Raw genomic sequence first — 56,533 nt, forward strand, 5'->3', positions numbered from 1 at the left:
GGATATCAACTACGAACACTTGACTTTCCTGACCACCTACATCATCCCCCTCATATGTTTCAACCTGACAAGCGAGAGATATCTGATCGCATTAGCACTGCTCCTAGTCGTTATCGGCATCATCTATGTTAGGACAGATAAGTTTTATGCCAATCCGACGCTTGCGGTACTCGGCTTCCGCCTCTACTCCGCCAAGGTGACTCGTCGAACTGGAGAGCAAGTGAAGGTGACTCTAATTACCAAAGATCACATCAAAGAGGGGGACAAGATAACGTTTTTAGAATTAGACGGTTGTGTTTACTACGCAAAGGGAAGCAAATGAGCCTTGACGCACTAAGAACAAAAATATCTGACGTAATTTCAGACGAAGCCTGTTCAGCAGAGTTCTACTTTCTTCTGGATGACAACAACGGGCAGATTTCCATCAAAAGAGCGGACATCGATCAAAATACCGTCAATGAACTAGCGCAAAATTTTATTGAAGCAATTAGTGGCACCGTCTTATTGAATGACGAATTGTCATTATTAAATATTTCTAGCGCCGATGATCGTGCAAACGCCATTTATCAATATGATCTTCCCGAGGTACCAGCTCAAATTCAACATCTCGCCACTATCCTTCAGCGCGATGATTTCGAAGTTTTCAGTTTTGAGGCAGATGATCTAGCTCATTTAAAAGGAATACTGATAATTCTTGGGCATGGACAACAACAATTAGCACTATACAAACACCAATATCCTGTGGCTCTACTCAAGCGTGATAGTGCTTTTAGTCTTGTGAGAATTCGCAATCAAAATCGTCTGGTCAAATTAGAAGACGACGTACTTCGTATCAATTCCAAATTTGAGTTTATTCGAATCGATAATGAATACTTTATTGTCGATATCAAGACATTGGAAAGATTCTTTGGATTCCACGATGCTATAAGAAACATCGCGACACAAGGAATCGCCAATATTGATCAAGCACAGCTTGTAGTTGATACATTAGCCCTAACGGCGAGACTTGATGACATTTCATTCTCGAGAAAACTCGTTCGAGCGGCTAAGGCTTCTCCAGTACTAGGCGTTATTCCAAATGCACAAGTAATTGCATTCGTCGATAGCCATCCTGCGCTTCGAGGAAAATTCCGACTCAGTGATGATGGTTCCAAGCTCAAATTGGATACAAAAGTATCGCAAGACCTCTTCCTCAAGCTACTCAATGATGACTTTTTACAGTCAGAATTAACGAAACGATATTACGCCAGCCTTGCCAAAGACAATCTTGAAGCAGAGGCCAATCCCTAACTTTTCCCTCGTCCTTGGACAGCATCATCCACGCGGATGATGCAACCTGTGTAGTTGCTTCAACCTCTCCCGCGCCACATGTGTATAAATCTGTGTCGTCGAAATATCCGCATGCCCCAGCAGTAATTGCACGACACGCAGATCTGCACCGTGATTCAACAGATGCGTGGCAAACGCGTGACGCAAGGTGTGCGGCGACAGCGGTGCGTTGATGCCTGCGGCTGCCGCGTGCTTCTTGATCAACGTCCAGAACATCTGTCGCGTCATTGCACCGCCTCGTGCGGTGACGAACAATGCATCGTCGATCTGCCCGCCCAGAATCGCCGGACGTGCTTCCTTCAAATATCGTTCAATCCACGCGCGTGCTTCTTCGCCGAACGGCACCAGCCGCGTCTTGTCGCCCTTGCCGGTGACGCGCAACACGCCTTCGTTCATCCCGACTTCCACCGATTTGAGCAGCACGAGTTCGGACACGCGCAGGCCGCTGGCGTACATCAGTTCCAGCATCGTGCGGTCGCGCAGGCCGAGCGGCGTACCGAGGTCGGGTGCGCCGAGCAAGGCTTCGACCTGCGCTTCGGATAGCGTCTTCGGGATGCGCGGCGGCTGTTTGGCGGAATGCAGTTTGAGACAGGGATCGGCAGTGATGCGGTTCTGGCGCAGTGCGAGTTGATAGAAGCGCTTGAGGACGGAAAGACGGCGGTTCGAGGTCGTTGCCTTCGTCGTCGCGTGCTTGGCGAAGAAGTAGGCGTTCAGGTCATCCGGTTGCACGGCCAGCAAGGTCTTGCTGCGTTCGGCCTGCAGCCAGTCGGCAAACAGGCGCAAGTCGCGTCGGTAGGCTTCCAGCGTGTTCTTCGACAATCCGTCTTCCAGCCACAGCGTGTCGCAGAATTCATCGATCTCGGCGTGCCCCGATGATGCGGACATCTTTGGCGATCCCGCTTTTGCCATCGCTGCCGCCCGGCTCATCGTTTGTAGCCTTCGACCTTTTCATGCGCGAGCAGCCAGCGCTTGACGCCGAGGTGGAAGCCCGCCTCGTCATCGGTATTGCCGAAACCGCCCAGGCCGCCAGCTGCCGTTACGCGATGGCATGGAATCACCAGCGGAAACCAGTTGGCGCCGCATGCCTGGCCGACTGCACGCGGCGCAGAACGAATATGGCGCGCGATGTCGCCGTAGGTCAGTACCTTGCCGCGCGGGATGCGGGAAATCGCCTTCCACACTTTTTGCTGAAACTCGGAACCGACCTGCGCCAGCGGCAGATCGAAACGGAAGTCGGCGTCGCTCAGATAACGTTCGACCTGACGTGCGGCACGTTCGGCGAGTGCATCGGTTGGCGCTTTCTCGTGAAAGGTGGCGGGCAGATAAACGAGTTCACGCACGACGCCGCTTTCGGTACGAATGCCGATGGCGCCGAACGTCGATTCAACGACGGCGGAAAACAGATGATCGGGTGCGGAATTGCGCATAGGAACCAGGGAATCAGCGGAATGAATCACGAACAAGTCACAGCATAAAACAAAAGCGCGATGCTGCGCTGTGCGTGCCGAATCGGGTACGAGGATCGGGGCAGAATCGGAACAAAAAATGGAGCGAAGAACGAAACTGGAAACGGGAAGCGATCGAAGCGAAAACCACGTCCGCAAAAAATAAAAAGGGTGCATCTTGCGATGCACCCCCGAAATTTCTATTGCGTTCCGGCCGTTTGATGGATTGCTCCCCAACAGCTTCTGTGAAACGCATGTCTCCTCGGCCCACTGACACTGACACCCGTCTCAACTCGGGTGACGCGCCAAGCCTTTATTCTTCTTTGAATGCTTCCTCACGTTTTTTGCGTAATGCCGGCAACAGAACCACGGCGAGCGCCAGGACTGCCGCTCCCAGCATGACTGCGCTGATCGGACGCTGCACGAATACCAGCGGATCGCTGTGCGACAGCAGCAGTGCACGTCGCAGGTATTCTTCCATCATCGGTCCGATGATGAAACCCAGCAGCATCGGAGCAGGTTCGGCGCCAAGTTTTGCGCAAATATAACCGAACAATCCGAATAACGCCATTAAATAAACGTCAAAATCGCTGTTGTTCAGACTGAAAACACCGATCGCACAGAACATCAGAATGGCCGGGAAAAGCAGGTGATACGGCACCATGATCATGCGCACCCACAGCCCGATCATCGGCAGATTCAGCACCACCAGGAAGAAATTCCCGATCCACATCGAGGCGATCAAGCCCCAGAACAGGGTCGGTTGTTCCGTCATGACGGCAGGTCCCGGCTGGATGCCCTGGATGATCATCGCGCCGATCATCAGCGCCATCACCGGGTTCGATGGAATACCGAGCGTCAGCATCGGGATGAACGATGTCTGTGCACCGGCGTTGTTTGCCGCCTCCGGTGCGGCCACGCCTTCGATCGCGCCCTTGCCGAACTGCTTCGAGTTCTTGGAGATTTTCTTTTCGATCGAATAGGCGGAGAACGATGCCAGCATCGCACCACCGCCCGGCAGGATACCGAGTGCCGCGCCCAACCAGGTGCCACGGAAAATCGGCGCGGCAACGCGCTTGAAGTCTTCCTTGTTCAGCATCAGGCCCGACACCTTCTTCATCACCAGCGAGCGCGTTTCCTCGTGCTCCAGGTTACGGATGATTTCACCGATACCGAACATGCCCATCGCGACGATCACGAAGTTGATGCCGTCCGCCAGTTCAGGCAGGTCGAAGGTATAACGCGCTGCGCCGGAATTGACGTCGGACCCGATCAGGCCGAGCAGCAAGCCCAGCAACACCATGCCGATTGCATTGAGCAGCGAACCGCTGGCCAGCACGACCGAGGCGACCAGACCCAGCACCATCAGCGAGAAATATTCGGCAGGACCGAACTTCAATGCCAGATCGGCAAGCGGCGGCGCAAACAGCGCCAGCAATATGGTGGCCACCGTTCCCGCGAAGAACGAGGCAATCGCGGCGGTTGCCAGCGCCTTGCCGGCATTTCCTTGCCGCGCCATCTGGTAACCATCGATCGCCGTCACCACGGATGACGATTCGCCGGGAAGATTGACCAGAATCGCGGTTGTCGAGCCGCCGTATTGCGCGCCGTAATATATACCGGCCAGCATGATCAGCGCCGAAATCGGTGCCAGCGTGAAGGTTGCCGGTAGCAGCATCGCGATTGTCGCGGTCGGCCCCAGCCCCGGCAATACGCCAACTGCCGTACCGAGAAACACGCCGATCAGGCAGTAAGTCAGGTTCGTCAGCGTGAACGCCGTTTCGAAACCCAATCCCAAATTAGCGAATAATTCCATTTTCTTGCCTCTTCGTTAAGCGCCAGTCGGCAGTTGTATCAACCGCCAAACCACGGGCCGAAAATTGCGATCGGCAAGCCGAGCAACTTGATGAAAACCAGAATTGCGAAGACGGCCAATCCGGCCGCCAGCAGGATCCCGCTTTTCCATTTGAACTTGGCGCTTGCGAATGCGCTCATCAGCACGATCGCAATCACCGCCACCACCATCCCCGCGCCGCGAATCAGGAACGCGAACAGGATGACGCCGGACAGGATCAGGATCGTTTCCTTGATGGCGAACTTGCCGATCGGCTCGTCCGCTTCACGGAAGAACGAACGCACCACGGCCGCCAGGCCGATCAGGCTCAACAGACCGCCGAGAACCGTCGGGAAATACGCCGGCCCCATTCTGCCCGCAGTCCCCATCGTGTAGTCACGGCCGATGATGACCGCCGCCAGACCGACAATCAGAAATATGACGCCGGTCCAGAAATCCTTCGGATGTCGAATGAATGATGGCAAATCGCTTCCCCTTCTTGATACCTGTTATCCGGCCTGCTGCAGATCGGATCGATGATGACAAATAATGACAGCGCACTACAAATAAATGCCGAGTCTGCAGATATGCAGCTCGGCATTTTTTACGGAAACGATGCAGCGATCCTTAGTCGGCGTAGACGCCCGCCTTCTTGATGATCGGTGCCCACTTCGCGATTTCGGACTTCAGATGCGCACGCAGTGCTTCAGGCGTCGCCTGATCTGCAGCGACCGGTTCGGTACCCAGATCGGCAAAACGCTGCTTGACCGTGGCATCCTTCAACGCCACTTGCAGAGCGGTGGCGAGCGAATCGATGATCGGTTTCGGTGTGCCTTTCGGTGCATACAGACCGTGCCAGACGGCGATTTCAAAACCTGGCAGGCCGGCTTCGTTCATGGTCGGCAGGTTCGACAGCGACGGCACGCGTTTCTTGGTCGTCACAGCGTAGGCCTTGACCTTGCCGCTCTTGATCTGGCTGGTGGTGTTGGTGGTCTGATCGCACATGAAGTCCACCTGATTGCCGAGCAGATCGTTCATTGCCGGGCCGGTGCCTTTGTACGGAACCGTGGTCAGTTCGGTATCGATCGCCGTCATGAACAGCATGCCGCACAAGTGCGAAGCAGAGCCGACGCCGGCGTTCGCGTAAGTGACCTTGTCCTTGTTGGCTTTTACGTAGGCCAGCAGTTCTTTCAGATCCTTGGCAGGGAAATTGGAGCGCGCGATGAAGGTCATCGGCACATCAGTCACCAGACCGACCGGCTCGAAATCGTCGACCGCGTTGTAGCTCAGCTTGCGATACAGCGTCGGAGCCGTGGACATGCCGATGTGGTGCAAGAAAATTGTGTAGCCGTCCGGTGCCGATTTGGCCACGCGTGCCGCGCCGATCGTGCCGCCGGCACCGCCAACGTTTTCAACGATGACAGTCTGCTTCAGCGTGGTGCTCATGGATTGCGCCACCAGGCGCGCGACGGTATCGGTCGGACCACCTGCCGCGAACGGCACGACCATCGTGACGGTCTTGGTCGGATACGGTGTTTGTGCGTGGGCAAATGCGCTGGCGCACAACGCCAGGCCAACCATCGATTTCAGAAAGATGCTTTTCATGAGATTGTCTCCGCTCTGATTATTGTTGGGTACAACATAACGCGATCTCAACCGCCATTTCTGCTTGTCGCCTCATTCGCCTCAAGCCTGAGGCGACGCAGATATCGTTTTCAATTCGGCATGCATCACGCAAATGCGTGCGCTGCTTCATATTGTTTCGACAATGTCTGGTTAAAGTTAAAAAATTCCTGTCCGCATTGTAGGAAGCGAACCTTTCACCAAACTTGCGCGAACAAGACTAACCATTTTATTGGCCGTCCGCAACCATGAATATCTTGCATGGACATTGCATGTAATTTGATGATGTGCCGATACGGTCAGCGTATTCCTCATTGCAGGAATTGCAAACAAATAAAAAAATCCGCGAAACCTTCTGCGGATTTTTTTATTTGCCTTATCTGCACCTGCCCGTTTGTCGTTTGATTGTCGTTGTCAGCGATCCCCGATGCGGCGCTTTTCCGCTTCCAGCACAACGGCCATGACGACTGCCTTGCCGATCCGGCTTTCCAGATCGCCGCGCACCGGTTGCAGTGCCTTGCGCCAGGCGGCCGTTTCCTTGTCGGTCAACGTACGAATCCTGACCTTCTTGTTCTTCTTCATTGCGGCCAGTGCAGCAGCGTTTTCCTGTGCGGCAAGTTGATTGCCGTACGCAGTCGCTTCGCTCATGGCATTGCTGATCACGTCACGCAGATCCGATGGCAGGCCATCCCAGAACTTCTTGTTGACGACGACCGCGCTGCCAAGATAACCGTGATTGGAAACCGTCAGATTGCTTTGTACGTCATACAACTTGCGCGCCTGAAACGAAGCCGGCGTGCTTTCGGTGCCGTCGATCAAGCCGGCCTGCAGGGCAAGATGCACTTCGCCGGAATCCAAGAGACGCGGTATCGCGCCGAGCGCTTCCATCTGCGCATCGAGTGTTTGCGATGAATGGACGCGCATGCGCAAGCCCTTGAAATCGTCCGGCGAGTTCAGCAATTTGTTGGCCGACATCACCTTGAAGCCGCTGTTCCAGTAACCGAGTCCGACCATCCCTTTCGATTCCAGTTTTTTCAGCAGACTGCGGCCGACCGGACCTTCGGTTACCCGCGCGACGGATGCGTCGTTGGAAAAAACATAAGGCAGATCGAAGACCTCGAACTCGCGCACGCCGGACTGTGTCAGCTTGACCAGCGATGGCGCCAGCATCTGCACGGCACCGAGCTGCAGCGCCTCCAGTTCGTCGGATTCCTTGTACAACTGATTATTCGGATAGACATCGACGCGCAGGCGGCGACGGCTGGCCTGTTCGACCAGTTCCTTGAAGCGCTGCGCGGCCTTGCCTTTGGGCGTGTCGATACCCGCGACGTGACTGAACTTGATGACAGTCGTGGTCTGCGCAGGAACGGCCGTTGCGGCCAGCGACAACGCCAGTCCGAGCAACACCTTCAGATACAGTTTTAATGCGATTTTCATTGCGCGGACGGTTAAATCTCTCATTTTGATTTTTATTGATACTATGCGCAGTCGCACGACTCCTCACAAGTGTGGATAACCACATCCAGGGAGAGCGGAATGCCAGCGTTTTCGGTGTATTTCCTGCATCGCTTGCGTCAGAATGACGTAACGCCGACCGCGATGCATGCCTTGCAATACCGTGCGCGGCAATTCGCACAACCCGCCATCCCTCCGTCAGGGTCAGGCGCATTGACTGTTTATGATAGCAAACCCTTCCCGCTCCGCCGGCTCCATTTTTCCCAGCCGCAAAATGGCCTGGCGCTGGCTGTTGCCGCTTTTCATCGTCCTGCTCTTCATCACCACGCTGATCTGGCTGCCGTTGCATGAAAAGCAGCAAGAGACGGCCGAGCGTCAGGAACAGCTGATCGCCGACTCGTTGTGGGTCGAACAGACCATCCGCTTCCAGTTGCAGCGCAATGAAGAAAGCCTGAACCTGATGGGCGCGGAAATCGCTGCCGGTTATCTGCGCGGCGCGCGCCTGCAGGAGCGGATGGAAAACCTGATCCGCAACAATCACGAAATCCACCGCATCATCGAACTCGATGCCACCGGCCGTTTGCTCGCATCGACCGATGAAACGCTGATCTCGTACAAGGAACTGTCGCCGCCATCCAAACTCGCCGACGAGCGTGCGCGCGCCACGCGTACGCCGCTGTACAGCCAGCCGGCGCCGGACATCACCGGTCCCGTGATGCTCGACTATCACGTGCCGCTGTTCAACGACAGGAAATATACCGGCAGCATCGTCGTCAGCTATCTCGCCTCCAGCATCCTCGACGACATCGTGCCGTGGTGGTTTGCACAGGACAATGAAATCGCGCTGACCGACATCAACGGCAACATCATCCACAAGCGCGCATCGGGTGGCGCGGGTCGCGGTGTCTATACGCATCGCCGCGCGCTCAACCTTGCCGGCGTGTCGCTGCAACTGACGACCAACAGCATCAAGAGCGCACCGAAGCTTTTGCCCAGCCTGCTGGTCGATACCATCATCCTGCTTTCGCTCGGCCTGATCTGGAGCCTGATCGCGCTGTGGCGCGACATCAACCGACGCATGGCAGCGGAAAACGCATTGCGCCAGCAGATCGCCTTTCGTACCGCGATGGAGAACTCGCTGATCACCGGCCTGCGTGCGCGTGATCTCGATGGCCGCGTCACCTACGTCAATCCCGCTTTTTCCGAAATGGTCGGCATTCCTGCCGAAAACATCGTCGGTCACCTGCCCCCGATGCCGTACTGGGCGCCGGAGGCGATGGCCGAATACCATCTGCACTTTTCGCAGGTTGCCGCCGGCACCGCGTCGCCGCAGGGTTTCGAAACGATCTTCATGCATTCGGACGGCAGTCGCATCCCGGTACTGATTTTCGAATCGCCGCTGGTGGACGACAGCGGCCGCCAGACCGGCTGGATGGGCTCGATTCTCGACATTTCCGACCGCAAGCGCGTCGAAGACCTGAACCGCCAGCAGCAGGAAAAACTGCAGGCCAGTGCGCGTCTGGCGACGATGGGCGAGATTGCCTCGACGCTGGCGCACGAACTGAACCAGCCGCTCGCCGCCATCTCCAGCTATACCACCGGCGCACTGAACCTGCTCGATCGCGAACAGCCGGATGAAAAAGCCAACGTCGATCTCGGCATGCTGACGCACGCGCTGCAAAGCGCAAACGCCCAGGCGCAACGTGCCGGCCAGATCATCCGAAGCGTCCACACTTTCGTCAAGAAACGCGAACCTCTGCGCACCTCGATCACCATCGCAGAACTGATCGAAAGCGTCGCACCGCTGGTCGAGCTGCAGGCGCAAAAATATTTCGTCTCCATTCGTACCGACATTCCGCACGACCTGCCGCCGGTGCTGGCCGATCGTGTGCTGCTGGAGCAGGTGCTGCTGAACCTGACGCGCAACGGCATCGAATCGATGCAGGACACGGCGCCGGAAAAACGCATTCTGCGCATCATCGCCAGCGTCGACCGCAGCGCGCCACCCAATGTCGTTGTTGCCATCAGCGACCACGGCCACGGGATTCCGGCGGACGTCGCAGCACGACTGTACTCGCCGTTCTTTTCGACCAAGGCTGACGGCATGGGCATGGGCCTTTCCATCTGCCGTACCGCAATCGAATTCCACGGCGGCGCGTTGACACATGCGGACAATCCGGGCGGCGGCACGATCTTCCGTTTTTCCCTGCCGCTCTCGCGTCCGGCCCCGCGCGACGATGGCGTTGCAAAATAAGGCGTTCGCCCGGACAATTGCGAACTGACAGGGCATTACGAATCGATCCATGACGTTTTGCCATTCCACCGGCCGCTCACTGCACGCGCTCTGTACACAAATGCGCGCTTGCATATCGGCCGCAGACAGGACATTCCATGCTGCACATCATTGACGACGAAGAAGTAATCCGCGATTCGCTGCTGTGGCTGGCCCGCTCGCGCGGCATCGCGGCGACGGCCTACGACAGCGGCAAGACCTTTCTGGCCTCGCTGGACAATATCCTGCGCCTCGGCCCGCAGGGGCAATGCGTGCTGCTCGACGTGCGCATGCCCGACATCAGCGGCATTGCGCTGTTCGACCTGCTGTCGTCGCGCGGACAAACCCAGCTTTTTCCGGTGATCTTCCTGACCGGCCACGGTGACGTGCCGATGGCCGTCGATGCGCTGAAGCGTGGCGCCTTCGATTTCTTCGAAAAGCCGTTCAACGACAACAAGTTGATGGATCGCGTACAGGAAGCACTGCTGTCCTCCGAACAGGCATCGGCCAGCGCCGCGATTCACACGCGACTGTCTGCGCTGTCGAGCCGCGAACGCGAAGTGCTGGACCTGATCCTGGAAGGCAAGATGAATAAGGTCATCGCCGACAAGCTCGGCATCAGCATGCGCACGGTGGAAGTGCATCGCGCGCATATTTTCGACAAGATGAATGTGAAGACCGCCGTGGAACTGGCACGGCTGCTGAAATAATTCATGACGCCGCCGGACGGCATCACATCCGGTGTCGTCGCATTTCCCGATTCCTGAACACGCTGTCGACCAAACGACAGACACCGCGAGTTTGCACTGACCATTCATGCACATCGTCAATATCCTGCTGCCCGACTTCATGCTGATCCTGTTCGGCGCAGTGCTGCTGCGCATCACGGATTGGGGTCCCGAGTTCTGGGCCGGCGCGGAAAAGATGATTTATTACGTGCTGTTTCCGGCGTTGCTGTTCTATTCGACGGCACGCGCGCCCATCGACTTTTCCGCGACCGGCGAAGTCCTGCAAATTGCCATCGCCGCCTGCGTCAGCGGCATCGTGCTCGGCTGGCTGGCCAAGCCGCTGTTCAAGGCCGGTCCGATGGTGTTCGAATCCGGCTTGCAGACAGCGTTCCGCTTCAACTCGTATATCGCGCTGGCGATCGCCGGCCGTCTCGGCGGCCCGGAAGGCACCTCGCTGATGGGCCTGATCATCGGTTTCGCGGTCCCGCTGTGCAACATGGCCGCCGTCCATGCGCTGGTCAAGGACAAGGGCGGCCTGCTGATGGAACTGGTCAAGAATCCGCTGCTGCTGGCGACGCTTTCCGGCGTGCTGTTCAACCTGTGCGGCTTTCAGTTGCCGGATATCGCCGGCGCGTTCCTGTCGCGACTCGGCAATGCATCGATCGCGCTCGGCCTGATCATGGTCGGCGCCGGGTTGCGCGTGACTGGCCTGCATGCATCGAAAGGCATCGCCGCGTGGTTCCTCGCTGTCAAACTGTTCGCCGTACCGGCAATTGCATGGGCGCTCGGCACCTGGATCGGTTTGTCGCCGTTGCATCTGCAACTCGTTGTCATGTTTGCCGCATTGCCGACGGCATCCAGCAGTTATGTGCTGGCGGTGCGCATGGGCGGCAACGGCGCGTTCGTGGCGTTTCTGATTTCTGCCGGCACGCTGATTTCGATGGCGACGCTGCCGTTGTGGCTGGCCTTCCTGCATTGAAAACATTTCGATGGAACTTCACCGCAAAGTTTGCATCGTACTGGCGCGTACATGAATGCGCGCGCCGCTTACCCATGATGGAATCTGCATGCAATCTCATCTGACCGCCCATCTGCACGAAGAAGCCGGCACGCTTGCACTCGGCGCGGCGCTGGCGCGTGCGATCGAACCGGGATTGACGATCTATCTGCATGGCGATCTGGGCGCGGGGAAGACGGCGCTGACGCGTGCGCTGCTGCATGCGCTGGGATATGACGGCCATGTGAAAAGTCCGACCTATACGCTGGCCGAACCGTACACCGTCGATGTACATGGCCGCACGATCAATGTCATTCATTTCGATCTGTACCGGATGGCAGGACCGGACGAATTTCTCGATGCAGGTTTCCGCGATCACTTCAACGAACAGACTGTCTGCATCATCGAATGGCCGGAAAAAGCCGACGGCGTGTTGCCGCCGCCCGACATCCGCATTTCACTCGCCGTCGCCGGCGAAGGGCGTGATGTAGAATTGCATGCGTTGTCTGATCAAGGTGTTGAATGTCTGAACCGACTGAAATTCGCTCCAAACCTGTGAACGCAAGAAAACGCCGCACGGTTCTCAAGGCCGGCGGCACGCTGCTGATTTCCCTGCTGACTCCCCTCACTGCGCGCGCTGCACAGATTCTCGCGGTTCGCGTCTGGCCCGCCGACGATTACACGCGCGTCACGCTGGAAAACGATACCAATCTCAAGACCCGGCACTTCATCATCAAGAATCCGGAACGTCTGGTCGTCGATATTGAAGGCATTGACCTGAACCCGACGCTGAAAAGCCTGGTTGCCAAAGTCCATTCGAACGATCCCTACATCAAGCAGATTCGTGTCGGCCAGAATCAGCCGAATGTCGTGCGTCTGGTGTTCGACCTGAAGGAAGAAGTCAATCCACAGGTGTTCACGCTGGCGCCGGTCGGTGAATATCAACATCGACTGGTGTTCGATCTGTATCCGGTCAATCCGCCTGATCCGATTGCCGCGCTGATCGAAAAAGGCCAATGGTCCGCCGGCGAACCGGCGACCGACATGCCGCCGCCGGTTGCCCAGGCCGAGCCACCTTACGCCGCACCGAAATCGGAACGACCGCCACAAGTCACGCGCATGCTGACGATTGCGCTCGATCCCGGCCACGGCGGCGAAGACCCCGGAGCGATCGGCAAGCGCGGCAGCTACGAAAAACACGTGGTGCTGGAAATCGCCAAACGGCTGAAGGCCAAACTCGAACAGCAACCGAACATGCGCGTGATGCTGACGCGCGACGGCGACTATTTCGTGCCGTTGAATGTGCGCGTGCAAAAGGCGCGCAAGGTGCAGGCAGATTTGTTCGTCTCGATCCACGCCGACGCCTTCGTGAAACCGACAGCCAACGGCTCGTCTGTATTTGCGCTATCGGAAAGAGGCGCCAGCTCGACGGCAGCACGCTGGCTGGCGAACAAGGAAAACGCAGCCGATCTGATCGGCGGCACGAACATCAAGAATCACGACAAGCAGCTCGCCAGCGTATTGCTCGATCTGTCGACGACCGCACAGATCAACGACAGTCTGAAACTGGGCAATGCGGTATTGAAGGAAATCGGCGGCATCAATCGCCTGCACAAGGGTGAGGTCGAACAGGCCGGTTTTGCGGTATTGAAGGCGCCTGATATTCCGAGCATTCTGATCGAGACGGCGTTCATTTCCAATCCTGAAGAAGAAGCCCGATTGAACGACGACGCCTATCAGGATCGCATGGCGAATGCCGTCACCAACGGCATCAAGAAGTATTTTGCGGCCAATCCGCCGCTGGCGAAAAGCCGCATGCTGTAACGGTCAGACGGCGAATCGCATTCGCCATTTTTTTGACTGGCGATTTTGACCGTTCGATTATCGTGCGAACCGCTTGCCGATCTTCCACAACGCGCCCAGCATCACCGGAACCGCTGCGGCTGCAACGCCGACCAGTACGATCGCGTTCAGATGATCGCGGATGAACGGAATGTTGCCGAACAAATATCCGCCCGTCACGAGCAAGCCAACCCACAGGATTGCGCCGGTGCAATTGAACAACTGGAACTTCACGAACGTCATCCGCGAAATGCCGGCGACGAACGGGGCAAATGTGCGCACAATCGGCACGAAGCGCGCCAGCACCAGCGTCTTGCCGCCGTGATTTTCATAAAATGCATGCGTGCGCTGCAGCGCACGACGATCGAGCCAGCGGTAATCATGCGTGTAAACCTTTTCGCCGATCGCGTGGCCGATCCAGTAATTGACGGTATTGCCCAGAATGGCCGCAATGATCAGCAAGCCGATCAGCAAACCGATGTGCATGCTGCCTGCAGCGCAAAATGCGCCGCCGATGAACAACAGGGTATCGCCGGGAAGGAAAGGAAGAACAACGAGGCCGGTTTCGCAGAAAACGATCGCAAACAGGACGAGATAAATCATCGAACCGTATTGCGTAATAAACATTCCCAGATACTTGTCGACATGCAAAATCATGTCGAAGAACTGCATGAAATCCATAAATTCCTCTCGGTAGCGGCAGCATCATACACCGGGATGCAGGTCGATATTGATGCCGGCATTCAGGCGGATGTCTGATCGCCATCCGTATCGCCCGACCGAAAATACGCATGACAATCTGTACAGACAAGCCGCGCACCGTAATGTTCGCAACGCTATAATCCGTGCCATGCAATCCGCCTCCGACTTCCAGCCCGATTCCCTGCCCTCCTCGTTTACCGCTGCGCGCCTGGCACCATTGCGTCCTATCCAGCCGCTGTCCGACCAGCTCATCTCGCAAATCGCTGCCGGCGAAGTCGTCGAACGTCCATCGGCGGTAGTCAAGGAACTGCTGGAAAACGCGCTCGATGCCGGCGCCACGCAAATCACCGTGCGTCTGGAACAGGGCGGCGTCAAACGCATCGTCATCACCGACAACGGACGCGGCATCGCACCGGACCAGATGCCGCTGGCGTTGGCGCGGCATGCCACGTCGAAGATCGTTTCACTGACCGAACTGGAAAATGTCGGCACGCTCGGCTTTCGCGGCGAAGCACTGGCATCGATTGCCTCCGTCGCGCAACTGACATTGACATCGCGTACCGCCGATGCGGAACACGCATGGGAGCTTGCCGGCACGATCGGCAGCACTGTCGCACCGTCATCGGGCGCGCCAGGCACCACGATCGACGTGCAGGATCTGTACTTCAACACGCCGGCACGTCGCAAATTCCTCAAGACGGAACAGACAGAATTCGGCCATTGCGCCGAAGTCGTTCGCCGCATCGCGCTGTCACGTCCTGATGTCTCGTTCTCGCTGTCGCACAACGGCAAGACCGTCGATCACTGGACCGTGAACGATATTGCCAAACGCAGCGCACAGATTCTCGGCAACGAATTCTCCGGCGCGCGCCTGCAACTGGAAGCGGAAGCCGGACCGTTGCGACTGAACGGCTTCATCGGTTTGCCGACGGCGTCGAAGGCCCGTGCCGACGCGCAATATTTCTACGTGAACGGACGCTTCGTGCGCGACAAGCTGCTGACGCACGCGGTGCGCGCCGCTTATCAGGACGTCCTGCACGGCGACCGTTATCCGTCGTACGTGATTGCGCTTGATCTCGATCCGGCGCTGGTGGACGTCAACGTGCACCCGTCGAAAATCGAAGTACGTTTCCGTGACAGTCGCGCCGTGCATCAGTTTGTGTTCCACGCAGTCAGTCGCACGCTGGCACAGACTTCCGCGACCGCCTTCGGTGCTGCGCCTGCGCCGACACCGGCATCGTCGAATGTGCTGCCGTGGCTGCGCGAACAGCAGCAGACGTCATTCGCTTCGCAATTCAGTTCCGGTTTGGGTGTTGCGCAAACGACGGAAAATTACGGCGCGTTCTTTGTCGACGGCGGCGCGTCCCCGGCAACAAGCTCATTTGCGAACACGTCGTCGTTGCAACCTGGCGCATCGTCAACGCACAGCGCGATGTCGCAGGATGAAGAATTTCCGCTCGGCTTTGCGCTGGCGCAGTTGCACGGCATTTTCATCCTCGCGCAAAACAACAAGGGCCTGGCACTGATCGACATGCACGCTGCGCATGAGCGCATTTTGTACGAGCAGTTGAAGAACGCGCTGGACGACAACGCGATGCAGGTGCAGCCATTATTGATTCCCGTGACCTTCCATGCCGACGGCGTGGAAGTCGGCACCGCTGAAGAAAATCAGGACATCCTGCGCTCGCTCGGTTTCGATATCGCCGTGCTGTCACCGACCACGCTCGCCGTGCGCGCAGTCCCGGCGCTGTTGAAAAATGCCGATGCACAAACGCTCGCACGCGATGTATTGCGCGACGTGCGCGAATTCGGCGGCTCGCGCGTGCTGGTCGAACGACGCAACGAATTGCTCGGCACACTTGCCTGCCACACGGCGGTACGTGCCAATCGCGCATTGACCGTGCCGGAAATGAATGCGCTCCTGCGTCAGATGGAAGCCACCGAACGGGCAGACCAATGCAATCACGGCCGCCCGACATGGGTGCAACTGGGGCTTTCCGATCTGGACAAACTGTTCCTGCGTGGACAATGACACCGTGCTTTCCCTTCGCATCGCATGACGCCGTCCAACGCAACACTGACCGTCGCCATCATGGGGCCGACCGCGTCCGGCAAGACCGCCGCCGCGCTCGAGATCGCCGCGCACATTCCTTCGGAAATCATCTCCGTCGATTCCGCCCTCGTCTATCGCGAGATGGACATCGGCACCGCCAAGCCGACCGCCGCGGAACTCGCCAGCGTGCCGCATCACCTGATCGACATTCTCGATCCGACCGACGCCTATTCCGTGATGCAGTTTCGCAATGACGCAATCAGGCTGGTCGGTGAAATTTCAGCACGCGGCAAATTGCCGCTACTGGTCGGTGGCACGATGCTGTACTTCAAGGGATTGAAAGATGGCCTGGACGATCTGCCGCAAGCCGACGCCACCATTCGCGCAGAACTCGATGCGGAGGAAGCGGAAGTCGGCACGCCTGCACTGCATGCGCGTCTGGCGGAAATCGATCCGGTCACTGCCGCACGCCTCAAGCCAAACGATTCGCAACGCATCCAGCGCGCGCTGGAAATCTATCTGCTGACCGGACAACCGATGTCCGCCCTGCTGGAAAAGGCACCGAAAAGCACATTGCCGTTCGACCTGTTTTCCATCGCGCTAGAACCGTCGGATCGCAGCGTCCTGCACCAACGTATCGCAGCACGTTTCGACGCGATGCTGAAAAACGACGACCTGATCGACGAAGTAAAAGCACTGCGCGCACGCGGCGACCTGCATCCCAACCTGCCGTCGATGCGATGCGTCGGCTATCGGCAAACCTGGGAATATCTGGACGGACTCTACAGCCTGGCGGACCTGCGCGAAAAAGGCATCGCTGCCACCCGCCAACTCGCCAAGCGCCAGTTGACCTGGCTGCGTTCGATGCCGGAACGACATGTCATCGACTGCCTTGCAGGCGATGCGCCGACGCAGGTCCTGCAAGAAATTCAGCGCACCATGACGACGGCGAAATAAACCCGTTCACGCCGCCAGGCGTGATGAATACGCTGCTTCATCCCATTACTCCCGGCATTTTTCATGCATTTCGCCGTCAGACAACCCCAAGCCCCTTCAATTGCAAAGCTGGCAATCCACGCATTCGCGTATTGACATGGCGATCCGAAAACGCGATAATTTCCGGCTATCTGGTGATATAGCTCAGTTGGTTAGAGCACAGCACTCATAATGCTGGGGTCGGTGGTTCAAGTCCACCTATCACCACCAAGAACACGTTTCAAGAAGTCCCGTAACGTACAAGAACCCGCCTCCAGCCTAGTGCTGAGGCGGGTTTTTTGTTTTTCTAATGTCTTAAGGTTTATCGACATTGAATTCTGTGACGGTATTTTTCACGGCATCTGCGAGCCTCAAAAGCCTCGACACGCCGTGCCTCTCTCAAATCTGACACCTGCTCTTGGTATACACAAAAATGAAAGGCCTTGGTTCTTTTATTCATACCATCGGCGGTACAGAATATTCTTCGTCAGCGCGATGCTGCGACGCATGCCCAAACGAAATTGGGAAGCAGATTTTTGAATAAACGATTGCCAATCTGCCGGCAAATGAAGAGCTTGCAAAGCATTTTATTTCTCGCGAGAAGCTCCCTCCAAGATCGTGCGTCGGCATACCAAAAATCAATTTGAAGCATGCGGAAAAAGACATGGAACAGCTCCCTCAGATCGGCGACAGAATCAGCGACAAATCAGCGCCGCCTGACGGGGGCATGATCCGCGACTGGATGGGCGCTGAGGCGTTCGAGCATTGGACTGAACTGCAAAGCTGGATCGAGGCATCCTATCCAGGTGTTTTCGTGCCGGATTGGCTCTATGGCGGCAAAAAACGTGGCTGGTCGCTGCGCTACAAGAAGACCAAGGCGTTCTGTACCCTGCTGCCGGCCTACAGACTGCTTTCGGTTCTGGTGGTCTTGGGGAAAGCGGAGCGAGAGAAGTTTGAGGAGCGGCGTTATGCCTGGAGCCCACAGATGATTACGCTCTACGATGAAGCCCGAACATACACTGACGGGAAATGGCTGACGCTTGCGATCTCATCTGTAGATGATCGACATGATCTGATGGAGCTTGTGAGTATGAAACGTCCTCCGCTTGCCTGTTTTTGATACATCAAAATAGGCAAGCTTGTTTTCAAAACATCGATGACGCTGGCAAGGTCCCGTTGTCGGGAAATCACGTTTGACGAGAAACAAGTCGCGATACGGGACTAGCAATATCGGTCGATGATCTCGAACAGTTGGCGGCATGATTTAACGACTTGCGATTGAGGCGCGGTGGCAACGCCGAGCAAAAGACCGGACAAGGCCCAGGACGGAGTCGCGAACCACGCCGACAAAGGCGATGGTGCCATGCCTATCGTCTTCGCTTCCCGGACAATCTGCACGTCAGGCGCGCCGTCGGGAAGCCGAAGAAGTACAGCCAGACCGGCCTTAACCCATTCTGTGTCACGCATGCGTAACTGCTCGCATAGTGCGTTGCTTTGAGCGGAATAGAGACGCTTGAGACGACGGACACGTTGGACGTAATGGCCATCATGCATAAATCGCGCTGTTGCGAGTTGAATGACTGGTGATGGTGCCGGAGCAAGTGTTCCCGCTACCTCGGAGAATGCGGCAGCCAGTTCAGGAGGCACTACGACAAATCCAAGCCGTAGCCCCGGGCTGACAGTCTTGCTGAAAGAACCTATGTGGATCACCCGTTTTCCTTCGTCCAAAGATGCCAGGGCGGGCGCCGGCCTGCCTTCCAGTTGCAACTCACTGAGGTAGTCATCTTCGATGATCCAGGCACCAGTTGAGGTTGCCCACTCTAGCAACTGAAGACGTCGTCTCAAAGACAGGGTCGTGCCCAATGGAGCTTGTTGACCGGGCGTCAGCACTGCTAACGCTGCGTCCCCGGCGTTCTCGATTCCATAATCCACGTTGAGGCCTTCGGCGTCCACCGGTACCGGAACGATATTCAAATGAGCAAGTTCCAACCCCTTCCGCGTAAGAAAGAACCCGGGTTCTTCCATCCAGACTTTTCTACCGTCCAAACCTAATACGCGCAGTGCAAGACCCAAGCCGGAACTGTATCCCGAAGTAATAAAAATCTGCTCCGGAAAGCAGTGAAGATTTCTGGAGATGGAGAGATAACCCGCGATCTCACGACGCAAGTCGATCTCTCCTCTGGGATCGGGATAGACCAGTGACGAGAAAGATCCCGTCTTCAATAGATTGGAAGAGCGGGCGCGCGCAAAAAGTTTCTCCGGCATGCTTTCTGCTGCCGGGATACCAAGCTGAAAGATGGCCGGACCGGCCATCATTTCCTGATAGGTTTTCATGAAAGTTCCTTGCTGCGGCGCTTCAGGTTGCGTCGCAGCCGCCTGAGGTCTTGGCGCTACACGGGTGCCTCTGGCTCCAAACGTTTCGATCATCTGAGAATCGGATAACCGTTCATACGCCGCTTGAACGGTGCCGCGAGCCACGCCAAGGTGCGCTGCAAGACTCTGCCATGAAGGTAAGCGAGTACCAGGTGCGAGCAGGCCTGATTCGATCGCCCGGCCAATACTCATTCGGATTTGTTCTGACAGGGACAGCGTTGCAGTCCGGTCGAGTTGAATCTGCAGGTCTGAATTCATATTCTTAGTACACACAAAATTGATGGTTCTTGGTTCTTTTTTTTACACCATCCATGGTACAGAATTCTTGCATCGCCATGACGGAAAAAACGAACCATGATCATTCGTAAAATTCTGACTGTACTTTGCGGAGCTGTTGCGATCCTCATCGCTGCTGATGCAGTAGCCCACGAGACTGGCGACATCGTGAAGCCGAATTTTGAACAGGCAATTCCCAATTTGCCCGGCAAATCGCTTGTCGCTGTAGAAGTCGTTTATCCGCCAGGTGGCGCTTCAGCACCGCATGTACACGCGAAATCCGCCTTTATTTATGCATACGTTGTATCAGGCGCGATCGAATCGAAGGTGAACGATGGCGAGGTACGTGTGTACCGTTCCGGCGAGAGCTGGTCCGAACCGCCCGGCGCGAGCCATTCCGTAAGCCGGAACGCCAGCAAAACCCGGTCTGCAAAGTTGCTGGCGATATTCGTCGTTGATAGCAACGACAAAGAACTGACCACGCCGGTCAGGTAAGCCTCTCTGTACCTCAACTATCCATCACTTTTTTATTCATAGGAATAATCATGAGCAACGCCGTCATCGAATGTATTTTGAGCCGCTCTTCTGCAAAGTATTACGACCCGGAGGCCAGCTTGAGCGACGAGCAGATCTATGAGCTCGTGCGCATCGGCACGGCCGCACCAACCTCATTCCACTTGCAGAACTGGCGTTTCATCGCCGTGCGTACACCGGAAGCCAAAGCCAAGCTGAGCCCGATTGCATGGGGTCAGCCTCCGATCACCGAAGCAGCCGTTACTTTCATCATTTGCGGCCAATTAGCCGATGCCAGCGTCATACCAGAACGTCTGGCTCCGTTGGTGAAAGCGGGCGTCATGCCGGCCACGATGGTGCCGGAATGGGAGAACCCGGCGCGTGGTCTTTACATGGACCATCCTCAGCGCCAGCGTGACGAGGCAATGCGTACAGGCACCTTCGGTGCGGCGGCCATGATTTATGCAGCCCGTTCGATGGGTCTGGGTTCGACGCCAATGATCGGCTTCGATGCGGATGGCGTGCACCGCGAATTTGGGCTGACCAAGAACGAAGTGCCGGTCATGCTGTTGTCCATTGGGGTGGAGCGCGCAGGAAACTGGGCACAAAAGCCGCGCCGTCCAGTGGCCGAGGTATTGAATTTCGTCTAGATAAATCGATTCGCATCAGACTTCTCTAAAGGCTGGCGGACCGCATCTGATGCAAACGTAGACACCAAAAGCCCGGAAGCACCAAGAAGGTCTTGGACGTTCATCCGGGCTTTTGTGTATGTCGGCCGGCTCGTCGGGCAAGCGTCGTACAAATGATTGGCAACCGCAAAAAAGATTCGAGTAGTTCAAGTTCCCGAGGTTCTATGTCCCAAGTCGACTGGCTGAGCAGTCTCCTGCAAATGATCACTGTCACTGGCCAGTTGGAGGTCCACTGCACCTATGGCGCGCCATGGCGTGTGGCCTGGACGCAATCTGCAAGGCATGAGATTCCTTACCATGTCGTACTCAACGGTCGGGCCATTATCGAGGATCCGGAAACGAAGACGGACAAGGAGTTAGTGGCCGGCGATATCGTGTTGTTACCTCACGGGTCTGCGCACGTGCTGCACGACGGCAGTGGGCATCCGCCGGGGCATACCTACAATCGCCAAGGCTCCGCGGGATGGACGGTCAGTGAGAATGACGGTCGAGGTGAGCATCTGGACATGTTGTGTGGGCGTTTTTTTATCGAACCTCCTCATGATCGGATGATTCGCGACTATCTACCAGCGACGCTCATGGTACGCGCGGTGGACGGACAGGGAGGAGCCCTCAGGCCTGCTTCGAATCATCTGGCCAGCCTCGTAAGTCTGATGCGCATGGAGTCTGCCAGTGACAAGCCGGGTGGATGCGCCATCCTCAACGCACTTACCTCAGCGCTGTTCACCCTGGCACTACGTGCTGCAAGCGAGTCTGAGCAGGCCCCCCCAGGCCTGTTGGCACTTGCCGGTCATTCACGATTGGCTCCCGCCATTTCAGCCATGTTCACCAATCCGGTACGTTCCTGGAAACTGCCGGATCTGGCGGATCTGTGCAACATGTCGCGCGCCACTTTCGTACGGCACTTTCAAGACAAGCTGAATCGTTCAGCTATCGAATTGCTCACCGATATCCGGATGAGCATGGCTGCGAACGAGTTGAAGAAACCAGGGATGACCACGGAGGCCGTGGCCGACGCAGTCGGGTATCGATCCGTGGCGGCATTCCGGCGAGTGTTCACCGAAAAAATGGGAATAACGCCGGGGCAATGTCGACGGTTCGCGCGCGAGGGTAAATAACTCTCTCGAAAGCTGTGGCCTTGACGAAGTGTTGGGCCGTCATGCGTGCATAATCAAGTGGTGCGTAGTTAAGTGGGAATTACTTCACAGGTTGATCTTTTTGAGCATTCTATTGAGCCGAGGTCGTCTCGAAAATGATGTCTGGCAGGCCTAAAGTGGAGACTCCTAACCACGGGGAAGATTCCAAGACGGACTCCCCCAATTAGTGAAACCAGCAACTTACTTTACTTACGGAGATCATGATGACCAGAACTACCGCTTTGAAACCAGAACAGGTACCAGCCGCTTCGAAACCAACGCTCGATATGTTCACCAAGAACATCGGGTTTACTCCCAACATGATGGCGGCTTTCGCACAGAGTCCGATTGCGTTCAACGCATGGGCCACACTGCTCGGATCACTGAGCAAGGCGCTCGATGTGAAAACCCGTGACAGCATCGGTCTTGTTGTCTCTGAGGTGAACGGCTGCAACTACTGCCTGACAGTTCACAGCTTTACAGCCGAACACATGGCCAAGCTGCCAGCCGATGAAATCATTCTTGCTCGCAAGGGTCATGCTACCGATCCGAAACGCGATGCCGCCGTCCAGTTCGCACAGAAAGTCACCAAGGCGCGCGGCCAGGTCAGCGACGCCGAGCTGCAAGCTGTCCGAGACGCCGGCTACACGGATGCAAACATCATGGAGATTGTTGCACTGGTGGCCATGTATTCGCTGACGAACTTTATCAACAACGTGTTCGATCCCGAGAAAGATTTCCCTGCCGTTACGCCGGCCGGCGCGATCTGATCCTTGTTCGTAATGCAGGCCCACTGCGAAAACCCGGACGCCTTCACGAGACATTTCCCGGGAATGCGCCGAGGTTTTCGTCTGTGCCGGCACTCCGCATTGAAGCGAAAAGATATTTTCAAAGGTAAAGCATGAACAAGCCACAGAAGGTCGTTGTTATCACCGGCGCATCACAAGGCATCGGTGCTGAAATCGTAAAGGCATTTCGAAAGCGCGATTACCGTATCGTCGCAACTTCACGTTCGATCAAGCCGTCGGACGACGAACACATCCTGAATATCGCCGGAGACATCGGCGATCCTGCAACAGCCCAACGTGTCATTTCCGAAGCCATTACCCGATTTGGCCGGATCGATACGCTGGTGAACAATGCGGGCGTCTACATCGGAAAGCCGTTCACCGAACACACCATCGAAGATTACGCCGCCGTGATGAATGTGAACATGGCAGGCTTTTTTCACATCACGCAGCGCGCGATCGTCGAGATGGAAAAACATGCGAGTGGCCACGTGGTGAACATCACATCCAGCATCGCCGATGCGCCGATCAGTGGGGTCTACTCCGTACTGGCTGCGATGACGAAGGGTGGCCTCAACGCTGCCACAAAGGCGCTAGCGATCGAGTACGCGAAGAAGGGTATTCGCGTAAATGCCGTCGCCCCGGGAATCATCAAGACGCCGATGCATGCACCTGAAAACCATGACGTTCTGGGAGCGTTTCACCCGATCGGACGCATGGGTGAAACAAGCGATATTGTCGATGCCATTCTCTTTCTTGATTCGGCCCCTTTCATTACCGGCGAGATCCTGCACGTCGACGGCGGACAAAGCGCAGGACATTGAGATGCCAAATTACTGATCAAGGAAGAGAGAAAAAATGACCCTCAAACATCCAATTTCACGTGCGGCTGAACTCCAGCATTGAGGAGCCTTGTATGAGTATTCCGTCATTTGGCATCGGCACTTTTCGCCTGCAGGGTCAGGTCGTCATCGATTCGGTGCGTAACGCGCTCGAACTGGGTTATCGCGCGATCGACACCGCACAGATCTACGACAATGAAGCAGAGATAAGCCAAGCCGTCGCCGAATCCGGCGTGGCACGTGACGAATTGTTCTTGACCACCAAGATCTGGGTCGACAATTGTGCACGCGACAAACTGATTCCGAGCCTGAAGGACAGTCTGGCGAAACTGCACACCGATTACGTCGATCTGACACTGATCCATTGGCCGGCACCCGCACATGGTATTCCGGTGGAAGAAGTCATGCATGAACTGGCTGAAGCACGGGAGCAAGGACTGACCCGTCAGATCGGCATATCCAATTTCAATATTGCGACGACGAGGCAGGCCATTGCCGCGGTAGGCAGGGATGCGATCGCGACCAATCAGATTGAACTGAGCCCCTATCTGCAAGGCCGCAAGTTGACCGGATTCCTGAGGGAACAGGGGATTCATGTCACCTCGTACATGACGCTGGCCTACGGCAAGATACTGAAGGACCCGGTTATCAATCGCGTTGCCCGCAGCCATGACGCCACGCCGGCACAAGTCGCTCTGGCGTGGGCGCTGCAACTGGGCTATTCGGTGATTCCATCTTCCACACGACGCGAAAATCTGGCGAGCAATCTGCTGGCCCGGCAGTTGCGTTTGACCGATGAAGACATGGCGCTGATCGCCACACTGGAACGTGGTGGCCGGGAAGTCAGCCTCGACGGTCTGGCTCCCGACTGGGACTGATCTGATCGCATTTGCCGACAACTTTAGGAGCAGGAAGTGACACACCAGATCATCCGATTTTTACGCGTTGGTCAGCGCAGTATTCCGATGGGCCGGGCGGGACGCCGCTCGCGCTGTTCGACTTCATTCTTTTTTAAATCGGATACATGCGCATGAACATTCTCCATATTGATTGCAGTCCGCGTCTGGAATCACACAGCCGTCGGCTTTCAGCGGCGATCGTCAAGAAACTCCTTGAGGTTGCGCCCGATGCGAGCATCAGCCGACGTGACTTTGCCGCTGCCCCTTTGCCCCATGCTTCGTCAAACTATGCGACTGCCCTGTCGTCCCCGACCACTTTGGCAGCGCCGCCGAAAGGTGCGCTGAATCTTTCCGAAGCGCTTATTCAGGAGGTCGAAGCGGCCGATGTGATTGTCATCGGAACGCCCATGAACAACTTGACCGTGCCATCGGTCCTCAAAGCATGGATCGACCAGATCCTTCGTGTCGGGCGCACGTTCAAGTCGACGCCCGGCGGGAAGGTGGGAATGCTTCAGGATCGCCCCGTGTTTATCGGCATTGCTTCCGGTGGCGTATTTACCGGTGAACGAGCCAATCAACCCGATTTTCTCACTCCATATCTGTCTGCTGTGCTGGACTGCATCGGACTTAGAACTCTGCAATTTCTCTCTGTGCAGGCCACTGCGTTTCTCGACCAGGAGCAAGCCACGTTGGCAAGGGACAAGGCACTTGCAGCGCTTGACCTCTCGGTCATCGGAGGCCCACATCCATGATTGAAATTACTGCCGATATGGAGGCGATTATCAAGCAGGCGATCCTGTCGTTCATCGCTACAGTCAACGAAGACGGAACACCCAATCTTTCGCCAAAGGCCTCTTTGATGCTCAGGAATGGCGTTCTTTACTTCGCCGATATCGCTTCGCCCCAGACGATAACGAATCTGAAGCGCAATCCTGCCATTGAAATGAATGTCGTCGATATCTTCCAGAGACGCGGTTATCGGTTCAAGGGACAAGGATTGGTGCTGTCGTACGGTGACGACGAGCATTCGACGATCGTCGACGACGTTCGGGCGACGAATGGTCCCGAGTATCTCGTCGATCACGTCGTCAAAATCGAACCCACTTCGATCACTCCGTTACTGGTGCCGGCGTTTGTCTTTGCAGACCCGGGGCGGAGTCATGAGCACCTGTTACCAGAAGCACGGTATGAAACCCGTTTCGGCATGGGTATGGGGTCTGAGGGAAACGAAGATCAGCCAACCCCATACAACAGCGGAGCGTCCATCAGGATCTTGGGAGCATCCCGTGCAATCAATTGAGATCAAAGCCATCGAACACAAGGATTTTGAAGTCTGGTTGCCGCTATGGAAAGCCTATCAGCAATTTTATGAAGTGGAGATCCCCGAGACCGTGACACTCCAGACTTGGGAGCGCTTCCTGAACACGGGCGAACCGATGCATGCAGCGCTGGCAATGCTGGGCGAACAGGCAGTGGGATTTGTACACACGATCTTTCATCGGTCTACCTGGACAGCCAGTGATGATTGCTATCTTCAAGACCTGTTTGTTGCGGCCGACGGACGCGGCAAAGGAATCGGTCGCGCGCTGATCGAGCACGTGTATGCGGATGCGAGAAGTCGCGGCGTATCGCGGGTGTACTGGCTAACGCACGAAACCAACCATAACGCCAGACAGCTATACGACCGGGTCGCCGAGCGCTCGGGTTTCATCCATTACCGCAACGTATTTTCCTGACTCGCTGGGGCGAGAAATTCAATAGTTTATGCATGGAGACCAAATGATGAAAGCGATTACGGTAACGGATCAAGCGGCAGGAACAGCCGGGATGAGGTTGACGGAACGTCCCTTGCCGCAGGCGGCGATAAACGACGTGGTTGTTGAGGTTCATGCCGCGGGATTCACATGGGATGAGTTGACGTGGCCCCCAACCTGGACTGATCGCAACGGTCGCGACCGAACTCCGTCGATTCCGGGCCATGAACTGGCGGGAGTGGTCACTGCGCTCGGCTATGGCACAACGGGACTCTCAATCGGCCAACGTGTATTCGGGCTGACGGACTGGACGCGCGACGGCACACTGGCTGAATACATCGCGGTTGAAGCGCGCAATCTGGCTCCCCTGCCCGGCGACGTCGACTTCACGGTTGGAGCCAGCTTGCCGATGCCGGGACTGACCGCGTGGCAGGGCCTGTTTGAACACGGCCACCTCCGTGCGGGACAGCGCATCATCGCGCACGGCGCGGCAGGCGTCGTCGGTTCGATGGTAGTGCAACTCGCACGTGAAGCCGGCGCGTACGTCATCGGTACGGGACGCGCTGCCGACCGACAGACGATCCTCGATTTCGGTGCGCAAGAGTTTGTTGACCTCGACAACGACACCCTGGAGGACGTCGGTACAGTTGATCTGGTTTTCGATATCTTCGGCGGCGATATCGGCAAACGATCCGCTGCAATGGTTCGCGCTGGTGGAACACTGGTGACGATCGCCGGCCCGGTGGAAAAAAGACCAGCCAATGGCTTGGCAGTCGATTTCGTCGTCGAGTCCGATCGTGCGCAACTGAACGAGATCGTGCAGCGAGTGCGGGATGGACGACTGCGAACAAACATCGGTACCGTCTCGACCCTTGACGATGCCGTCGCCGTATTCAATCGCTCCGAGCGCCGCAAGGGGAAAACCATCATCCGCGTTCGTCCGTGAAGATTGGAGAATTCTCCAGCTTCACGCCGAGCCCTCAAGCAATATATGCAGGCTGAGCGTGTTGTATGAAAATCGAAGAAGGCATTCGATCGACTGGAAGCAGGGCAGGAACATCAGGATGATCTTGAGAAACGGCCCGAAGGGGATGCATTCACTTCTCTCGCGCGACCTGGGTTCTTCCCAAGCGTTAACCCGTTACCAGATCCTCGACACTTCCTGCTGACCGGCAAGGATGTTCAATTGTAGAGGCAAGATCCTCACCGCCCCTCGGGCGTCGTATATGCGTCACCCTTCACTACCCGACGCCGTGATCTCGATTGCAAGCGATAGCGGCACCGATTTTTCACGGGACCTGACTTCCAGGCCCCGAACCATGTCGAAAGGTGCCGGGTGCGTGCCAAGGTTATGAATGGATCGACGCGTTGTTTGATTCATTCGGGCATTTTATTGAGCCGATGCAGTCTCGAAATTGGTTTGCGACAGGCCTAAAGTGAAGGCTCTTAACTACCCGATTAATAACTGGAAGGGAAAACCAAAATGAACAGTCGTGCAAATCAGAATCGTCTACAAATCGCCGAGAAAAGTGTCGGATCGCTCTCGTCTCTGGCTTTACTTAGATGGGCACTGGTCGTCGTTTTTCTCTGGTTTGGCGGAATGAAATTCACCTCTTACGAAGCGAACGCCATCGCTCCATTCATCGCCAACAGCCCGATCATGAGCTGGTTGCATACTTTATTCGGCATCCAAGGAGCAAGTTACGTGATAGGCGTGCTTGAACTGTCCACTGCAGGCGCTCTGATTCTTGGCGCGTTCTTGCCAATTTTCTCCGCGTTGGGAGCGGCGATGTCGGCTGCGACCTACCTGATCACGCTCACTTTCTTTTTCAGTACGCCCGGTATCGGAGAGGCGACGGCCGGTGGATTTCCTGCAATTGGCGCCATGCCTGGGCAGTTCCTTCTCAAGGACCTTGTCTTGCTGGCCGCGTCGCTTTCTCTTCTTCTGTCGTCAGTCAGAGGTCTGCGAACCGAGAATTAGAAGTCATGAGTTCGATGCAAAAACCCGCACCGGCCGAAAGGCTTGTGCGGGTTTTGTTTTTTCTGCGCAAAAATGCCGGGCGTCGAACCCGGCACCTATTCGGCAAATTATTCTTCCAGAATGCTGCGCAACATCCACGCAGTCTTTTCATGCACATCGAGGCGTTGCGTCAACAGATCGGCCGTCGGCTGATCGTTGGCCTTGTCGACCACGTCGAACAATGCGCGCGCGGTGCGTGCCGTTGCCTCCTGTGCGTTGACCAGATGGCGCACCATGTCCATTGCCTTCGGCACACCGGCGATTTCCTTGATGGAGGAACGCTTGTTGAATTCGGCATACGTGCCCGGCGTTGGATAGCCGAGTGCACGGATGCGTTCGGCAATCAGGTCCAGCGCATTCCATTGTTCCGTGTACTGCTCGAGGAACAGCGTGTGCAGGCTGGTGAACATCGGGCCAGTGACGTTCCAGTGGAAATTGTGTGTCATCAGGTACAGCGTGTAGCTGTCGGCGAGCAGGGCCGACAGTCCGTCGGCGATCTTTGCGCGATCACGTTCGGAAATACCGATATCGATCTTTACAACTTTCCTGGTGTCGACTTTCTTGATGTTCTTCGTTGCCATGATGATTTTCCCTCAGATGAAATGGCGCCGTTGCGGCGTCTTCACATGATATTGCAATTATGGAAAATCTGCGGCGTCATGCGGCAAACACGTACCAACATGTGCGGCGATCAAACCACCACGTTGCGCGGTTTTCCGGCGACAAAGGCTTCGACGTTGTCGATCAGTTGATCGGCGAGCGTCTGCATCGCCTGCTTGCTGGCCCACGCGGTGTGCGGCGTGAGGATGAAGTTCGGCAGACGCAACTTGAGCAGCGGGTTGTCGGGCTGCGGCGGCTCGACCGTCAGCACGTCGAAACCGGCACCGGCGATTCGACCGTTGATCAGCGCTTCTGCAAGCGCAGCCTCATCGACCAGCCCGCCACGTGCGGTATTGATGAGAATCGCGGTCGATTTCATCTGTTCCAGTTGGGCGCGGCCGATCATGTTGCGCGTCTGATCGCTCAACGGCAGATGCAGCGAAATGACGTCCGATGTGCGGATCAGTTCATCGAGCGGCAATGTCGTGACATGCGGGTCATTGATCGGCGAGCGGTTGTAGACGCAGACTTCCATGCCGAATGCCAGCGCGAGCTTCGCGACCGATTTGCCGAGCGCGCCATAACCGATGAGGCCCAACCGGCTGCCGGACAGATCGCTGATCGGATGATCGAGCAGGCAGAAGGTTTTTGATTTTTCCCAGCGGCCGGCGGCGACATCGTCGGAGTAGGCGCGCAGGTTGCGACGCAATGCGAGCATCAGCGTGATCGTATGTTCCGGCACCGCAGCGACGGCATAATCGCGAATGTTGGACACCACGATGCCGCGTTCACGGCAGACCTCCAGATCGACGACGTTGATGCCGGTAGCCGCTACGGCGATCATCTTCAGATCGGGCAACTTGTCCAGATCAGGCGCGCGGATCGGCACCTTGTTGGTGATGGCAATCGTCGCACCGGCCAGTCGGGATGCCGCATCGCCGGCTTCGCTTGCCTCGTATTCTGTCCATTCGTGATGAAACGCGGGCTTGCGGACATTGGCGTCCAGACTCATGCGATCGAGGAAGACGATTTTTTGTTGGGCCGGCATACCACTCCTTTTCTCTGGGAACGTTCACGCTTTTCTTATCGACCGTCATCCGAATGGATCAGGGACAGTCGTCGGCAAGATCAATCCTGCATGGCGAAAAATTGCTTGACGCATTGCGTAGATTACCCGCTCTTTCGCCCGGAACATTTAATAATATGCATCGATCGTCATGCGCCTATCGTTTTTTGCATGTCATCAAATCGTCATGGCGAGCGCCTAGAATCCGTCTGGATTTCCGCTTCTCATATCGCCATGTCCTCCGCCTTCTCCTTTCTTCCCTGTCAATCGCGTAGTGCGCCACGTCTGACGCGTGGTTTTACGTTGATCGAAATCATGGTTGTTGTCGTGATCATGAGTATTCTCGCAGTGCTGGTCGTACCGAAACTGTTGGGACGTACCGACGATGCGCGCATTGCCGCGACCAAACAGGATATTGCAACCGTCATGCAGGCGCTGAAGTTGTATCGCCTCGATAATCATCGCTATCCGACGACCGAACAGGGACTGGCCGCGCTGGTCGCGAAGCCGACGAGCGGACCCGCGGCGCCCGGCTGGAAGGAAGGCGGTTATCTCGACAAGCTTCCGAAAGACCCGTGGGGCTCGCCTTATCAATATTTGTCGCCCGGCATCAAGGGGGAGATCGATGTCTTCTCGTTCGGCGCCGATGGTCAATCCGGTGGCGAAGGCAATGATGCCGATATCAGTTCGTGGGATCTCTGATCCGATTTTCCGACCTGCGTGCTGCACGGTTTCGCGCGGCGGGATTCACGCTGCTGGAACTGCTGGTCGTGATGGTGATCATCGGCATGACGCTCGGCATGGTGTCGCTATCGATCCTGCCGAACAACGCGCAAACCCTGCAGACCGATGCGCAACGCGTTGCCTTGCTGCTGCAACTTGCGCGTGATGAAGCGATCGTGCGCAACCGTCCTATCGCGTTTGAAGCACAGCCCGATCGCTATCGCTTTCTGGTGCATGAAGAAAACGGCTGGCAGGTTTTGCAGAACGACTCTCTGCTGCGCGAGCGCCCATTCCGCCTGCCACCTGTGCAATTGAACATTGCGTCACCTGATGGACGTCAGATCAATTCTGCTTCTGTCGATTCGTCGGTGCGCATCGTGTTCGGTCGCGAACCGGTGGATCAGGCATTCGTTCTGACGCTCGTCGCCGGCAACGAGCGCAGCGCGATCCATGCCGACGGCATCGGTCATTTTGCGTTGCAGTGACATGCATCGCGCTCGATTCAACCACCGCCCTGCCTTCCGCGCTATTCCGCATCGTTCCACCGGATTCACATTGCTGGAAGTGCTGGTCGCACTGCTGATCGTCGGCACGGCACTCGGTGCAAGCCTGCGTGCAGTGGGCAGCCTGACGCGCAATAGTGCCGACCTGCGTGCCTCGATGATGGCGAACTGGTCGGCGGAAAACCGTCTGGCGCAAATCCGGTTGACGCAACAATGGCAGGATACGGGGCGGCACGACTTTCCCTGCCCGCAAGGGGATCTGCCTTTGTATTGCACGGAAGTCGTTTTGCCGACCCCGAATCCATTTTTCCGGCGCGTCGAAGTCAGCGTTTACGACAGTTCGAAAATGAAGCACAAGCTGGTCGCGCTCACGCAGGTGATTTCCAATGGTCGCTAGAAACTGCCGGCATCGCGGCTTCACGCTGATCGAATTGCTGGTCGCCATCACCATCCTGGCGATGGTCGCCGTCCTGAGCTGGCGCGGTCTCGACGGCATCGTTCGCGCACGCATCGCGCTGAATGAAGAACTGGCACAAACCCGCAGCATGCAGATCAGCTTTGCGCAATTGCAGAGCGACTGTGCGCAACTGGCGACGCCGGAAATGGCTGGCAATCGCGTGACTGTCGACATATCTCCCAATCGCCTTTTACTGATTCGCACGACGTATGCCGAGCAGCAGCCGGGACGTTTGCATATCGTCAGCTATCGTCTGTCGAACGGCGTCCTGACCCGGCAGGAATCGGCAGGCACGCGCGATCTCGATCAGCTCGGTGCGTTGTGGCAAATGGCGCTCGACGACAACCTTCCATCTCCGGCATTGCCGTTGCAGAACGGCGTGACTGCGATGCAGTTGCGGCTGTGGGACACGCTGTCCGGCTGGCGCAATGTGGAAACGGTCGCCGGCGGCAGCAAGAAAAACTACAGCGGTCTGGAAGTCAGCCTGCTGCCCTCGGGAAAAACGCAGGCAATCGTCAAGGTCCTGCTGCTGGGAGCGGCGGGATGACATATCGAAAACCATGCAACAAAAAAATCCTTCTGCACACGCAGAGCGGCGTCGCCATCATCACTGCGCTGCTGTTGACGACACTCGCCATCACCATCGTCGCCAGCCTGTTCTGGCAGCAACAGGTACAGGTGCGCTCGATCGAAAATCAGCGTCTGCAGTTACAGAAGCAATGGATACTGCGTGGCGCGCTCGACTGGGCCAGGCTGATCCTGCGCGAAGACGCACGCAGTTCCCGGCAGGATCATCTCGGTGAACCGTGGGCGGTACCGCTGGCGCCGACGCCGCTCAGCCAGTATGTCGATGGCAGCAGCGAACAGGATGCCGTACTGTCGGGCCGCATCGTCGATGCGCAGTCGCGCTTCAACCTGACCACATTGAGTAATGCGCGGACGATCAACCAGCACGCCGTCCATGCTTTTGCGCGGCTGCTTGCAGCGCTGCAAATCGATCCCTCGCTGGCGTTATCCTGCGCCGAAGCCGTCGCTGCCGGTCAGTTGTCGCCCAGACAAACTGCCGCCTCCGGCATGACGATGCCGTTGCAGCAGGACAATGATCTGCTGGCCGTTCCCGGCATGAATAGCACCATCCTCGCGCAACTGAGGGACCACATCTCCATCCTGCCGCGCGCGACGCCGGTCAACGTCAATACCGCATCTGCCCCTGTGCTGGCGGCAATGATCGACGACCTGCCGCCTGCCGCCGCAATGTCATTGCTGGCGCTGCGCGAGCGCCGCTATTTTCGCGATCTGAACGAACTGCAGCAAAGCCTTCCGCCACGCGAGGACGGTACTTCGTATCAATTGAGCGACGGCGATCTTTCCTTCTCCAGTGATTTCTTTTATGTCCATGGCAAGGTAAAGATGGGACGTGCGCTGCTCAACATGCAGACGCTGATCGAACGCGTCGACGGCAACGTGCGCGTCCTCTCCGTTCATGAAGAATAACGATGCGAAATGATGTCAATGACACTGTCATCAAACCGTCATGTCGGCTTGTCACAATACGAGGCCTTAATGAAACGGATGCATGAACACACTTTATCTGCGCCTGCCCTCTTCGGCCGGTATCAAGACTGTCCAGGTCGATTCTTCACTGCCCTGCTCCTTCGCTCTTGCCTCGCATCAAGGCGTCATTGCACGCAGCGGTGAAACGCGCCTTTCCAGTCTCGCCGCGACGATGGCCGATGCCGATCGCGTGGTGCTGCTGCTCGCCGCTGCAGATGTCACGCTGCTTGCGATCCGTATCCCGCCGCTGTCGCCCGCACGCCTGAAACGCGCTCTTCCCAATCTTGTGGAAGAACATCTGCTCGACGATCCGGAGAACTGCGTCATCGTTCCCGGAACGGCGAGCGGCGATCTGCTGACCGTTGCCGTCATGCTACGCGACCGCCTGCAATCGCTGGCCGACATCTGTCTGGCAATGGGCGCAAGGAAACTGCAGGCATGGCCGTTGCAATCCTGCCTGTCGCAGCACGATCGCGCGATGGCCGTACTGCACGAATATACGAATGAATCGGGAAGCGATTCGCAAGGAGTGTTGCTGGAGCTCGGCCTGCATCTTCCAGGACAGTCATCGCTTGGCCTGTCCTTGCATGCCGCAGATGCAGCAGACGCCGCACAACAGGCGATTTCCACACTGCGTCTGCTGCAACCGACAGGGCCGGTCACGCTGCTGGTGCCGCCGCAACACGCACCCTTCTGGATACAAATTGCCGACGCCGACATGGATGTGCAGACAGACGACTGGAAGCGATGGATCGCCGCCAATTCATCCGCCGACCGCGCCACGCCACCACATGGCATCAACATGATGCGCGCTCTCGCGATCTCGCACAGCCGTTTCGATCTGCGCGCGTGGCGGCTGCCGCTGCAGCTGGCCGCCGCCGTATTGCTGATCAACACGATTGCGCTCAACGCCGATTGGTGGCGCATGCATCGCGAAGCAGAGACCTTGAAGGCCGGCATGCTGCAAACCTATCGCAGCCGCTTTCCGAACGAACGCGTGATTCTCGACCCGCTGCTGCAGATGCAACAGAAAATTGCCATTGCCCGCCGCGCCTCAGGCGAACCGGCACCGGACGATTTTCTTGCACTGTCCGCCAGCCTCGCTTCTGCCTGGAACGGCCTGCCGCCAACATCGGACAGCAACGGTGCCATCGCTTCGCTCGACTATCGTGAACGCAGCCTGTCGCTGAAACTGAAACCGCAGGTTCAGCAGGACGAACAGTTCGATGCATTCCAGCAGCAACTGCAGACCGCGCTCGCCGAGCGCAGGCTGACCTTGCAGCAAGGCGCGGCAGATAGCTGGCAGATCAGGCGGGCGCCATGAAACAACTGTTCGCGAAATGGAAAACCGCCATGCAGCAACAGCACGCTGTATTGCTGCAGACGGCAATACATGCGTGGCATGCACGCACCGCACGCGAGCAGCACTTCCTGCTCGGAGCCGGTGTCGCCATCGCCGTCACGCTGTTCTATCTGATCCTGATCGCGCCCGCCTTGCAAGGTCGCGCACAACTGCAACGCGGCTTGCCGCAACTGCGCATGCAGGCAGCGCAACTGCGTGCTCTGGCCGATACTGCAACAGCTCTGCCGGTCGCCGCCGACACTCCATCGATGTTGTCGCGACAGAAGCTGGAAGGAACCTTGAGACAGCATGGATTGAAAGCGCAGAACGTCAGTATTTCCGGCGACAGCGTACGCCTGCAGTTCGATGACGTGCCCTTTGCGCAGTTGCTCGACTGCCTGCGCACCTTGCAGAAAACGCAGCAACTCGTTGTCGCCGATGCCGCACTGAATGCAAAAGACAAGGCCGGCATGGTCAGCGCCGCGCTGCAATTGAATCGGCAAAAAGATGAGTAGGCGCGCATGGCTGTATGCATCGGTCGCCGCATTAAGCGTGGCGATCAGCGCACTGGCATTTGCACCTGCTGCATGGCTGGGACAGTTTCTGGAAATGCAAAGCAAGAGAAAACTGACGCTGATCGATGCGGACGGCAGTCTGTGGCGCGGTTCTGCGTTACTCGGTGCGGCTTCCCTATCGGACGGCACCGTAACGCCGTTGCTGCCCGGACGTTTTGCGTGGCAACTGTCCCCGTGGCTGCTGCTGATCGGCCGCATCGATCTGCAGCTTGCAAATCCGGAATCGCTGTCGAAGCCGGTGCACCTTTCCGGCAGCCTGCGGCAATGGCATCTCGATGCCGGCTCCGTTTTGTTGCCGGCGGAACGACTTGCCGCACTCGGTGCACCGCTCAACACACTGACTCCCAGCGGTCGCATGCGTCTGGCATGGAACGACCTGAATGCCGACGCGCACGACGGCGCATTGCAATTGCACGGCGTCGTCACGCTGGAACTGGATGACATGGGTTCACGTCTGTCGCCGGTCAATCCGCTCGGCAGCTATCGCATGCGCATGACGTGGCAGGGAACGCAGGCACCGCTGACGCTGACGTCGTTGCACGGTCCGTTGCTGTTGCAGGGAAACGGCACGATCCACGACGGCAAGCTGCAATTTTCCGGTAGCGCGGAAGCGGCTTCGGGTCAGGAAGAAAAGTTGGCAAATCTGTTGAATTTGCTTGGTCAGCGCCGGCAGCAGGACGGCAGGAACATTATCGCTCTCGAGTTCAAATGATGAATATGCATTCCCCTCACCCGCAACTGGCACCACCACAATCGAAAGTTGCACCGCGACTGCGCACAACGGTCGCCCTGATTCTGATGATCGTACTGACGGCGCAAGATGTCACGTCCGCACTGGCAGCACCGACAAAAGACAATACGACGAAAAACGCAAAACAAAACGCGGAGAGCGGCGCCAGCTTCAACTTTATCGGTGCCGACATCGAATCCGTGATCAAGGCAGTCGGCGAATATGCGAACCTCACCTTCATCATCGATCCACGCGTCAAGGGTACGATCAATCTCGTCTCCGAACGCAAGCTGAGCAAGGGCCAGGCACTTGATCTTCTCGCTTCGGTATTGCGCCTGAACGGATACGCGATGGTGTTGAGCGACGGTTACGCGAAAGTGCTGCCGGAAGCCGATGCCAAGCTGCAGCTCGGCGCACCCCAGGCTGCGAGCAGGTTGCGCGGCGATCAACTGGCGACGCAGATTTTTCGGCTGAACTATGAATCGGCCAATAATCTGGTGACCGTATTGCGTCCGCTGATTTCGCCAAACAACACGATCAACGCCAATCCGGGCAACAACACGCTGGTCATCACCGACTACGCGGAGAACCTGCGACGGCTTGAGAAAATCATCAGTTCGCTCGATACACCGGCCGCGGCGGATGTCGACGTGGTGCCGGTTCGTTTTGCCATCGCCAGCGATATCGCCGCACTCGCCGGCAAGCTGCTCGATGCCGGCAACATCAATCCGATTGCAAACGCCGCAGCGACTGCAACCGGCAACGCCGACGGCGGCCGCATCAGTCTGCTGGCCGACGCGCGCACCAACTCGGTCCTGATCCGAGCGCCATCGACAGCACGCGCCAATCTCGCGCGCGCGTTGATTGCCAAGCTCGATCAGCCGACCACGCAACCAGGCAACGTGCATGTCGTCTATCTGCGCAATGCAGACGCCGGCAAACTGGCAAAGACCTTGCGCGCGGTCGTCTCCGGCGACAGCACGGCGATCCCCGATGCCGCCTCGTCGCTCGGCAACAACGATCAATCGGGTTCCGGTATCGGCAACAATCCGAACGGCAGCGACAACTCTTCCGGCAACAACGGTTCCTCTCTCGGCGCGGGCAAGCTGAATGCGCAGGGCAATACCAGTTACGGCAACGGCGGCGTACCTGCATCCGCCAGCGACTCCGGTGCCGGGTTCATCCAGGCCGACCGCTCCACCAACTCGCTGATCATCACCGCCAGCGAGCCGGTTTATCGCAACCTGCGCGCGATCATCGATCAGCTCGACATGCGTCGCGCGCAGGTTTACATCGAATCGCTGATCGTCGAAGTCTCGGCCAATGTGGCGACCGAACTGGGTGTGCAATGGGCAGGCGCAACCGGCAACTCAGGCACCGACGTGCGCCTCGGCGCCGGCACCGGCTTCTCCACCGGCGGCGACAACCTGATCAATCAGCTGGCGTCGTTCTCCACCACCGGCAGACCGGCCGGCCTGCCCGGCAACGGTCTGACGCTGGGCATCTTCAACCAGCGCGGCCTCGGCGTGTTACTGCGCGCATTGCAGACGGATACCGACACCAACGTGTTGTCGGTGCCGAACCTGATCACGCTGGACAATGAGGAAGCACGCATCATCGTCGGCCAGAACGTGCCGTTCCTGACCGGACAATATGCGACCAACTCGGCCGGCAGCACCGGCGTCGCACCGTTCCAGACCGTCGAACGCAAGGACATTGGCGTGTCGCTGAAAGTGCGTCCGCAAATTTCCGACGGCGGCACGATCAAGCTCGACATCTATCAGGAGGTATCGAGCATCGCCGACAAGACCAATCCATCCGGCATCATCACCAACAAGCGCTCGATCGAATCCAGCGTGCTGGTCGATGACGGCCAGATCATCGTGCTGGGCGGATTGATCGGCGACGACGTCAGCGAAACCAATGAAAAAGTGCCGGTGCTGGGCGACCTGCCGGTCGTCGGCAACCTGTTCAAGTACCGTTCGCGCACGCGCAACAAGACAAACCTGATGGTATTCCTGCGACCGATCGTGATTCGCGACAACAACCAGAGTCAGGAGCTGTCGACCAACCGTTACGACTACATCCGCAAATTGCAGATCGATGCCGAACCGGATCAGCAAAAGACCGCACCGTCGCCGGCCATTTCGCCAATGATTCCGGAAATACGCGACGGCATCATGCAGATGCCGGTACAGATGCCGCCTTCACTGATGCCGAAATCATCGCAGACGCCGCGATCCAATGCGCCGTCGGATGCAATCCGTGCAATCAGGCCCGACGAACAACCCGTCGTCGAACCTACGGTCGTGCCGGCACAGGAAAACTGACGCCATGAACGGACGTGCGCTGCTGCCCTACGGTTTTGCCCGCGAGTTTTCGCTGCTGGCGATATCGGCTGAATCCGCTGCAGAATCGACTGCCGGCTCTGCTGGCGACTCTGCTGCTGAATCCGCCGGCAAGATGCAGGCCGTGCAGTTATGGATATCCGATGCAACGCGGCCAACGGCAATTGCGGAAGTCAGCCGCCGTTTCGGTCCCGTTCGCCTGCAGAAAATGGATGCCGACCAGCTCACCGCCGCGATCGCCGCCGCCTACGCAGATGCGGGCGGCGACGCGGCGCAGGTCGCCATCGAATTTGAATCGGATGTCGATCTGAACAAGATCATGCAAGACATGCCGGCCATTGAAGATCTGCTGGAATCGGCCGACGACGCACCGGTGATCCGCATGATCAATGCGCTGCTGACGCAATCGCTGCGCGAAGGAGCTTCCGATATTCACATCGAGCCGTTCGAACAGATTTCCGTCGTGCGCTTTCGCATCGACGGCAATTTGCGCGACGTTATCAAGCCGCGCAAGGCGATCCACGCTGCGCTGATCTCGCGCATCAAGATCATGGCGCAACTCGACATCGCGGAAAAACGCCTGCCGCAAGACGGACGCATCACGTTGCGCGTCGGCGGCAAGCCGGTCGATGTGCGCGTCTCCACGTTACCGACCGGACACGGCGAACGCGCGGTGCTGCGCCTGCTCGACAAGGAAGCCGGTCGCCTCGACCTGCAGCATCTCGGCATGGATGCAACGACGCTGCGCGAGTTCGATCAACTGATTGCGCAACCGCACGGCATCGTGCTCGTCACCGGTCCGACCGGTTCCGGCAAAACCACCACATTGTATGCAGCGCTGTCGCGCTTGAATTCGCCGGCGTCCAATATCCTCACCGTCGAAGACCCGATCGAATACGAACTGGCCGGCATCGGCCAGACGCAGGTGAACGCGCGCATTGACATGACGTTTGCAAAAGCGCTGCGTGCCATTCTGCGTCAGGATCCGGACATCATCATGATTGGCGAAATCCGCGATCTGGAGACCGCCCAGATTGCGGTACAGGCATCGCTCACCGGCCATCTCGTGCTGGCGACGCTGCACACCAACGACGCCGCGGCCGCCGTCACGCGCCTGCTCGACATGGGCATCGAACCGTTCCTGCTGTCGTCGTCGCTGCTCGGCGTCGTGGCGCAACGGCTGGTACGCAAGCTGTGCGTGCACTGCCGTCATTTCGACGGCACGGAATGGCACGCTGCCGGTTGCGAACATTGCGGTCACACCGGCTATCACGGTCGCGTCGGCGTTTATGAATTGCTGCAGACCGACGAAGCCATCCGCACGCAAATCCATCAGCGCGCATCGGAAGCGGACATTCGTGCCGCCGCGCAAAATGACGGCATGCGCACAATGCGTGAAGACGGCGCACGCTGGCTGGCGGAAGGCGTCACAACGCGTGCAGAACTGCTGCGCGTGACCGGAGACGATTGACGTGAAAAAGAATCGCCATGCCCGCCTTCCGCTATGAAGCCGTAGATGCCGCGGGCAGCACGCTGCGCGGCGTGCTGAACACCGACACCGCACGGTCGGCGCGCGCCGACCTGCGTGCGCAGGGATTGACGCCGATCGAGGTCTCCGCCATCACGGCGCAGATCGACGGCACGGGCAATCTGCACAAGCGGCGTTTCGGCGAACGGTTGTCGCATGTCGAACTGGCGCTCTTCACACGCCAGCTTGCCAGCCTGCTGGAAGCCGGCCTGCCGCTGGAGCAGGCATTGACCGCCTTGCTGGAACAGGCCGAACGTGCGTATCTGCGCGATCTTGTTGCCTCCGTGCGTTCGCAGGTGATGAGCGGACATGCACTGTCCGATGCGCTGGCGCAGCACCCGCGTGATTTCAACGATATCTACCGCGCACTGGTCGCGTCCGGCGAAGCGATCGGACAACTGTCGCAAGTGCTGGCACGGCTCGCCGATTACAGCGAGCGACGCAATGCGCTGGTGCAGAAACTGAAACTGGCATTTACTTATCCGGCCATCGTCACCGTCGTTGCGTTTGCGATCGTGATTTTCCTGCTGACATATGTGGTGCCGCAGATCGTGTCGGTTTTCGCCAACACCAAACAGCAATTGCCGCTGCTGACGATCCTGATGCTGGCGATTTCCGATTTCGTTCGCGCATATGGCTGGCTGGCCGCGCTGATCGCGATTGCCGCATGGTTTGCATGGCGTCATGCGCTGAAGAATCCCGCAATCAAAATGCGCTGGCACCGCTGGCTGCTGACCGCACCGCTGTACGGCAAGTTCGAACGCAGCCTGAATACCGCGCGTTTTGCCAGCACGCTGGCGATCACCACCGGTTCCGGCGTGCCCATCCTGCAGGCGCTGCAGACCAGTCACGACACGCTCGGCAACGTCGCCCTGAAAGAACAGGTCAGGCAGGCATCGGCCGGCGTGCGTGAAGGCGTTGCCCTGGCGACGGCGCTGAGCGCGAACAAGCAGTTTCCACCGATGCTGATCCACATGATTCGCGCCGGCGAAATCACCGGCACCTTGCCGGCAATGCTGGAACGCGCATCGCATGCGCAGGAACAGGATCTGGAGCGACGCGCGATGACGATCGCCAGCCTGCTCGAACCGGCACTGATTCTCGCAATGGGCGTGGTCGTTTTGCTGATCGTGCTGGCCGTGCTGATGCCGATCATTGAAATCAACCAGATGGTGCGCTAATGCCCAAACTTCCCCGCATCGCCGTCCATCCATCCGTCATCGTCAGTGCCGCTCTGTTAGCGACACTGTGTGTCAGCGGAACCTGGTGGTTTCTGCAGTTTTCAACCCCGCCGCAACGCGCACTCGCTGCAGCACCGGCGCCCTCTGTACAGATCGACAACGCGGCCACTGCCCTGCTGTTCGGCCGTGGCAGCGCCGTTGCCAGCAATTACCAGTTGAAAGGGATTGTGCTGGCCACGCTCGACAGCGACAGCGTCGCCATCGTTTCCGCCGACGGCAACGCGGCGCGCGCCGCGAAAATCGGCAGCGAAATCGGCCCCGGTGTACGCGTGCTGGAAATCCATGCCGATGGCGTTTTGCTGTCCGACAACGGTGTACAGAAACAGGTGCCGTTGCCACGCCCGCAATCGCAACCCGCCAAACAGGAAAAAGCCGCGGCAAAATAACTGCAACGTCCGCCCTGCACGCTCCGCCCGCGGCCGCATGCCGCCCTTCTCGCCGTGATATCATTGGCGACGAAATTTTGCGCGCGAATTGCACAAAACATCACACGCAAAACAAGCCGGTTTGCAGCGCCAAACGGCCAAAGCCGCCGTCAACCGACCGCTCGCCGCACGCTTCGGTCACCCGAGCACCATTCACACTTTGCCCTGAACGGATTCAGCCATGCGGATACATCATTTCCTGGTCAGCTGCATTCTTGCCGTTGCAACCCTGTCGGCGCATGCATTCGAACGGCCGTTTCCGGAGAATGCGAAGCGTGGCCTGATGACGCCGGACAACTATCCGCGTGTAGTGATTAACGACAAGCCGCGCGTGCTATCGGCCGGTTCCCGCATCTGGAACCAGGACAATCTGATCGAAATGCCGGCGTCGTTGCGTGGCGAAGATCTTCCGGTCTTTTACACGGAAAACTTCGAGGGCGATATCGACCGCATCTGGATTTTGACGCCCGAGGAAGCCAAACGCTCCGCACCGAAACCGGTTCCGCTGCCGACACCGCTGCCCGCGCCAAAGCCGTTGCCGAAACCGGTTCCGACTCCGGAAGCGTCAAACTAATCATTATTTGAAGCAGTCATTCATGCAGAAAAAAGTATTCATCAAGACGTTCGGTTGCCAGATGAACGAGTACGACTCGGACAAGATGGCCGACGTGCTCAACGCCTCCGACGGCCTGATCAAGACCGACAGACCGGAAGACGCCGACGTCATCCTGCTCAACACCTGTTCCGTGCGCGAAAAGGCCCAGGAAAAAGTGTTCTCCGATCTCGGCCGTTTGCGCGAACTGAAGCTGGCCAATCCCGATCTGGTGATCGGTGTCGGCGGTTGTGTCGCGTCGCAGGAAGGCGAAGCGATCGTCAAGCGCGCGCCGTATGTTGATCTGGTGTTCGGTCCGCAGACGTTGCACCGCCTGCCGGACATGCTGAAGCAGCGCCGCTCGACCGGCCGCTCGCAGGTCGACATCAGCTTCCCTGAAATCGAAAAGTTCGATCACATGCCGCCAGCAAAGGTCGACGGCGCATCGGCCTTCGTGTCGATCATGGAAGGTTGCAGCAAGTACTGCAGCTACTGCGTGGTGCCGTACACGCGCGGCGAAGAAGTGTCGCGCCGCTTCGAAGATGTGCTGGCCGAAGTCGCCGGACTTGAAGCGCAAGGTGTGAAGGAAATCACGTTGCTGGGCCAGAACGTCAACGCGTATCGCGGCAAGATGCATGATGGGGAGATCGCCGACTTCGCACTGCTGATCGAATACATCGCCGAATTCGCCGGCATCGAACGCATCCGTTTCGTCACCAGCCATCCGAAGGAATTCACGCAGCGCCTGATCGACACCTACGCCAAAGTACCGAAGCTGGTCGATCACCTGTACCTGCCGGCGCAGCACGGTTCCGATCGCATTCTGGCGGCGATGAAACGCGGCTACACCTCGCTCGAATACAAATCGGTGTTGCGCAAACTGCGTGCGATTCGTCCGAACATTTCGATTTCGTCCGACTTCATTGTCGGCTTCCCCGGCGAAACCGACGAAGATTTCGAAGCGATGATGAAACTGATCACCGATATCGGTTACGACAACAGCTTCAGCTTCATTTTCAGTCCGCGTCCCGGCACACCGGCCGCCAATCTGGAAGATGACACACCGTACGACGTCAAGCTGAAACGCCTGCAACGTCTGCAAGCCGTGATCGATGCCAACACGCGTCGTTACAGCGATGAAATGGTCGGCAGCGTGCAACGCATTCTGGTCGAAAGCGCAGCGAAGAAGGAAGCCGGCGATCTGCAGGGCCGTACCGAAAACAATCGCGTCGTCAATTTCGCCGGCGGTCCGAATGCGGATCGACTGATCGGCCAGTTGATCGACGTCAACATCACGCAATCGCACGGCTACACGCTGCGCGGTGAAGTCATCGTCAAACAATAATTTTTGCGGACAACCCAGTTCAATTGAAAACCAAAACTGCTGTTCAACCGTCGTACTTCACCCCGGAACCGCTGGACAACAAGCGGCTTGCACATTTGTGCGGTCCGATGGATGAAAACCTGCGACAGATTTCCGCCGCGCTCGACGTAACGATCTTCCGTCGCGGCGAAAAATTCATCGTCAGCGGCAGCAATGCCGAACGCGCGGTAGCGATTCTCGATCAGTTCTACAAGGAAGCGAATCGCATCATTCCGCTGGAAGAAATCCAGCTGGCGCTGGTAGAACAACGTGCCGGACTGGCCGAGCCGGAACTGGCTGTGCCTGCCGCGGCAAAGAAAACGGCGTCGCGAAAAAAAACTGACGAATCCGTCACCGATGCTCCTGTCCTGAAAACCCGCCGCCACGATTTGCGCGGGCGCACGCCGCACCAGATCCAGTATCTGAAGGCGATCATGGATCACGACATCACGTTCGGCGTCGGCCCGGCCGGCACCGGCAAGACCTATCTCGCCGTTGCCTGCGCAGTCGATGCGCTGGAACGCGATGCGGTCAAACGCATCGTGCTGACACGTCCTGCCGTCGAAGCGGGCGAACGTCTCGGCTTTCTGCCCGGCGATCTGGCACAAAAAATCGATCCGTATCTGCGCCCGCTGTACGACGCGCTGTACGATCTGCTCGGCTTCGATCGCACGCAAAAGATGTTCGAAAAACAGGCGATCGAAATCGCACCGCTCGCCTACATGCGCGGCCGTACGTTGAACCATGCGTTCGTCATCCTCGACGAGGCGCAGAACACGACGCCGGAACAGATGAAGATGTTCCTGACGCGTATCGGTTTCGGCAGCAAGGCAGTCATCACCGGCGACATCACGCAGATCGATTTGCAACATCATCAGAAGAGCGGACTGGTCGAGGCGATCGACGTGCTGAGCGATGTGCGCGGCCTCGCCTTTACGCGTTTTTCCAGCGCCGACGTGGTGCGTCACCCATTGGTGGCCCGCATCGTCGATGCATACGAGGAAGCGAATCAACCGGCAAAACGGACCGCAGCACCCGCACGCAAAACCACGACCAGAAATGCTGCAAAAAAATAAACTCTCGCTGTCCGTCCAGTATCCGGATGCCCGCCTGCAGGATGTGCTGACGCGACCTTTGTTGCGGCAATGGGTCAAGGCGGCGCTGCTGGCACCGGCACAGATCACGTTGCGCTTCGTCGATGCCGAGGAAGGCCGCGTGCTGAATCGCACCTACCGCGGCAAGGATTACGCCACCAATGTGCTGACCTTCGCCTATTCGGAAGACGAGGAAGACGGACTCGGCGAACTTGCCGAGCTCGGTGACGTGCAGGCCGACATCATTTTCTGTACCGAGGTCCTGGAAAGCGAAGCCGCCGAACAGCAGAAATCGCTGGAAGCGCACGCCGCCCATCTGGTTGTGCACGGCATGTTGCACGCGCAAGGCTACGACCACGAGTCCGACGATGAAGCGGAAGAGATGGAATCGCTGGAAATCGACATTCTCGCAACGCTGGGATTTCCGAATCCGTACCTGCAAGGCTGAAAGCCGCAACGTTCCAAAACGCCGTGGCGCCGGAACCGCATTTTTGGAAGCCCTACCGCATTTGTTGTATCCTGACAGCCCTGAAACAACCGCAACGGCACTCCGCCCATGCAAGATATTCCCCCCCAGAGCGGTAAATCCGGTGAAGCAAAGCCGGTCCGCTCACTGTTCGAACGCCTGACATCGCTGATCGCGCCCGGCCCCGACAGCCGCGCAGAGCTGTTGGCTACCCTGCAAGACGCCCATGAACGCAATCTGATCGACGCCGATGCGCTGTCGATGATCGAGGGCGTATTCCAGGTTTCCGAACTGACTGCGCGCGACATCATGGTGCCGCGCTCGCAAATGGATGTGATCGATATCACCACACCGATCGAGGAATGGATTCCGATGGTGCTGGAAACGGCCCACTCGCGCTTTCCCGCCGTCGAAGGTGAACGTGACAAGGTGGTCGGCATCCTGATGGCGAAGGATCTGCTGCGCTATTACGCGGAAGAATCGTTCGATGTTCGGCAAAAATTGCGCACCGCCGTCTTCATTCCGGAATCGAAACGTCTGAACGTGCTGTTGAGCGACTTCCGCGCCAAGCACAATCACATGGCGATCGTGGTTGATGAGTATGGCGGCGTCGCCGGCCTGATCACGATCGAGGACGTGCTGGAACAAATCGTCGGCGATATCGAGGACGAATACGATTTCGACGAAGATGAAGACAACATCATCGCCGTGCGCGACGGCAAGGACGGCCCGCGCTGGCGTGTCAAGGCGTTGACCGAGATCGAGCAGTTCAACGAAGAACTCGGCACCGCCATCAACAATCCGGATGTCGACACGATCGGCGGCTTCATCGCCGATCATCTGGCGCGCGTACCGCACAAGGGCGAGATTGCAGAAATCGATGACTTGCGCTTTACGATTCTGCGTGCCGACGCGCGCCACATCCACATGGTACTGGTGGAAAAACTGCCGCCGTCGGCAGCAGAAGAAGATGCGCTTGAAGACTGATCGTTCGATCTCCGGGATTGCGGTCGTTCGCCGTCCTGTTCGCCGTCTTGTTGGTCGTCCTGTTTGCGGTTCTGCTCGTTTCGAATTTCCCTCACGCATGACCGCATGAATTTCCGTTCACTTCTTCATCCGTCGCCTGTTCAATCCGTCATCGCGGCCTTCATCGCGGGGGCATTGAACGTATTCGCGTTTGCGCCGTTCGGCTGCTGGTGGTTGCAGTTATTGACACTGGCGCTGCTGTTCCATCTGGTTCTGCAAACGGCGTCGGTCAAACGCAGCATGCTGCTCGGCTGGGTATTCGGATTCGGTTGGCTGTTGTGCTGCATTTACTGGTTGTACATCAGCATGCACGACTACGGCGGCATGCCGGCACCAATGGCTGCGCTGGCTGTGGTTTTGCTGGCAGCCGTACTCGGACTTTTCGTCGGCATCGCAACCGGTTCCGCAACGCAATTCCACCGACGACTGCAGCCGTCGTCCGCCGTCATGCTGCTGCTGGTATTGCCTGCCGTGTGGGCGCTGGCCGAATGGCTGCGCGGCTGGATACTGACCGGTTTTCCGTGGACGGTTTCCGGCTATGCGCATACGTCCAGTCCGCTGGCAGGTTTCGCGCCGCTGATCGGGGTATACGGCATCGGCTGGCTCGCCGCACTGCTGGCCGGTTGCCTCGCATTGCTTCCGACAAGAAAATCCGCCATCGTATTGGTTGCCTGCATTATGGCCACAGGTTTCGGCGCGAAACAGGTCGCATGGACAACGCCGAACGGGCAACCGATTGCGGTTCGTCTGGTACAGGGCAACGTGCCGCAGGAAATGAAGTTCGACGCCGAACAGGTCAACGCGACATTGACGCTGTACGAAGACATGATTCGCGCCGCCCCCGCCGACCTGATTGCGATACCGGAAACCGCGCTGCCGCTGCTGCTGCATCAACTGCCGCAGGACTATCTGCCACGCTTGTCCGAATTCGCTACCGCGTCCAACAGCCATCTCGCCATCGGCGTGCCGGTCAGCGACGCGCCGCAACAATATGCCAACAGCATGATCGGCATTTCACCGGCACCGGCCGGTCTCGCCGCACCCGCTTTCTACCGCTACGACAAGCATCATCTGGTGCCATTCGGCGAATTCATTCCGTTCGGCTTCCGCTGGTTCGTCAACATGATGCATATCCCGCTCGGCGAATTCACGCGCGGCGACGCAACGCCGGTTCCGTTCGCGGTCAAGGATCAATGGGTCTTGCCGAATATCTGCTACGAAGATCTGTTCGGTGAGGAAATCGCCAAACAGCTGTACACCAATCAGCAGGCCGGCGAACCGGTCGCCACCATGCTGCTGAATATTTCCAATATTGCATGGTTCGGCGATTCGATCGCGCTGCCGCAGCACTTGCAGATTTCGCAAATGCGCGCGATTGAAACCGGTCGCCCGATGCTGCGTTCGACCAACACCGGCGCCACTGCCGTTATCGATCCGACCGGCACCGTCGTCGCGCGGCTCAAGCCGTTCGAACGCGGTGTATTGACTGCATCGGTGCAAGGCTACAGCGGCCTCACGCCTTACGTGGTCGTCGGCAACGCCTTCATCGTGCTGCTCGTGCTGGCGATGCTGCTCGTCGCCTGGCGTCTGACGCGCCGCAAACTAACAGCACGATAAACAACACGACAGCTGACCGAATCTGCGTCACAGGCAGTCTTTTCCGCCGTGTTGTCTGGAATGCATCAACCCCACTAACCATGGGGAAAACCCGTTAAAATCTGGGGTTTCGGCAAATCCCTCCTCACTCGCATCGAGTGATGCAACAATTCAAACAAGATGCTCACATTTCAACAGATCATTCTGACGCTCCAGAAGTACTGGGATGCGCAAGGCTGCGCACTGCTGCAGCCGTACGACATGGAAGTCGGCGCCGGTACGTCGCACACCGCGACCTTCCTGCGCGCCATCGGCCCCGAGCCATGGCGCGCCGCATATGTACAACCATCGCGTCGCCCGAAAGACGGCCGCTATGGCGAAAATCCGAATCGCCTGCAGCACTACTATCAATTTCAGGTCGTGCTGAAACCGGCGCCGGAAAACATTCTTGAACTGTATCTCGGCTCGCTCGAAGCACTCGGCTTCGACCTAAAGCAAAACGACATCCGCTTCGTCGAGGACGATTGGGAAAACCCGACGCTGGGCGCCTGGGGCCTCGGCTGGGAAGTCTGGCTCAACGGCATGGAAGTCACGCAATTCACCTACTTTCAGCAGGTCGGCGGCATCAACTGCAAACCGATCACCGGTGAGATCACGTACGGCCTCGAACGCCTCGCAATGTATCTGCAGGGCGTCGACAATGTCTACGACCTGACGTGGACCGAAGGCAAGGACGGCAAGAAACTGACCTACGGCGATGTTTACAAGCAGAACGAGATCGAGCAATCGACCTATAACTTCGAACACAGCGACGCCGATTTCCTGTTCACCGCATTCGGCGCACATGAGAAACAAGCGCTGAACCTGATGGAACACAAGCTCGCGTTGCCTGCTTACGAGCAGGTATTGAAAGCGGCACACACGTTCAATCTGCTGGATGCACGCGGCGCAATTTCTGTCACCGAACGCGCAGCCTACATCGGTCGCATTCGCAATCTTGCACGCAGCGTTGCACGCAGCTATCTGGACAGCCGCGCACGCCTCGGCTTCCCGATGGCAACACCAGAACATGCCGCCGAAGTGCTGGCCCAGATCGAGAAGGAAGCGGCATAAGCATGACTACCGATACAAAAAATCTGCTCGTCGAATTGTTCGTCGAGGAACTGCCGCCCAAAGCATTGAAAAAAATCGGTGACGCCTTTGCACAAACATTGCAGGCATCACTTGCGGCTCAAGGTTTGCTCGAAGCAGGCAGCACGCTGACGCATTTCGCCTCGCCGCGTCGTCTCGGCGTACATCTGACGCAAGTCGTCAATCAGGCCGACGACAAACAGGTCGCACAAAAACTGATGCCGGCTTCGGTCGGCCTAACCGCCGACGGCAAAGCCACACCGGCACTGCTGAAAAAACTGACTGCGCTCGGCACAGATGAATCCGCCGTCGCCGGACTCAAGCGCGAATCCGACGGCAAGGCCGACGTGCTGTTCTTCAACAGCGTCGTCACCGGCGCCACCCTCGCCGAAGGTTTGCAAAAAGCGCTGGAAGAAACGTTAACCAAACTGCCGATTCCAAAAGTCATGACGTATCAACTGGCTGATGGCTGGGAATCCGTCAACTTCGTGCGCCCTGCTCACGGCCTGGTCGCGTTGTACGGCGCAGATGTCGTGCCGGTTTCCGTGCTCGGCCTGCAGTCAGGCAGCACCACGCACGGGCATCGCTTCGAAGCGGGTATTGATCCGGTCTTCATCCGCAATGCCGACATGTATGAAACGCAACTGGCTAGCGAAGGCGCAGTCATCGCCGGTTTCGCCGCACGCCGCGCAGAAATCGTCCGTCAACTCGCTGCGGCCGCTGTCGAAGCCGGCAGCAACCTGAAGCCGATCGACGACGAAGCGCTGCTCGATGAAGTGACCGGTCTGGTCGAACGTCCGAACGTGCTGATCGGGCAGTTTGAAGAAGCGTTCCTCGACGTCCCGCAGGAATGCCTGATCCTGACGATGAAGGCGAACCAGAAGTACTTCCCGCTGCTGGATGCAAATGGCAAGCTGTCGAACAAATTCCTGATCGTCTCCAACATTCGTCCGGCCGACGCCAGCGCCGTCATCGGCGGCAACGAGCGCGTCGTGCGCCCGCGTCTGGCCGATGCAAAGTTCTTCTTCGACCAGGATCGCAAGAAGACGCTGGAATCGCGTGTCGCCGGACTGGACAAGGTCGTGTATCACAACAAACTCGGTACCCAAGGCGAACGCATCGCACGCGTGCGCGAGATTGCCAAGGCAATTGCCGCAAAACTCGGCGTCGATGCGCAACAGGCAGACACCGCCGCGCAACTGGCGAAAGCCGATCTGTTGACCGACATGGTCGGCGAATTTCCTGAACTGCAAGGCATCATGGGGCGTTACTACGCACAACATGACGGCTTGCCGGCTGCAGTCGCCGATGCGATCGAAGATCACTACAAGCCGCGTTTTGCCGGCGACGAATTGCCACGCAATCAAGTCGGTGTCGTCGTCGCGCTGGCAGACAAGCTGGAAACGCTGATTGGCCTGTTCAGCATCGGCCAGGTACCGACCGGCGACAAGGACCCGTTCGCCTTGCGTCGTCATGCGCTCGGCATCATCCGCATGCTGATCGAGGGCAAACTCGACATCGGCATCGACGATCTGATCGCCGCGGCAGAAAAGTCGTTCAGCGGCCTGTCGGCCGAACATCGCGCCGCACTACTGAACTTCATTTTCGATCGCCTCGCCAATACGTTGCGCGAACAAGGTTACAGCGCGCAGGAAATCGATGCGGTACTGGCATTGCAGCCGCAACGTCTGGCCGACGTGACGCAACGCCTTGCTGCCGTGCGTGCATTCGCTGCGTTGCCGGAAGCCGAAAGCCTCGCTGCTGCCAACAAGCGCGTCGGCAACATCCTGAAAAAAGTCGAAGGCGAAGTCGCTCCCAAGGTCGATACCGCGCTGCTGAAAGAATCCGCCGAAGTCGCATTGAACCAGACGCTTGTCACGGTCAAGCCGCAAGCCGATGCCGCATTCGCACGCGGCGATTACACCGCATCATTGCAGGCTTTGGCTGCATTGAAAACGCCGGTCGATGCCTTCTTCGATGGCGTGATGGTAAACGCGGAAGACGCTGCACTGCGCAACAATCGTCTGGGTCTTCTGGCGACGCTGCATGCAGCGATGAACCAGGTTGCCGACATTTCCCGTCTGGCAAATTGATTCACACTGCATTACACATCGTGACGATCAACATGCGGTCTTTTTCCTGAAAGGCTTCCGATGAAACTGGTTATTCTCGATCGCGACGGCGTCATCAATCAGGATTCGGACGACTTCATCAAGTCGCCCGACGAATGGATTCCGATTCCGGGTTCGCTGGAAGCCATCGCACGCTTGAATCAGGCCGACTATCGTGTGGTCGTCGCCACCAATCAATCGGGCATCGCACGCGGCAAGTTCAACATCATGACCTTGAATGCGATCCATCAAAAGATGCACGCCGCCGCGCAATCGGTCGGTGCCGATATCGATGCCGTGTTTTTCTGCCCACATGCAGCAGACGATAATTGCGATTGCCGCAAACCGAAGGCCGGCATGCTGGAATCGATTGCCAAACGCTTCGAGGTGAATCTGAAAGGTGTGCCGAGCGTCGGCGATTCGTTACGCGATTTGCAGGCGGGCTTTGTTGTCGGCAACAAGCCCTATCTGGTTCTGACCGGCAAAGGGGAAATGACACGTGCAAAGGGCGGCCTGCCTCCAGGCACGATGACTTTTCCCGATCTGGCTGCAGTCGTCGATCATCTATTGATGGAACCGGGAAAAACCGTCATGTGATCGGCGCCAGACCTATCGGCCGCATATAAACTACACAAGAACTGTCCGCCTGCATTCGTGCAGGTGAAAACTGGAGATTCGATGTATAACGCTTTTCTGCTTTTACGCTCGCTGCTGTTCGCGCTGATCATGCTGATCGTGACGCCAATCTGGGCACTCATCTGTTTTCTTGTTGCACCGTTTCCGTATACGACTCGTTACTACGTCACGTCGCGCTGGAATGTCTTCATCATCTGGCTCGCCAAGGTGCTGTGCGGAATTCGCTATCAGATCAAGGGATACGAGAATCTGCCGGATGCACCGGTCATTCTGCTTTCCAAACATCAATCGGCATGGGAAACCATTTTCCTGCTCTGCAACATGCCGCGCCCGCTGGTATTCGTTCTGAAACGCTCGCTGATCTACATCCCGCTGTTCGGCTGGGCGCTTGCACTGTTGCGCATGATCGCCATCGATCGCAACAACGGCCGCGACGCATTTGCACAGGTGGCGCGCGACGGTGCGCAGCGACTGCAGGATGGTCAATGGATCATCATGTTCCCGGAAGGCACGCGCATTCCGGTCGGACAGCGCGGCAAATACAAAGTCGGCGGCACGCGACTTGCGGTCGAAACCAACACACTGATCGTACCGATCGCACTCAACGCTGGCGAATGCTGGCCGCGCAATGCCTTCATCAAGCGCCCAGGTCTGATCACGGTATCGATCGGCAAGCCAATTTCTCCGGAAGGTCGCACTGCGGTCGATCTGATGCAGGAAGTCGAAAATTGGATAGAATCCGAAATGCGCGTGATTTCACCGCATGCCTATCCAGCCGAACAGAACCGATAATACGATCCGATCCTTGAAGCTGCTCCGTCATACCTCACCCGACCCGCAACAGCTTTCGCTGCAGCTCGACTTCTTCTCTGCGGATTTTTCATCGCAGCCCAAGGTCGATCATCCTGCACCGAAGCAGGCGCCGGATGTGCCGCGTCCGTTGCAGGTTATTTCCCCTGTCGACGCACCGAAGCCGGTACCGAACGGAAAGCGGCGCGTGCAAATGGGTGAGCACACGCTCGATTATGCGCTGGTGCGTTCCAAGCGCCGCTCGATCGGTTTCATGATCGATGACGATGGCTTGCGCATCACGGCGCCGAAGTGGGTCACGCTGACCGAAATCGAAAACGCGATCTGTGAAAAGCAGCGCTGGATTTTTACCAAGCTCAACGAACGCCGTGAACGTTCTGCACGCCGGCTGCAACCGCAGATGGAATGGCGCGACGGCAGCAAGCTGCCGTATCTTGGCGAGGACATCACACTGCGCATTTTGTCGACGCAAAGCGCCGGCATTCTGTACGATCCGGCGACGAAAGAACTGACGGTATGCCTGCCGCTCGATGCAGCCGAACAGCAATTGAAGGATCGTGTCCAGGGCTGGCTGCAACTGGAAGCCAAGCGCATCTTTGCCGAACGTCTGCCGATCTACGCTGAGAAACTCCGCGTCAGCTATCAATCGTTTGCCTTGTCGTCGGCGATGACGCAGTGGGGTTCATGCACGGCAGACGGCAAGATTCGCCTGAACTGGCGACTGATTCATTTTGCTTTGCCGTTGATCGATTATGTGATTGCACATGAACTGTCGCATTTGCGCGAGATGAATCACAGCCCGCAGTTCTGGGCGACTGTGCAGTCGGTATTCCCGGAATTCGCCGCAGCGAAAAAAGCGTTGCGCGATCATGCGCCGGAAACGCTGCCGATCTTCTAGCTTTTCAAGCTCGCAACTCCCGCAACGCGTCCTCATTCCCTCGACAGGCATTGCACCTGCCGCATCCAGCCATTATTCCTTGCGTTCAATCAGTTCGACCTTGTAGCCGTCCGGATCGGTAACGAACGCAATCACGGTTGATCCGCCCTTGACCGGCCCGGCTTCGCGTGTCACGTTGCCGCCCGCTGCCTTGACGTCCGCACAGGCCTTGTAGGCATCCGGGACGCCGATGGCGATATGACCATAGGCCGTTCCCATATCGTACTGATCGATACCATAGTTGTACGTCAATTCCAGTTCGGCATGATCCGGATTGGTGCCGTAACCGACAAAGGCCAGCGTATATTTGTATTCCGGATTTTCGGTCTTGCGCAGCAGATTCATGCCGAGCACATTGGTGTAGAAGTCGATGGAACGCTGCAGATCGCCAACGCGAAGCATGGTGTGAAGAATGCGCATGGTAAACCCCGTAAGTCGATGAACAGTAAAGAAGACGTCGATGAAGAAGTTGCCAATTTTATGCCGACCGGATTTTCCTTGCAGGCAGTGGCGTCAAGTGACGACGATGATCAAAGCCGATTCGCCAGCGCCACGTAATGTTCGAGTGCAATCGCTTCCGGGCGCAATTGCGGGTCAATGCCGACTTCGAGCAGATCACTTTCCTCGAACATGCCAGCCAGGCAATTGCGAATGACCTTGCGACGTTGCGAGAACGCCTTCTGAACGACCTGCTCCAGCTTTGATGAATCACACGGCAAAGGCTGCGCAACCGGAATCATTCGCACGATCGCGGATTCCACACGTGGCGGCGGATCGAAGGCCTCCGGCGGCACGACGAACATCAGTTCCATGTGATAACGCCACTGCAGCATCACGGACAGGCGTCCGTACGTCTTGGTTCCCGGCCCCGCAACCATGCGCTCCACAACTTCCTTCTGCAGCATGAAATGCTGGTCCTGCACGTGCGGGGCGATGTCTGCCAGATGAAACAGTAGCGGACTGGAAATGTTGTACGGCAGATTGCCGACTACGCGCAGCTTGCGGTCCGCCGGAACCGGGATTGCAGAAAAATCGAACTGCAGTGCATCGGCCGAATGCACGACCAATCTCGACGGATCGAATTTCTTTTTCAGTCGCTCGACCAGATCACGGTCGAGTTCGACCACATGCAGTTGTTCGACTTCCTCCACCAGCAGGCTGGTCATGGCAGCCAGGCCGGGGCCGATCTCGACCATCGTGTCGTGCGGTTGCGGGTCGATGGCGCGAATGATGTTGTGCAATACGATATCGTCAGTCAGAAAGTTCTGGCCGAAGCGTTTGCGGGGAATGTGTTTCATGGATGAAATCGAGGCCGGTGAATTGAGGTCGAAACGCGACCTGCCTACGCTGATACCGACGACGATGCTGCCGCCATGTGTGCTGCAACGCGTATCGCTTCTAGCATGCTGCCGTGATCGGCCTGGCCGAGTCCTGCTGCAGCCAGATCGAGCGCAGTGCCATGATCGACCGATGTACGGATGATGGGGAGACCGAGCGTGATGTTGACGCCGAGACCGAAGCTCGCATACTTGAGCACCGGCAAACCCTGATCGTGATACATCGCCAGCACGCAATCGGCATGTTGCAGGTGACGTTGCTGGAATAGGGTATCGGCCGGATACGGGCCGTGCGCAGCGATGCCTTTTTTCTGCGCAGCCGCCAGCGCCGGTTTGATGATGTCGATTTCTTCGTGGCCAAGATAACCGTCTTCGCCTGCGTGCGGATTCAGTCCGGTAACAAGAATGCGCGGCTTTGCGATGCCGAATTTCTTTTGCAGCTCGGTGTGAATGATGTCGAGGATATCGGTCAGGCTGTCGAACGTGATTGCCGCCGCCACGTCCTTCAGCGCCAGATGCGTGGTTGCCAGCGCAACGCGCAACGGTTGTGGTGTGGCATTGGTCGCCAGCATCATGACGACCTGCGACGTCGCTGTTTTTTCCGCCAGATATTCCGTGTGACCGGTGAACGGTACGCCGGCGTCGTTGATGGTGCTTTTCTGCAGCGGCGCAGTCACGATGGCGTCGAAGTGACGTTGCAGCACACCGTCGATTGCCACATCGAGCGTCTGTAACACCGCACGACCGTTTTTTGCATCCAGCGTGCCTGCGACGACAGGCGCATTGAGCGGACAATCGATGACGGCCAGTTGATCACGCGGAAAACATGGCAGCCCTTCCTGCTGCATCGCCTGCACCGACAAGGCAGAAAGGCGAATCGCCGGATTGATCTCGGCTGCGAGCATTGCCAGAAAGGCGGCATCGCCGATCAGAACGCTTTTCACATCGGCACGCAATTCCCACGCAGCCCGGATCGAGATTTCCGGGCCGATGCCTGCGGGTTCCCCGCAGGTGATTGCAATTGTCGGGCGCTTGTTCATCGCATCTCCCGATTCGGGTGAAAAGGTATTACTGATCATTCAACCGGAATTCGACATAGGCCTGATCGCGTATCTGGCGAATCCAGTCCTGCGTCGCTTCTTCCAGTTTCCGTTCACGGATCGCCTGGCGTGCAGCGGCACGCTTGCGCTCCTGCGATACGTCATCGATCTTGCGTTCTTTTACCAGAATCAAATGGAAGCCGAACGGCGATTCAATCGGCTCGCTGACCTGTCCGACCTGTAGTTCATTCATTGCCCGCTCGAATTCCGGAACGGTATCTCCCGGATAGATCCAGCCGAGATCACCGCCCTTCGAAGCCGACAAGTCGTTGGAATACAGACGTGCAAGTTCTTCGAACGTTGCAGCGTGATTATCCAGACGCTGCTTGAGCTCAAGCAATTTGCGTTTTGCTTCCGCGGCCGAAACGACTTGATTCACCTTGATCAGGATATGGCTGGCATGCGTCTGTTGCACACTGACCGGCGCAGCCGTACCTTCTTCCGGGGCAGCGCTACGCATAACGCTTTGCGTACGTTTTCCGATCAGCTTGAGAATATGGAAACCGTTGCCGCTCTTGACCACAGGAGCAATCTGTCCTTGCTGCAAATTGGCAACCGCATCGACAAACAATTGCGGCAGGCGATCCTGCGAACGCCAACCCATGTCGCCGCCAGACAAGCCATCCGGCGCATCCGAATACGCTGCTGCAAGCTTGCCAAAATCCCCACCTGCATTCAACTGGGCAATGACCTCATC

Annotated in this window: 59 protein-coding genes, 1 tRNA gene and 1 pseudogene (1 of these 61 cut by a window edge); 45 read left to right on the top strand and 16 right to left on the bottom strand. The window is 57.5% G+C overall.

Annotated features, from left to right (window positions below; translation table 11 throughout):
• Together kwaA and kwaB are read left to right on the top strand one after the other, a co-directional pair.
• On the top strand, positions 1 to 322 hold a 322-nt coding region (gene kwaA, locus VN114_RS00810), incomplete at its 5' end, for an anti-phage protein KwaA (protein WP_325511011.1).
• The gene (gene kwaB, locus VN114_RS00815; RefSeq protein ID WP_325511013.1) at positions 319 to 1,290 is read left to right on the top strand and encodes an anti-phage protein KwaB; all 972 of its coding nucleotides are present in this window, start codon (positions 319 to 321) and stop codon (positions 1,288 to 1,290) included. The genes kwaA and kwaB, both read left to right, overlap by 4 nt.
• Positions 1,291 to 1,314: 24 nt before the next feature.
• Here kwaB and xerD read toward each other — a convergent pair whose 3' ends face one another.
• The 6 genes from xerD to VN114_RS00845 form a co-directional block, all read right to left on the bottom strand.
• Complete coding sequence (gene xerD, locus VN114_RS00820; RefSeq protein WP_414694175.1) at positions 1,315 to 2,214, bottom strand: site-specific tyrosine recombinase XerD; 900 nt, start codon at positions 2,212 to 2,214, stop codon at positions 1,315 to 1,317.
• Positions 2,215 to 2,252: 38 nt separating this feature from the next.
• Positions 2,253 to 2,756, bottom strand: a complete 504-nt coding sequence (locus VN114_RS00825; protein WP_325511015.1) for a methylated-DNA--[protein]-cysteine S-methyltransferase — start codon at positions 2,754 to 2,756, stop codon at positions 2,253 to 2,255.
• Positions 2,757 to 3,087: 331 nt separating this feature from the next.
• Positions 3,088 to 4,590: a tripartite tricarboxylate transporter permease gene (locus VN114_RS00830; RefSeq protein WP_325511017.1), complete on the bottom strand. Its 1,503-nt coding sequence runs from the start codon at positions 4,588 to 4,590 to the stop codon at positions 3,088 to 3,090.
• A gap of 38 nt (positions 4,591 to 4,628) precedes the next feature.
• The gene (locus VN114_RS00835) at positions 4,629 to 5,093 is read right to left on the bottom strand and encodes a tripartite tricarboxylate transporter TctB family protein (RefSeq protein WP_325511019.1); all 465 of its coding nucleotides are present in this window, start codon (positions 5,091 to 5,093) and stop codon (positions 4,629 to 4,631) included.
• A gap of 142 nt (positions 5,094 to 5,235) precedes the next feature.
• Positions 5,236 to 6,213 (bottom strand): tripartite tricarboxylate transporter substrate binding protein BugD, encoded by a 978-nt coding sequence (locus VN114_RS00840; RefSeq protein ID WP_325511021.1) that lies wholly within the window; start codon positions 6,211 to 6,213, stop codon positions 5,236 to 5,238.
• A 432-nt stretch (positions 6,214 to 6,645) separates the two neighbouring features.
• The gene (locus VN114_RS00845) at positions 6,646 to 7,668 is read right to left on the bottom strand and encodes a DctP family TRAP transporter solute-binding subunit (RefSeq protein WP_325511023.1); all 1,023 of its coding nucleotides are present in this window, start codon (positions 7,666 to 7,668) and stop codon (positions 6,646 to 6,648) included.
• 241 nt (positions 7,669 to 7,909) lie between these two features.
• Between VN114_RS00845 and VN114_RS00850 the strand changes: the two genes are divergently transcribed.
• From VN114_RS00850 to VN114_RS00870, 5 genes are all read left to right on the top strand, one after another.
• Positions 7,910 to 9,940 carry a sensor histidine kinase gene (locus VN114_RS00850; RefSeq protein WP_414694176.1) on the top strand — a complete coding sequence of 677 codons (2,031 nt, stop codon included), beginning with the start codon at positions 7,910 to 7,912 and terminating at the stop codon, positions 9,938 to 9,940.
• A 137-nt stretch (positions 9,941 to 10,077) separates the two neighbouring features.
• Positions 10,078 to 10,668 carry a response regulator transcription factor gene (locus VN114_RS00855; protein WP_325511027.1) on the top strand — a complete coding sequence of 197 codons (591 nt, stop codon included), beginning with the start codon at positions 10,078 to 10,080 and terminating at the stop codon, positions 10,666 to 10,668.
• 106 nt (positions 10,669 to 10,774) lie between these two features.
• Positions 10,775 to 11,665, top strand: a complete 891-nt coding sequence (locus VN114_RS00860) for an AEC family transporter (protein ID WP_325511029.1) — start codon at positions 10,775 to 10,777, stop codon at positions 11,663 to 11,665.
• Positions 11,666 to 11,753: 88 nt separating this feature from the next.
• The gene (gene tsaE / locus VN114_RS00865; protein WP_325511031.1) at positions 11,754 to 12,242 is read left to right on the top strand and encodes a tRNA (adenosine(37)-N6)-threonylcarbamoyltransferase complex ATPase subunit type 1 TsaE; all 489 of its coding nucleotides are present in this window, start codon (positions 11,754 to 11,756) and stop codon (positions 12,240 to 12,242) included.
• Complete coding sequence (locus VN114_RS00870; protein WP_325511032.1) at positions 12,206 to 13,507, top strand: N-acetylmuramoyl-L-alanine amidase; 1,302 nt, start codon at positions 12,206 to 12,208, stop codon at positions 13,505 to 13,507. Before tsaE ends, VN114_RS00870 begins: the two co-directional genes overlap by 37 nt.
• Positions 13,508 to 13,564: 57 nt before the next feature.
• Here the strand turns inward: VN114_RS00870 and VN114_RS00875 are convergent, their stop codons facing one another.
• Positions 13,565 to 14,206 (bottom strand): VTT domain-containing protein, encoded by a 642-nt coding sequence (locus VN114_RS00875; protein ID WP_325511034.1) that lies wholly within the window; start codon positions 14,204 to 14,206, stop codon positions 13,565 to 13,567.
• 169 nt (positions 14,207 to 14,375) lie between these two features.
• Here VN114_RS00875 and mutL point away from each other — a divergent pair, with 169 nt between their 5' ends.
• From mutL to VN114_RS00890, 3 genes are all read left to right on the top strand, one after another.
• Positions 14,376 to 16,259 carry a DNA mismatch repair endonuclease MutL gene (gene mutL / locus VN114_RS00880; RefSeq protein ID WP_325511036.1) on the top strand — a complete coding sequence of 628 codons (1,884 nt, stop codon included), beginning with the start codon at positions 14,376 to 14,378 and terminating at the stop codon, positions 16,257 to 16,259.
• A gap of 24 nt (positions 16,260 to 16,283) precedes the next feature.
• Positions 16,284 to 17,237, top strand: coding sequence for a tRNA (adenosine(37)-N6)-dimethylallyltransferase MiaA (gene miaA, locus VN114_RS00885; RefSeq protein WP_325511038.1), 954 nt, complete (start codon positions 16,284 to 16,286; stop codon positions 17,235 to 17,237).
• A gap of 172 nt (positions 17,238 to 17,409) precedes the next feature.
• Positions 17,410 to 17,486, top strand: a tRNA-Met gene (locus tag VN114_RS00890).
• 225 nt (positions 17,487 to 17,711) lie between these two features.
• Here the strand turns inward: VN114_RS00890 and VN114_RS00895 are convergent.
• Entirely contained in the window at positions 17,712 to 17,921 is a 210-nt protein-coding gene (locus VN114_RS00895) for a hypothetical protein (protein ID WP_325511040.1), read from the bottom strand.
• Here VN114_RS00895 and VN114_RS00900 point away from each other — a divergent pair.
• Positions 17,920 to 18,375: a DUF3788 domain-containing protein gene (locus VN114_RS00900; protein ID WP_325511042.1), complete on the top strand. Its 456-nt coding sequence runs from the start codon at positions 17,920 to 17,922 to the stop codon at positions 18,373 to 18,375. The genes VN114_RS00895 and VN114_RS00900 overlap by 2 nt on opposite strands.
• 101 nt (positions 18,376 to 18,476) lie before the next feature.
• Here the strand turns inward: VN114_RS00900 and VN114_RS00905 are convergent, their stop codons facing one another.
• Both VN114_RS00905 and VN114_RS00910 read right to left on the bottom strand, forming a co-directional pair.
• Entirely contained in the window at positions 18,477 to 19,589 is a 1,113-nt protein-coding gene (locus tag VN114_RS00905; protein ID WP_325511142.1) for a PLP-dependent aminotransferase family protein, read from the bottom strand.
• A gap of 117 nt (positions 19,590 to 19,706) precedes the next feature.
• Positions 19,707 to 19,886: pseudogene (locus VN114_RS00910) on the bottom strand (GntR family transcriptional regulator); the annotation flags it as partial.
• A 96-nt stretch (positions 19,887 to 19,982) separates the two neighbouring features.
• Here VN114_RS00910 and VN114_RS00915 point away from each other — a divergent pair.
• The 11 genes from VN114_RS00915 to VN114_RS00965 all read left to right on the top strand — a co-directional run bounded on the left by VN114_RS00915 (position 19,983) and on the right by VN114_RS00965 (position 28,506).
• Positions 19,983 to 20,399, top strand: coding sequence for a cupin domain-containing protein (locus tag VN114_RS00915; protein ID WP_325511044.1), 417 nt, complete (start codon positions 19,983 to 19,985; stop codon positions 20,397 to 20,399).
• Positions 20,400 to 20,449: 50 nt separating this feature from the next.
• Positions 20,450 to 21,067, top strand: a complete 618-nt coding sequence (locus VN114_RS00920) for a nitroreductase family protein (RefSeq protein WP_325511047.1) — start codon at positions 20,450 to 20,452, stop codon at positions 21,065 to 21,067.
• A 203-nt stretch (positions 21,068 to 21,270) separates the two neighbouring features.
• The gene (locus tag VN114_RS00925) at positions 21,271 to 22,224 is read left to right on the top strand and encodes an AraC family transcriptional regulator (RefSeq protein ID WP_325511049.1); all 954 of its coding nucleotides are present in this window, start codon (positions 21,271 to 21,273) and stop codon (positions 22,222 to 22,224) included.
• 242 nt (positions 22,225 to 22,466) lie between these two features.
• Positions 22,467 to 23,012 (top strand): peroxidase-related enzyme, encoded by a 546-nt coding sequence (locus VN114_RS00930; RefSeq protein ID WP_325511050.1) that lies wholly within the window; start codon positions 22,467 to 22,469, stop codon positions 23,010 to 23,012.
• 131 nt (positions 23,013 to 23,143) lie between these two features.
• Positions 23,144 to 23,854, top strand: coding sequence for an SDR family oxidoreductase (locus VN114_RS00935; RefSeq protein ID WP_325511052.1), 711 nt, complete (start codon positions 23,144 to 23,146; stop codon positions 23,852 to 23,854).
• Positions 23,855 to 23,946: 92 nt separating this feature from the next.
• Complete coding sequence (gene dkgB, locus VN114_RS00940) at positions 23,947 to 24,750, top strand: 2,5-didehydrogluconate reductase DkgB (protein ID WP_325511054.1); 804 nt, start codon at positions 23,947 to 23,949, stop codon at positions 24,748 to 24,750.
• 152 nt (positions 24,751 to 24,902) lie between these two features.
• A complete protein-coding gene (locus tag VN114_RS00945; RefSeq protein ID WP_325511055.1) occupies positions 24,903 to 25,523 on the top strand; it encodes an FMN-dependent NADH-azoreductase in 621 nt (206 codons plus the stop codon).
• Positions 25,520 to 26,071 carry a pyridoxamine 5'-phosphate oxidase family protein gene (locus tag VN114_RS00950; protein WP_325511056.1) on the top strand — a complete coding sequence of 184 codons (552 nt, stop codon included), beginning with the start codon at positions 25,520 to 25,522 and terminating at the stop codon, positions 26,069 to 26,071. The genes VN114_RS00945 and VN114_RS00950 overlap by 4 nt, the downstream gene beginning before the upstream one ends.
• On the top strand, positions 26,058 to 26,507 hold the full coding sequence (locus VN114_RS00955; RefSeq protein ID WP_325511058.1) for a GNAT family N-acetyltransferase: 450 nt from the start codon (positions 26,058 to 26,060) through the stop codon (positions 26,505 to 26,507). The genes VN114_RS00950 and VN114_RS00955 overlap by 14 nt, the downstream gene beginning before the upstream one ends.
• Before the next feature lie 46 nt (positions 26,508 to 26,553).
• Positions 26,554 to 27,471 carry an NADP-dependent oxidoreductase gene (locus tag VN114_RS00960; protein ID WP_325511144.1) on the top strand — a complete coding sequence of 306 codons (918 nt, stop codon included), beginning with the start codon at positions 26,554 to 26,556 and terminating at the stop codon, positions 27,469 to 27,471.
• 537 nt (positions 27,472 to 28,008) lie between these two features.
• Entirely contained in the window at positions 28,009 to 28,506 is a 498-nt protein-coding gene (locus tag VN114_RS00965) for a YkgB family protein (protein ID WP_325511060.1), read from the top strand.
• A gap of 107 nt (positions 28,507 to 28,613) precedes the next feature.
• Here VN114_RS00965 and VN114_RS00970 read toward each other — a convergent pair whose 3' ends face one another.
• Positions 28,614 to 29,126, bottom strand: coding sequence for a Dps family protein (locus tag VN114_RS00970; protein ID WP_325511062.1), 513 nt, complete (start codon positions 29,124 to 29,126; stop codon positions 28,614 to 28,616).
• A 110-nt stretch (positions 29,127 to 29,236) separates the two neighbouring features.
• Positions 29,237 to 30,193: a D-2-hydroxyacid dehydrogenase gene (locus tag VN114_RS00975; protein WP_325511068.1), complete on the bottom strand. Its 957-nt coding sequence runs from the start codon at positions 30,191 to 30,193 to the stop codon at positions 29,237 to 29,239.
• 252 nt (positions 30,194 to 30,445) lie between these two features.
• On the opposite strand from VN114_RS00975, the gene gspG reads away from it, so the two are divergent.
• The 23 genes from gspG to VN114_RS01090 all read left to right on the top strand — a co-directional run bounded on the left by gspG (position 30,446) and on the right by VN114_RS01090 (position 53,360).
• Complete coding sequence (gspG, locus tag VN114_RS00980) at positions 30,446 to 30,913, top strand: type II secretion system major pseudopilin GspG (protein ID WP_325511146.1); 468 nt, start codon at positions 30,446 to 30,448, stop codon at positions 30,911 to 30,913.
• A complete protein-coding gene (locus VN114_RS00985) occupies positions 30,901 to 31,419 on the top strand; it encodes a GspH/FimT family pseudopilin (RefSeq protein ID WP_325511070.1) in 519 nt (172 codons plus the stop codon). Before gspG ends, VN114_RS00985 begins: the two co-directional genes overlap by 13 nt.
• Before the next feature lies 1 nt (position 31,420).
• Entirely contained in the window at positions 31,421 to 31,834 is a 414-nt protein-coding gene (gene gspI, locus VN114_RS00990) for a type II secretion system minor pseudopilin GspI (protein WP_325511072.1), read from the top strand.
• Positions 31,824 to 32,441, top strand: coding sequence for a PulJ/GspJ family protein (locus tag VN114_RS00995; protein WP_325511074.1), 618 nt, complete (start codon positions 31,824 to 31,826; stop codon positions 32,439 to 32,441). Before gspI ends, VN114_RS00995 begins: the two co-directional genes overlap by 11 nt.
• The gene (gene gspK, locus VN114_RS01000; RefSeq protein ID WP_325511076.1) at positions 32,438 to 33,388 is read left to right on the top strand and encodes a type II secretion system minor pseudopilin GspK; all 951 of its coding nucleotides are present in this window, start codon (positions 32,438 to 32,440) and stop codon (positions 33,386 to 33,388) included. Before VN114_RS00995 ends, gspK begins: the two co-directional genes overlap by 4 nt.
• An 82-nt stretch (positions 33,389 to 33,470) precedes the next feature.
• Positions 33,471 to 34,772: a type II secretion system protein GspL gene (gene gspL, locus VN114_RS01005; RefSeq protein WP_325511078.1), complete on the top strand. Its 1,302-nt coding sequence runs from the start codon at positions 33,471 to 33,473 to the stop codon at positions 34,770 to 34,772.
• On the top strand, positions 34,769 to 35,305 hold the full coding sequence (gspM, locus tag VN114_RS01010; RefSeq protein WP_325511080.1) for a type II secretion system protein GspM: 537 nt from the start codon (positions 34,769 to 34,771) through the stop codon (positions 35,303 to 35,305). The genes gspL and gspM overlap by 4 nt, the downstream gene beginning before the upstream one ends.
• A complete protein-coding gene (locus tag VN114_RS01015; RefSeq protein ID WP_325511082.1) occupies positions 35,298 to 36,077 on the top strand; it encodes a type II secretion system protein N in 780 nt (259 codons plus the stop codon). Before gspM ends, VN114_RS01015 begins: the two co-directional genes overlap by 8 nt.
• Before the next feature lie 5 nt (positions 36,078 to 36,082).
• Positions 36,083 to 38,425, top strand: coding sequence for a type II secretion system secretin GspD (gspD, locus tag VN114_RS01020; RefSeq protein WP_325511084.1), 2,343 nt, complete (start codon positions 36,083 to 36,085; stop codon positions 38,423 to 38,425).
• A gap of 4 nt (positions 38,426 to 38,429) precedes the next feature.
• The gene (gene gspE / locus VN114_RS01025) at positions 38,430 to 39,914 is read left to right on the top strand and encodes a type II secretion system ATPase GspE (protein WP_325511086.1); all 1,485 of its coding nucleotides are present in this window, start codon (positions 38,430 to 38,432) and stop codon (positions 39,912 to 39,914) included.
• 17 nt (positions 39,915 to 39,931) lie between these two features.
• Positions 39,932 to 41,152, top strand: a complete 1,221-nt coding sequence (gene gspF, locus VN114_RS01030; RefSeq protein ID WP_325511088.1) for a type II secretion system inner membrane protein GspF — start codon at positions 39,932 to 39,934, stop codon at positions 41,150 to 41,152.
• Positions 41,152 to 41,598, top strand: a complete 447-nt coding sequence (locus VN114_RS01035) for a type II secretion system protein N (RefSeq protein WP_325511090.1) — start codon at positions 41,152 to 41,154, stop codon at positions 41,596 to 41,598. Before gspF ends, VN114_RS01035 begins: the two co-directional genes overlap by 1 nt.
• 220 nt (positions 41,599 to 41,818) lie before the next feature.
• Positions 41,819 to 42,211: a hypothetical protein gene (locus VN114_RS01040; RefSeq protein WP_325511092.1), complete on the top strand. Its 393-nt coding sequence runs from the start codon at positions 41,819 to 41,821 to the stop codon at positions 42,209 to 42,211.
• Between the two features lie 22 nt (positions 42,212 to 42,233).
• On the top strand, positions 42,234 to 43,574 hold the full coding sequence (gene miaB / locus VN114_RS01045) for a tRNA (N6-isopentenyl adenosine(37)-C2)-methylthiotransferase MiaB (protein WP_325511094.1): 1,341 nt from the start codon (positions 42,234 to 42,236) through the stop codon (positions 43,572 to 43,574).
• 23 nt (positions 43,575 to 43,597) lie between these two features.
• Positions 43,598 to 44,668 carry a PhoH family protein gene (locus tag VN114_RS01050; RefSeq protein WP_325511096.1) on the top strand — a complete coding sequence of 357 codons (1,071 nt, stop codon included), beginning with the start codon at positions 43,598 to 43,600 and terminating at the stop codon, positions 44,666 to 44,668.
• Positions 44,652 to 45,134, top strand: a complete 483-nt coding sequence (gene ybeY / locus VN114_RS01055; RefSeq protein ID WP_325511098.1) for an rRNA maturation RNase YbeY — start codon at positions 44,652 to 44,654, stop codon at positions 45,132 to 45,134. Before VN114_RS01050 ends, ybeY begins: the two co-directional genes overlap by 17 nt.
• 108 nt (positions 45,135 to 45,242) lie before the next feature.
• Entirely contained in the window at positions 45,243 to 46,139 is an 897-nt protein-coding gene (locus VN114_RS01060) for an HlyC/CorC family transporter (protein ID WP_325511100.1), read from the top strand.
• 105 nt (positions 46,140 to 46,244) lie between these two features.
• Complete coding sequence (gene lnt, locus VN114_RS01065; protein WP_325511102.1) at positions 46,245 to 47,795, top strand: apolipoprotein N-acyltransferase; 1,551 nt, start codon at positions 46,245 to 46,247, stop codon at positions 47,793 to 47,795.
• Between the two features lie 159 nt (positions 47,796 to 47,954).
• Positions 47,955 to 48,887, top strand: a complete 933-nt coding sequence (gene glyQ / locus VN114_RS01070; protein WP_325511104.1) for a glycine--tRNA ligase subunit alpha — start codon at positions 47,955 to 47,957, stop codon at positions 48,885 to 48,887.
• 2 nt (positions 48,888 to 48,889) lie between these two features.
• Entirely contained in the window at positions 48,890 to 50,998 is a 2,109-nt protein-coding gene (gene glyS / locus VN114_RS01075) for a glycine--tRNA ligase subunit beta (protein WP_325511106.1), read from the top strand.
• 60 nt (positions 50,999 to 51,058) lie between these two features.
• The gene (gene gmhB / locus VN114_RS01080; RefSeq protein WP_325511108.1) at positions 51,059 to 51,613 is read left to right on the top strand and encodes a D-glycero-beta-D-manno-heptose 1,7-bisphosphate 7-phosphatase; all 555 of its coding nucleotides are present in this window, start codon (positions 51,059 to 51,061) and stop codon (positions 51,611 to 51,613) included.
• Between the two features lie 81 nt (positions 51,614 to 51,694).
• The gene (locus VN114_RS01085) at positions 51,695 to 52,444 is read left to right on the top strand and encodes a lysophospholipid acyltransferase family protein (protein WP_325511110.1); all 750 of its coding nucleotides are present in this window, start codon (positions 51,695 to 51,697) and stop codon (positions 52,442 to 52,444) included.
• Positions 52,445 to 52,457: 13 nt separating this feature from the next.
• Positions 52,458 to 53,360, top strand: coding sequence for a SprT family zinc-dependent metalloprotease (locus VN114_RS01090; protein ID WP_325511112.1), 903 nt, complete (start codon positions 52,458 to 52,460; stop codon positions 53,358 to 53,360).
• A gap of 72 nt (positions 53,361 to 53,432) precedes the next feature.
• On the opposite strand, the gene gloA is transcribed toward VN114_RS01090, so the two are convergent.
• The 4 genes from gloA to VN114_RS01110 form a co-directional block, all read right to left on the bottom strand.
• Positions 53,433 to 53,819, bottom strand: a complete 387-nt coding sequence (gloA, locus tag VN114_RS01095) for a lactoylglutathione lyase (protein ID WP_325511114.1) — start codon at positions 53,817 to 53,819, stop codon at positions 53,433 to 53,435.
• A gap of 110 nt (positions 53,820 to 53,929) precedes the next feature.
• Positions 53,930 to 54,697, bottom strand: coding sequence for a 16S rRNA (adenine(1518)-N(6)/adenine(1519)-N(6))-dimethyltransferase RsmA (gene rsmA, locus VN114_RS01100; protein ID WP_325511116.1), 768 nt, complete (start codon positions 54,695 to 54,697; stop codon positions 53,930 to 53,932).
• 44 nt (positions 54,698 to 54,741) lie between these two features.
• Complete coding sequence (gene pdxA / locus VN114_RS01105; RefSeq protein WP_325511118.1) at positions 54,742 to 55,776, bottom strand: 4-hydroxythreonine-4-phosphate dehydrogenase PdxA; 1,035 nt, start codon at positions 55,774 to 55,776, stop codon at positions 54,742 to 54,744.
• A 28-nt stretch (positions 55,777 to 55,804) separates the two neighbouring features.
• On the bottom strand, positions 55,805 to 56,533 hold the 3' portion of the coding sequence (locus VN114_RS01110; protein ID WP_325511120.1) for a peptidylprolyl isomerase. 699 nt of this gene lie beyond the right edge of the window; only the last 729 of its 1,428 coding nucleotides appear in the window; its start codon lies beyond the right edge, outside the window; it ends in the stop codon at positions 55,805 to 55,807.

The organism is Oxalicibacterium sp. (assembly GCF_035565035.1).
Taxonomy (GTDB): Bacteria; Pseudomonadota; Gammaproteobacteria; order Burkholderiales; family Burkholderiaceae_D; genus Oxalicibacterium.

What these genes read in the sequence shown, in the direction of transcription:
- VN114_RS01040 (WP_325511092.1), top strand. Translation starts at nt 41,819, where the DNA reads ATGCGGATACATCATTTCCTGGTCAGCTGCATTCTTGCCGTTGCAACC.
- gspK (WP_325511076.1), top strand. Translation starts at nt 32,438, where the DNA reads ATGACATATCGAAAACCATGCAACAAAAAAATCCTTCTGCACACGCAG.
- VN114_RS00960 (WP_325511144.1), top strand. Translation starts at nt 26,554, where the DNA reads ATGAAAGCGATTACGGTAACGGATCAAGCGGCAGGAACAGCCGGGATG.
- miaA (WP_325511038.1), top strand. Translation starts at nt 16,284, where the DNA reads ATGACGCCGTCCAACGCAACACTGACCGTCGCCATCATGGGGCCGACC.
- rsmA (WP_325511116.1), bottom strand. Translation starts at nt 54,697, where the DNA reads ATGAAACACATTCCCCGCAAACGCTTCGGCCAGAACTTTCTGACTGAC.
- gspM (WP_325511080.1), top strand. Translation starts at nt 34,769, where the DNA reads ATGAAACAACTGTTCGCGAAATGGAAAACCGCCATGCAGCAACAGCAC.
- VN114_RS00925 (WP_325511049.1), top strand. Translation starts at nt 21,271, where the DNA reads ATGTCCCAAGTCGACTGGCTGAGCAGTCTCCTGCAAATGATCACTGTC.
- VN114_RS01015 (WP_325511082.1), top strand. Translation starts at nt 35,298, where the DNA reads ATGAGTAGGCGCGCATGGCTGTATGCATCGGTCGCCGCATTAAGCGTG.
- gspF (WP_325511088.1), top strand. Translation starts at nt 39,932, where the DNA reads ATGCCCGCCTTCCGCTATGAAGCCGTAGATGCCGCGGGCAGCACGCTG.
- VN114_RS00870 (WP_325511032.1), top strand. Translation starts at nt 12,206, where the DNA reads ATGTCTGAACCGACTGAAATTCGCTCCAAACCTGTGAACGCAAGAAAA.
- pdxA (WP_325511118.1), bottom strand. Translation starts at nt 55,776, where the DNA reads ATGAACAAGCGCCCGACAATTGCAATCACCTGCGGGGAACCCGCAGGC.
- VN114_RS00830 (WP_325511017.1), bottom strand. Translation starts at nt 4,590, where the DNA reads ATGGAATTATTCGCTAATTTGGGATTGGGTTTCGAAACGGCGTTCACG.
- VN114_RS00970 (WP_325511062.1), bottom strand. Translation starts at nt 29,126, where the DNA reads ATGGCAACGAAGAACATCAAGAAAGTCGACACCAGGAAAGTTGTAAAG.
- gspG (WP_325511146.1), top strand. Translation starts at nt 30,446, where the DNA reads ATGTCCTCCGCCTTCTCCTTTCTTCCCTGTCAATCGCGTAGTGCGCCA.
- VN114_RS01085 (WP_325511110.1), top strand. Translation starts at nt 51,695, where the DNA reads ATGTATAACGCTTTTCTGCTTTTACGCTCGCTGCTGTTCGCGCTGATC.
- VN114_RS00895 (WP_325511040.1), bottom strand. Translation starts at nt 17,921, where the DNA reads ATGTCTTTTTCCGCATGCTTCAAATTGATTTTTGGTATGCCGACGCAC.
- VN114_RS00855 (WP_325511027.1), top strand. Translation starts at nt 10,078, where the DNA reads ATGCTGCACATCATTGACGACGAAGAAGTAATCCGCGATTCGCTGCTG.
- gspE (WP_325511086.1), top strand. Translation starts at nt 38,430, where the DNA reads ATGAACGGACGTGCGCTGCTGCCCTACGGTTTTGCCCGCGAGTTTTCG.
- VN114_RS00845 (WP_325511023.1), bottom strand. Translation starts at nt 7,668, where the DNA reads ATGAAAATCGCATTAAAACTGTATCTGAAGGTGTTGCTCGGACTGGCG.
- gmhB (WP_325511108.1), top strand. Translation starts at nt 51,059, where the DNA reads ATGAAACTGGTTATTCTCGATCGCGACGGCGTCATCAATCAGGATTCG.
- VN114_RS00995 (WP_325511074.1), top strand. Translation starts at nt 31,824, where the DNA reads ATGGTCGCTAGAAACTGCCGGCATCGCGGCTTCACGCTGATCGAATTG.
- miaB (WP_325511094.1), top strand. Translation starts at nt 42,234, where the DNA reads ATGCAGAAAAAAGTATTCATCAAGACGTTCGGTTGCCAGATGAACGAG.
- VN114_RS00975 (WP_325511068.1), bottom strand. Translation starts at nt 30,193, where the DNA reads ATGCCGGCCCAACAAAAAATCGTCTTCCTCGATCGCATGAGTCTGGAC.
- VN114_RS00900 (WP_325511042.1), top strand. Translation starts at nt 17,920, where the DNA reads ATGGAACAGCTCCCTCAGATCGGCGACAGAATCAGCGACAAATCAGCG.
- VN114_RS01060 (WP_325511100.1), top strand. Translation starts at nt 45,243, where the DNA reads ATGCAAGATATTCCCCCCCAGAGCGGTAAATCCGGTGAAGCAAAGCCG.
- VN114_RS00905 (WP_325511142.1), bottom strand. Translation starts at nt 19,589, where the DNA reads ATGAAAACCTATCAGGAAATGATGGCCGGTCCGGCCATCTTTCAGCTT.
- VN114_RS00915 (WP_325511044.1), top strand. Translation starts at nt 19,983, where the DNA reads ATGATCATTCGTAAAATTCTGACTGTACTTTGCGGAGCTGTTGCGATC.
- glyS (WP_325511106.1), top strand. Translation starts at nt 48,890, where the DNA reads ATGACTACCGATACAAAAAATCTGCTCGTCGAATTGTTCGTCGAGGAA.
- VN114_RS00920 (WP_325511047.1), top strand. Translation starts at nt 20,450, where the DNA reads ATGAGCAACGCCGTCATCGAATGTATTTTGAGCCGCTCTTCTGCAAAG.
- gloA (WP_325511114.1), bottom strand. Translation starts at nt 53,819, where the DNA reads ATGCGCATTCTTCACACCATGCTTCGCGTTGGCGATCTGCAGCGTTCC.
- VN114_RS00945 (WP_325511055.1), top strand. Translation starts at nt 24,903, where the DNA reads ATGAACATTCTCCATATTGATTGCAGTCCGCGTCTGGAATCACACAGC.
- lnt (WP_325511102.1), top strand. Translation starts at nt 46,245, where the DNA reads ATGAATTTCCGTTCACTTCTTCATCCGTCGCCTGTTCAATCCGTCATC.
- VN114_RS00860 (WP_325511029.1), top strand. Translation starts at nt 10,775, where the DNA reads ATGCACATCGTCAATATCCTGCTGCCCGACTTCATGCTGATCCTGTTC.
- VN114_RS00965 (WP_325511060.1), top strand. Translation starts at nt 28,009, where the DNA reads ATGAACAGTCGTGCAAATCAGAATCGTCTACAAATCGCCGAGAAAAGT.
- xerD (WP_414694175.1), bottom strand. Translation starts at nt 2,214, where the DNA reads ATGTCCGCATCATCGGGGCACGCCGAGATCGATGAATTCTGCGACACG.
- tsaE (WP_325511031.1), top strand. Translation starts at nt 11,754, where the DNA reads ATGCAATCTCATCTGACCGCCCATCTGCACGAAGAAGCCGGCACGCTT.
- VN114_RS00950 (WP_325511056.1), top strand. Translation starts at nt 25,520, where the DNA reads ATGATTGAAATTACTGCCGATATGGAGGCGATTATCAAGCAGGCGATC.
- VN114_RS01035 (WP_325511090.1), top strand. Translation starts at nt 41,152, where the DNA reads ATGCCCAAACTTCCCCGCATCGCCGTCCATCCATCCGTCATCGTCAGT.
- mutL (WP_325511036.1), top strand. Translation starts at nt 14,376, where the DNA reads ATGCAATCCGCCTCCGACTTCCAGCCCGATTCCCTGCCCTCCTCGTTT.
- gspI (WP_325511072.1), top strand. Translation starts at nt 31,421, where the DNA reads ATGCATCGCGCTCGATTCAACCACCGCCCTGCCTTCCGCGCTATTCCG.
- kwaB (WP_325511013.1), top strand. Translation starts at nt 319, where the DNA reads ATGAGCCTTGACGCACTAAGAACAAAAATATCTGACGTAATTTCAGAC.
- VN114_RS00875 (WP_325511034.1), bottom strand. Translation starts at nt 14,206, where the DNA reads ATGGATTTCATGCAGTTCTTCGACATGATTTTGCATGTCGACAAGTAT.
- gspD (WP_325511084.1), top strand. Translation starts at nt 36,083, where the DNA reads ATGCATTCCCCTCACCCGCAACTGGCACCACCACAATCGAAAGTTGCA.
- dkgB (WP_325511054.1), top strand. Translation starts at nt 23,947, where the DNA reads ATGAGTATTCCGTCATTTGGCATCGGCACTTTTCGCCTGCAGGGTCAG.
- VN114_RS00935 (WP_325511052.1), top strand. Translation starts at nt 23,144, where the DNA reads ATGAACAAGCCACAGAAGGTCGTTGTTATCACCGGCGCATCACAAGGC.
- VN114_RS00850 (WP_414694176.1), top strand. Translation starts at nt 7,910, where the DNA reads ATGATAGCAAACCCTTCCCGCTCCGCCGGCTCCATTTTTCCCAGCCGC.
- glyQ (WP_325511104.1), top strand. Translation starts at nt 47,955, where the DNA reads ATGCTCACATTTCAACAGATCATTCTGACGCTCCAGAAGTACTGGGAT.
- gspL (WP_325511078.1), top strand. Translation starts at nt 33,471, where the DNA reads ATGAACACACTTTATCTGCGCCTGCCCTCTTCGGCCGGTATCAAGACT.
- VN114_RS00930 (WP_325511050.1), top strand. Translation starts at nt 22,467, where the DNA reads ATGACCAGAACTACCGCTTTGAAACCAGAACAGGTACCAGCCGCTTCG.
- VN114_RS00825 (WP_325511015.1), bottom strand. Translation starts at nt 2,756, where the DNA reads ATGCGCAATTCCGCACCCGATCATCTGTTTTCCGCCGTCGTTGAATCG.
- VN114_RS00840 (WP_325511021.1), bottom strand. Translation starts at nt 6,213, where the DNA reads ATGAAAAGCATCTTTCTGAAATCGATGGTTGGCCTGGCGTTGTGCGCC.
- ybeY (WP_325511098.1), top strand. Translation starts at nt 44,652, where the DNA reads ATGCTGCAAAAAAATAAACTCTCGCTGTCCGTCCAGTATCCGGATGCC.